Annotated in this window: 49 protein-coding genes and 3 tRNA genes (2 of these 52 only partly in view); 19 read left to right on the forward strand and 33 right to left on the reverse strand. The window is 38.7% G+C overall.

Annotated elements, in window-relative coordinates; all coding sequences use genetic code 11:
* Both KTJ10_RS05315 and KTJ10_RS05320 read left to right on the forward strand, forming a co-directional pair.
* Window positions 1–170, forward strand: partial view of a DUF3015 family protein gene (locus KTJ10_RS05315; RefSeq protein WP_002118800.1) — the end only. Its footprint begins 301 nt before the window's first position; 170 of the gene's 471 nt are visible here — the last part of the coding sequence; its start codon lies off the left edge, out of view; its stop codon occupies window positions 168–170.
* Window positions 171–231: 61 nt separating this feature from the next.
* Window positions 232–2,124 carry a DUF4105 domain-containing protein gene (locus tag KTJ10_RS05320; RefSeq protein WP_262441517.1) on the forward strand — a complete coding sequence of 631 codons (1,893 nt, stop codon included), beginning with the start codon at window positions 232–234 and terminating at the stop codon, window positions 2,122–2,124.
* 68 nt (window positions 2,125–2,192) lie between these two features.
* On the opposite strand, the gene blaADC is transcribed toward KTJ10_RS05320, so the two are convergent.
* Entirely contained in the window at window positions 2,193–3,344 is a 1,152-nt protein-coding gene (gene blaADC / locus KTJ10_RS05325; protein WP_262441518.1) for an ADC family extended-spectrum class C beta-lactamase, read from the reverse strand.
* Between the two features lie 150 nt (window positions 3,345–3,494).
* Entirely contained in the window at window positions 3,495–4,043 is a 549-nt protein-coding gene (gene folE / locus KTJ10_RS05330) for a GTP cyclohydrolase I FolE (RefSeq protein ID WP_002118643.1), read from the reverse strand.
* A 261-nt stretch (window positions 4,044–4,304) separates the two neighbouring features.
* On the opposite strand from folE, the gene xdhA reads away from it, so the two are divergent.
* The 3 genes from xdhA to xdhC are packed head-to-tail and all read left to right on the forward strand — an operon-like array spanning window position 4,305 to window position 9,171.
* Window positions 4,305–5,804, forward strand: coding sequence for a xanthine dehydrogenase small subunit (gene xdhA, locus KTJ10_RS05335; RefSeq protein ID WP_262441519.1), 1,500 nt, complete (start codon window positions 4,305–4,307; stop codon window positions 5,802–5,804).
* A gap of 1 nt (window position 5,805) precedes the next feature.
* Window positions 5,806–8,181: a xanthine dehydrogenase molybdopterin binding subunit gene (gene xdhB / locus KTJ10_RS05340; protein WP_262441520.1), complete on the forward strand. Its 2,376-nt coding sequence runs from the start codon at window positions 5,806–5,808 to the stop codon at window positions 8,179–8,181.
* A 6-nt stretch (window positions 8,182–8,187) separates the two neighbouring features.
* Entirely contained in the window at window positions 8,188–9,171 is a 984-nt protein-coding gene (gene xdhC, locus KTJ10_RS05345) for a xanthine dehydrogenase accessory protein XdhC (RefSeq protein WP_262441521.1), read from the forward strand.
* A gap of 10 nt (window positions 9,172–9,181) precedes the next feature.
* Here the strand turns inward: xdhC and KTJ10_RS05350 are convergent, their stop codons facing one another.
* From KTJ10_RS05350 to KTJ10_RS05375, 6 genes are all read right to left on the reverse strand, one after another.
* Window positions 9,182–9,877: a Smr/MutS family protein gene (locus KTJ10_RS05350; RefSeq protein ID WP_068929526.1), complete on the reverse strand. Its 696-nt coding sequence runs from the start codon at window positions 9,875–9,877 to the stop codon at window positions 9,182–9,184.
* 9 nt (window positions 9,878–9,886) lie between these two features.
* Window positions 9,887–10,693, reverse strand: coding sequence for an indole-3-glycerol phosphate synthase TrpC (gene trpC / locus KTJ10_RS05355; RefSeq protein ID WP_078225159.1), 807 nt, complete (start codon window positions 10,691–10,693; stop codon window positions 9,887–9,889).
* Window positions 10,694–10,702: 9 nt separating this feature from the next.
* Window positions 10,703–11,752, reverse strand: coding sequence for an anthranilate phosphoribosyltransferase (trpD, locus tag KTJ10_RS05360; protein WP_108011262.1), 1,050 nt, complete (start codon window positions 11,750–11,752; stop codon window positions 10,703–10,705).
* 9 nt (window positions 11,753–11,761) lie between these two features.
* Window positions 11,762–12,346: an anthranilate synthase component II gene (locus tag KTJ10_RS05365; RefSeq protein ID WP_063099311.1), complete on the reverse strand. Its 585-nt coding sequence runs from the start codon at window positions 12,344–12,346 to the stop codon at window positions 11,762–11,764.
* Window positions 12,347–12,642: 296 nt separating this feature from the next.
* A complete protein-coding gene (locus KTJ10_RS05370; RefSeq protein WP_262441522.1) occupies window positions 12,643–14,445 on the reverse strand; it encodes an aminopeptidase P family protein in 1,803 nt (600 codons plus the stop codon).
* Window positions 14,442–16,001: a peptide MFS transporter gene (locus KTJ10_RS05375; RefSeq protein ID WP_262441523.1), complete on the reverse strand. Its 1,560-nt coding sequence runs from the start codon at window positions 15,999–16,001 to the stop codon at window positions 14,442–14,444. The genes KTJ10_RS05370 and KTJ10_RS05375 overlap by 4 nt, the downstream gene beginning before the upstream one ends.
* 761 nt (window positions 16,002–16,762) lie before the next feature.
* Between KTJ10_RS05375 and glnA the strand changes: the two genes are divergently transcribed.
* From glnA to KTJ10_RS05400, 5 genes are all read left to right on the forward strand, one after another.
* Complete coding sequence (gene glnA, locus KTJ10_RS05380) at window positions 16,763–18,178, forward strand: type I glutamate--ammonia ligase (protein ID WP_002052696.1); 1,416 nt, start codon at window positions 16,763–16,765, stop codon at window positions 18,176–18,178.
* Window positions 18,179–18,304: 126 nt separating this feature from the next.
* Window positions 18,305–18,814: a chorismate--pyruvate lyase family protein gene (locus tag KTJ10_RS05385; RefSeq protein WP_262441524.1), complete on the forward strand. Its 510-nt coding sequence runs from the start codon at window positions 18,305–18,307 to the stop codon at window positions 18,812–18,814.
* A complete protein-coding gene (gene ubiA, locus KTJ10_RS05390; protein ID WP_262441525.1) occupies window positions 18,811–19,689 on the forward strand; it encodes a 4-hydroxybenzoate octaprenyltransferase in 879 nt (292 codons plus the stop codon). Before KTJ10_RS05385 ends, ubiA begins: the two co-directional genes overlap by 4 nt.
* A gap of 110 nt (window positions 19,690–19,799) precedes the next feature.
* Complete coding sequence (locus KTJ10_RS05395; RefSeq protein ID WP_262441526.1) at window positions 19,800–21,257, forward strand: lipase family protein; 1,458 nt, start codon at window positions 19,800–19,802, stop codon at window positions 21,255–21,257.
* 112 nt (window positions 21,258–21,369) lie between these two features.
* Window positions 21,370–21,570: a hypothetical protein gene (locus KTJ10_RS05400; RefSeq protein ID WP_000082790.1), complete on the forward strand. Its 201-nt coding sequence runs from the start codon at window positions 21,370–21,372 to the stop codon at window positions 21,568–21,570.
* Between the two features lie 9 nt (window positions 21,571–21,579).
* On the opposite strand, the gene KTJ10_RS05405 is transcribed toward KTJ10_RS05400, so the two are convergent.
* From KTJ10_RS05405 to KTJ10_RS05430, 6 genes are all read right to left on the reverse strand, one after another.
* A complete protein-coding gene (locus KTJ10_RS05405) occupies window positions 21,580–22,023 on the reverse strand; it encodes a DUF2726 domain-containing protein (RefSeq protein WP_262441527.1) in 444 nt (147 codons plus the stop codon).
* Between the two features lie 56 nt (window positions 22,024–22,079).
* A tRNA-Asn gene (locus KTJ10_RS05410) sits at window positions 22,080–22,155 on the reverse strand.
* Between the two features lie 183 nt (window positions 22,156–22,338).
* Window positions 22,339–22,414: transfer RNA gene (locus tag KTJ10_RS05415), tRNA-Asn, on the reverse strand.
* 8 nt (window positions 22,415–22,422) lie between these two features.
* Window positions 22,423–22,498, reverse strand: a tRNA-Asn gene (locus KTJ10_RS05420).
* A 147-nt stretch (window positions 22,499–22,645) separates the two neighbouring features.
* Window positions 22,646–23,272, reverse strand: a complete 627-nt coding sequence (locus KTJ10_RS05425) for a superoxide dismutase (RefSeq protein WP_000208083.1) — start codon at window positions 23,270–23,272, stop codon at window positions 22,646–22,648.
* 145 nt (window positions 23,273–23,417) lie between these two features.
* Window positions 23,418–24,176, reverse strand: a complete 759-nt coding sequence (locus KTJ10_RS05430; protein ID WP_087087702.1) for a Nif3-like dinuclear metal center hexameric protein — start codon at window positions 24,174–24,176, stop codon at window positions 23,418–23,420.
* A 194-nt stretch (window positions 24,177–24,370) separates the two neighbouring features.
* On the opposite strand from KTJ10_RS05430, the gene KTJ10_RS05435 reads away from it, so the two are divergent.
* Window positions 24,371–25,546 (forward strand): S1C family serine protease, encoded by a 1,176-nt coding sequence (locus tag KTJ10_RS05435; RefSeq protein WP_262441528.1) that lies wholly within the window; start codon window positions 24,371–24,373, stop codon window positions 25,544–25,546.
* Between the two features lie 43 nt (window positions 25,547–25,589).
* Here the strand turns inward: KTJ10_RS05435 and KTJ10_RS05440 are convergent, their stop codons facing one another.
* The 6 genes from KTJ10_RS05440 to ahcY form a co-directional block, all read right to left on the reverse strand.
* A complete protein-coding gene (locus KTJ10_RS05440) occupies window positions 25,590–26,828 on the reverse strand; it encodes a multifunctional CCA addition/repair protein (protein ID WP_262441529.1) in 1,239 nt (412 codons plus the stop codon).
* A 91-nt stretch (window positions 26,829–26,919) separates the two neighbouring features.
* Window positions 26,920–29,190 carry an NADP-dependent malic enzyme gene (locus KTJ10_RS05445; RefSeq protein WP_002118176.1) on the reverse strand — a complete coding sequence of 757 codons (2,271 nt, stop codon included), beginning with the start codon at window positions 29,188–29,190 and terminating at the stop codon, window positions 26,920–26,922.
* 235 nt (window positions 29,191–29,425) lie between these two features.
* Window positions 29,426–32,278, reverse strand: coding sequence for a putative bifunctional diguanylate cyclase/phosphodiesterase (locus KTJ10_RS05450; RefSeq protein ID WP_262441530.1), 2,853 nt, complete (start codon window positions 32,276–32,278; stop codon window positions 29,426–29,428).
* A gap of 134 nt (window positions 32,279–32,412) precedes the next feature.
* Window positions 32,413–33,135, reverse strand: a complete 723-nt coding sequence (locus KTJ10_RS05455; protein ID WP_262441531.1) for a 16S rRNA (uracil(1498)-N(3))-methyltransferase — start codon at window positions 33,133–33,135, stop codon at window positions 32,413–32,415.
* Between the two features lie 18 nt (window positions 33,136–33,153).
* A complete protein-coding gene (gene metF, locus KTJ10_RS05460) occupies window positions 33,154–33,990 on the reverse strand; it encodes a methylenetetrahydrofolate reductase [NAD(P)H] (protein WP_262441532.1) in 837 nt (278 codons plus the stop codon).
* A gap of 70 nt (window positions 33,991–34,060) precedes the next feature.
* Window positions 34,061–35,443 carry an adenosylhomocysteinase gene (gene ahcY, locus KTJ10_RS05465; RefSeq protein ID WP_033847673.1) on the reverse strand — a complete coding sequence of 461 codons (1,383 nt, stop codon included), beginning with the start codon at window positions 35,441–35,443 and terminating at the stop codon, window positions 34,061–34,063.
* Between the two features lie 221 nt (window positions 35,444–35,664).
* On the opposite strand from ahcY, the gene KTJ10_RS05470 reads away from it, so the two are divergent.
* Window positions 35,665–36,201, forward strand: coding sequence for a cysteine peptidase family C39 domain-containing protein (locus KTJ10_RS05470; RefSeq protein WP_262441533.1), 537 nt, complete (start codon window positions 35,665–35,667; stop codon window positions 36,199–36,201).
* A 38-nt stretch (window positions 36,202–36,239) separates the two neighbouring features.
* Here KTJ10_RS05470 and KTJ10_RS05475 read toward each other — a convergent pair whose 3' ends face one another.
* The 3 genes from KTJ10_RS05475 to lipA all read right to left on the reverse strand — a co-directional run bounded on the left by KTJ10_RS05475 (window position 36,240) and on the right by lipA (window position 40,484).
* Window positions 36,240–36,623 carry a carboxymuconolactone decarboxylase family protein gene (locus KTJ10_RS05475; RefSeq protein ID WP_000043120.1) on the reverse strand — a complete coding sequence of 128 codons (384 nt, stop codon included), beginning with the start codon at window positions 36,621–36,623 and terminating at the stop codon, window positions 36,240–36,242.
* A gap of 106 nt (window positions 36,624–36,729) precedes the next feature.
* Window positions 36,730–39,192, reverse strand: coding sequence for an acyl-CoA dehydrogenase (locus KTJ10_RS05480; protein ID WP_262441534.1), 2,463 nt, complete (start codon window positions 39,190–39,192; stop codon window positions 36,730–36,732).
* Between the two features lie 278 nt (window positions 39,193–39,470).
* Window positions 39,471–40,484, reverse strand: coding sequence for a lipoyl synthase (lipA, locus tag KTJ10_RS05485; RefSeq protein WP_002118167.1), 1,014 nt, complete (start codon window positions 40,482–40,484; stop codon window positions 39,471–39,473).
* A gap of 196 nt (window positions 40,485–40,680) precedes the next feature.
* Between lipA and sthA the strand changes: the two genes are divergently transcribed.
* Window positions 40,681–42,093, forward strand: a complete 1,413-nt coding sequence (sthA, locus tag KTJ10_RS05490) for a Si-specific NAD(P)(+) transhydrogenase (protein ID WP_002118117.1) — start codon at window positions 40,681–40,683, stop codon at window positions 42,091–42,093.
* A 243-nt stretch (window positions 42,094–42,336) separates the two neighbouring features.
* Here the strand turns inward: sthA and KTJ10_RS05495 are convergent, their stop codons facing one another.
* The 4 genes from KTJ10_RS05495 to map form a co-directional block, all read right to left on the reverse strand.
* Window positions 42,337–43,551, reverse strand: a complete 1,215-nt coding sequence (locus tag KTJ10_RS05495) for an MFS transporter (protein ID WP_262441535.1) — start codon at window positions 43,549–43,551, stop codon at window positions 42,337–42,339.
* A gap of 168 nt (window positions 43,552–43,719) precedes the next feature.
* Window positions 43,720–45,066: an MFS transporter gene (locus tag KTJ10_RS05500; protein ID WP_262441536.1), complete on the reverse strand. Its 1,347-nt coding sequence runs from the start codon at window positions 45,064–45,066 to the stop codon at window positions 43,720–43,722.
* Window positions 45,067–45,471: 405 nt separating this feature from the next.
* Complete coding sequence (locus KTJ10_RS05505) at window positions 45,472–46,614, reverse strand: OmpW/AlkL family protein (protein WP_262441537.1); 1,143 nt, start codon at window positions 46,612–46,614, stop codon at window positions 45,472–45,474.
* 204 nt (window positions 46,615–46,818) lie between these two features.
* A complete protein-coding gene (gene map / locus KTJ10_RS05510; RefSeq protein WP_032004590.1) occupies window positions 46,819–47,646 on the reverse strand; it encodes a type I methionyl aminopeptidase in 828 nt (275 codons plus the stop codon).
* A gap of 210 nt (window positions 47,647–47,856) precedes the next feature.
* Here map and rpsB point away from each other — a divergent pair, with 210 nt between their 5' ends.
* The 6 genes from rpsB to KTJ10_RS05540 all read left to right on the forward strand — a co-directional run bounded on the left by rpsB (window position 47,857) and on the right by KTJ10_RS05540 (window position 52,227).
* The gene (rpsB, locus tag KTJ10_RS05515; RefSeq protein ID WP_002118204.1) at window positions 47,857–48,609 is read left to right on the forward strand and encodes a 30S ribosomal protein S2; all 753 of its coding nucleotides are present in this window, start codon (window positions 47,857–47,859) and stop codon (window positions 48,607–48,609) included.
* A 137-nt stretch (window positions 48,610–48,746) separates the two neighbouring features.
* Window positions 48,747–49,622, forward strand: a complete 876-nt coding sequence (tsf, locus tag KTJ10_RS05520) for a translation elongation factor Ts (protein WP_002118238.1) — start codon at window positions 48,747–48,749, stop codon at window positions 49,620–49,622.
* 65 nt (window positions 49,623–49,687) lie between these two features.
* A complete protein-coding gene (locus tag KTJ10_RS05525) occupies window positions 49,688–50,173 on the forward strand; it encodes a DUF3465 domain-containing protein (protein ID WP_057070211.1) in 486 nt (161 codons plus the stop codon).
* Between the two features lie 105 nt (window positions 50,174–50,278).
* Window positions 50,279–51,103 carry a helix-turn-helix transcriptional regulator gene (locus tag KTJ10_RS05530; RefSeq protein ID WP_086265824.1) on the forward strand — a complete coding sequence of 275 codons (825 nt, stop codon included), beginning with the start codon at window positions 50,279–50,281 and terminating at the stop codon, window positions 51,101–51,103.
* Window positions 51,104–51,191: 88 nt separating this feature from the next.
* Entirely contained in the window at window positions 51,192–51,908 is a 717-nt protein-coding gene (locus KTJ10_RS05535; RefSeq protein WP_078225149.1) for an AzlC family ABC transporter permease, read from the forward strand.
* A 1-nt stretch (window position 51,909) separates the two neighbouring features.
* Window positions 51,910–52,227 carry an AzlD domain-containing protein gene (locus KTJ10_RS05540; protein WP_086265825.1) on the forward strand — a complete coding sequence of 106 codons (318 nt, stop codon included), beginning with the start codon at window positions 51,910–51,912 and terminating at the stop codon, window positions 52,225–52,227.
* 43 nt (window positions 52,228–52,270) lie between these two features.
* On the opposite strand, the gene KTJ10_RS05545 is transcribed toward KTJ10_RS05540, so the two are convergent.
* The 6 genes from KTJ10_RS05545 to queF all read right to left on the reverse strand — a co-directional run.
* Entirely contained in the window at window positions 52,271–52,720 is a 450-nt protein-coding gene (locus KTJ10_RS05545; RefSeq protein ID WP_002118194.1) for a DUF962 domain-containing protein, read from the reverse strand.
* A 573-nt stretch (window positions 52,721–53,293) separates the two neighbouring features.
* Window positions 53,294–53,905, reverse strand: a complete 612-nt coding sequence (locus KTJ10_RS05550) for a septal ring lytic transglycosylase RlpA family protein (RefSeq protein ID WP_002118141.1) — start codon at window positions 53,903–53,905, stop codon at window positions 53,294–53,296.
* 289 nt (window positions 53,906–54,194) lie between these two features.
* Entirely contained in the window at window positions 54,195–55,196 is a 1,002-nt protein-coding gene (gene mltB / locus KTJ10_RS05555; protein WP_262441538.1) for a lytic murein transglycosylase B, read from the reverse strand.
* A gap of 19 nt (window positions 55,197–55,215) precedes the next feature.
* Window positions 55,216–56,358: a rod shape-determining protein RodA gene (rodA, locus tag KTJ10_RS05560; protein ID WP_262441539.1), complete on the reverse strand. Its 1,143-nt coding sequence runs from the start codon at window positions 56,356–56,358 to the stop codon at window positions 55,216–55,218.
* A 126-nt stretch (window positions 56,359–56,484) separates the two neighbouring features.
* Window positions 56,485–57,135, reverse strand: coding sequence for a hypothetical protein (locus KTJ10_RS05565; RefSeq protein ID WP_033847654.1), 651 nt, complete (start codon window positions 57,133–57,135; stop codon window positions 56,485–56,487).
* A 23-nt stretch (window positions 57,136–57,158) separates the two neighbouring features.
* Window positions 57,159–57,671, reverse strand: partial view of an NADPH-dependent 7-cyano-7-deazaguanine reductase QueF gene (gene queF, locus KTJ10_RS05570; RefSeq protein WP_170248668.1) — the 3' portion only. 300 nt of this gene lie beyond the right edge of the window; only the last 513 of its 813 coding nucleotides appear in the window; the start codon falls outside the window, past its right edge; it ends in the stop codon at window positions 57,159–57,161.

Genomic DNA, 57,671 nt, shown 5'->3' on the forward strand with positions numbered 1-57,671 from the left:
TACTTGCTGAGTTAATGCAAATTAAACCTCAAGACAAAGATCGTTTCTTTAAAGTTTCAAAAGCAAACTTTGGTGAAATCTATTCTGCAAATAACCAAAATACGCTTCAAGTTTTAGCATCATTACAAACTGTAATGGCTAAAGACGACGTTTTAAAAGCCTACGTATAAGTTTGAAACTGAAAACCCTGTCCTATGGCAGGGTTTTTCTTATATTTAATGATAAAAATTGATGAGCTTAATGAAGTCAGTTGTTTTAGTTTTTGCCTCTTTGGCAGTGAATATTGCGTATTCAGCAGATATAAATCCATCTATTCAAAAATATTGGTCAATTGCAGAACAACAAAATCTAGATCAAGACATTACATGGCAAAGGCTCATGTATGCCAATAAAAATCAGAAAAGTGAGGTCACTTATTCTGGCTATTTCCTATCAGAAAATGGAAAAAATAACTTAAAAGAAGAACTGAAAGCGGATATCTCAGCATTATTTATGCCTGCTCAAGATAACCAGTCGATTCGCTGTAAGTTCCCGGCACGTAGTCAATGGCTCATGCAAAAAGTCGGCATTCAAGAAAGTGAATTGCCTCAAGTAAAGTGTACCGAATTTGAAAATTGGATTGGGCAGATTAAGCCTCATAAAGCGACCTTAATTTATGCGACCGATTTTATGGGCAATCCTAGCTCAATGTTTGGTCATACGTTATTGCGTTTGGACCCAAAAGATCAACAGCAGTTAAACCTTGTCTCTTACGCCGTAAACTATGCAGCAACTGTGGCAGGCAACGACAACTGGTCATATGCATGGAAAGGTTTAACGGGGCAGTATCCAGGCGAATATTCATTGATGCCTTATTATCGTAAGGTAAAAGAGTATGGTGATTTTGAAAGCCGCGATTTGTGGGAATATGAGTTAAATCTATCATCTGAAGAAACTGGGTTTTTAGTAAGCCATATTTGGGAAATGCAACATGTGAGTTTCCCTTATTACTTTGTGAGTGATAACTGTGCCTATCGATTGTTGGGGTTAGTGGATTTAGTAAAACCTGAGTCTAACTTGCAAGAGAAATTCACCTATGCATCTATTCCAATGGAAACCATTAAATCGATGCAGCAGCAGGGACTCACCAAAGCTCCTGTATATCGACCTGCTTTAGAAACCCAATTATTGTCCCAAGCTCATCAGCATGGTGCCTCACTGGCGAAGGTGGCTCATCAAATTGCGATGCTGCCTATACAGCAGTCTTCTCAGATTTTAAAATCATTTACTGAGCAGGATCAGGCTAAAATCCTCGAGATGGCTTACGATGATTTATATCTACAGTTTATTGGTCGTAAAGTTGACGAAAGCATTGCTCAGCCGCAGTTACGTCAGCTTTTAGCACTCAGAAGTCAGATTGATTTAGATAAGCAACGTCAAGAACCAAAAAGACCAACAAAAGAGCCGACTCAAGGCCATAACGCACGTAATCTTTCAGTGAAAGCTGGTGAGGTTCAAGGCGATAAGTTTATCGAACTTGGTCATCGCCAAGCCTATCATGATTTAATAGATCCTCAAGGAGGCTATCGTGCAGGGACCCAATTACTATTTTTAAATGGTAATGCACAGTGGCGAGATGACCATTTAAAACTAGAACGTCTTGATTTGTTAGAAGTAAACTCTTATAACCCGATTCAACCATTTAAAACACCACTGAGTTGGGGTTTTAATTTAGGTTGGCGTCAAGAAGCCATTCATGATGGAAGCTTTAGTGAAGACAAACAACACAGCGTAGCAAGCTTTAATGCTCAGGTCGGTTACAGTCTTGCAGACTATGGGCGAAAGCATATTTGCTATGGACAAGTACAAACCTATGTACAAACAGGTTCAAATCTAGATAAAGGGTGGCGCGTAGGAATGGGGCCAACTTTAGGTTGTATGAATCAATGGTTTGAGCGTTTCAACTCTGTGGTGCAAATTGAATTGCCCTATTGGGAAGATCAAAACCAATGGAATTTGAGAGTAAATACTCAGTGGCAATATGTGATTAATCGCAATAATGCCGTTCGATTGAATTGGGACTATGAGCAACAAAACCATCAAGACTGGATGAAATCAAGTCTAGGATATGTTTGGTTCTTTTAAAGAATAAATGTATAAAAAAAGAGAAATGAGTTTATTCATTTCTCTTTTTTTGTTTTTAGACAAGACGATTATTTCTTTATTGCATTTAATACTGCATACGCTGCCTTAATGCGTTCTTCATTTGGAATACGTTTATTGGTTAACATGACTAAACCAATATTTTCTTTTGGAATAAACACCACATAAGATCCAAAGCCATTTGTTGAGCCAGTTTTGTGGAACATCTTAACTGAAGGTTCTTTGGAAATGGCAGTCACTTTATTAGGCTTCATCACGATTTGCTCTGAATTACTGTCTAATAAAGTTTGTAAAGGTGCTGGATAAGAAAATTCTTCCCAACCCAATGCTTGATACATCGTACCGACTTGATAGAAACCTTGATGTGTTTCACTAATTGCACGTTGAATATCTTTCGGATATTTCTGTGGGTTGAGGTTGGCATTAATAAAAGTCAGCATATCTGGTAGTGTCGATTTAACGCCGTACGCAGGGGCATCTAGCGGACCAGGGTTAACTCGGATCGGCTGATTTTCTTGGTTATAGCCATATGCATAATTTTGCATTTGAGTTTTAGGCACATTTACATAGCTATTTTTTAAATGGAGAGGTGGAAAAATTGTTTTTTCTAAGACTTGGTCAAAAGGTTTATTCATAGACAAAGCCACAATTTTTCCAAATAAGCCAATACTTGGATTTGAATATTGTCTGTATTCACCGATTGCGTTTTTAGTTTTCCAATCTTTGAAAAAAGTTAAAACTTGTTGGTCTGTTTGAACTTCATCTGGAAATTGCAAAGCAAGGTTGCCACTTGTATACGTCGCAAGTTGAAGAAGATTAACTTGGTCAATCGGTGTATTTTTTAGTTCTTTCCAATATTTTCCGGGTGTGTCATCAAAAGAGATTTTTCCTTTTGCTTTTGCATATCCACCAGCTGTAGCGGTAAATAATTTACTGACCGAACCTAGTTCAAAAATGGTACTGCTATTTACGGCTTTTTTATCCTGAACGGATTGTAGGCCATAATATATTTCATATTTTTTATTATTTTGAATGACCCCCACGGCCATACCAGGCACATCATATTTATCTAATAAAGGCTTAAAATTTTGATCTACCAGTTTTTTAACTTCTTGTTCTTTTGGTGTATTGCCCGCATAAATTGAGGTACTAAAAATAAAAAGAGGCGGTAAAAGTAAGCAAGAAATTTTTTTAAATCGCATGATGAACTCATAAATTATTTAAAAAGAAAGATGCGTACTTTTATAACAAAAATCACTTAATTTAATTGTTATGTTTTATAGATTAAGTGCTTTAACTAGATATAAAAAAGCCCAACGTCGTCGGGCTCTTATTTTTGCATTAAAACCAGATTAATAACTTTCTGGTACTGCGCTTAAAAATTCACGGCGTGCTTCTTTATCGGTTTTAAAATCGCCGACAAATGAAACTGTACGAGTTGTAGATTCTTGTTTACCTACACCACGCATCATCATACACATATGTGCTGAATCGATAACTACAGCAACACCACGAGCGCCAGTCACTTCAGCAACGGCTTCTGCGATTTGTTGAGTCAGATTTTCCTGAATTTGCAAACGGCGAGCAAACATCTCAGTAATACGTGCAAATTTAGATAAACCGAGAACTTTGCCTTCCGGTAAATAGGCTACATGAACACGGCCGTAGAATGGGAGGAGATGATGTTCGCAAAGCGAATAGAATTCAATATTCTTCACCAATACCATTTCATGGTTATCTGATGGGAAAACAGCATTATTGGTGACTTCTTCTAAAGTTTTACTATAGCCAGAAGTTAAATATGAAAAAGCTTTAGCCGCACGCACAGGCGTATCTTTAAGGCCGGGACGATCAAGATCTTCACCGACGGCAGTCAGGATATTTGCGTACGATTGCTGCATTGACATAAGACGTATAAGTTTACTCTATTAGACAAGCTCGGCATTGTATCAGAAACATGACCTGATGTTCATAACTCCTCGCACTATATTTATTCTGGTTTTATGTGTGTTTAATAAAAGATGAATAAATTTCATGTTTTTTATCGTTAATAGTCAAGAGTTTGAACGTCAAATGTGTATTTAATGTTGATAGGTTCTAAATGATCGCCTAATGGCATCATATTTGCACAGATGCAGTGTTATAGAGCATAAGGATAAAACATGTCAGAACGTCCAATCACCTTCTTTTTCCGTGGTAGCCAGCAGCAAGTTGAAAATGTAACACCCACAATGACAGTTTTACAATTTCTGCGAGAGTATATCCAAACTGGTAAGACCAGGCAGACCGCCACAAAAGAGGGCTGTGCTGAGGGCGATTGTGGTGCATGTACGGTAGTGATTGGTGAGTTGGTCAATGAAAGCTTGCAATTACGCAGTGTGAATGCTTGCATTCAGTTTTTACCTACTTTAGATGGTAAGGCTTTATTTACAGTAGAAGATCTTTGTACATTATTGCCTAAAAAGGATGGGGCACTTCATCCGGTTCAACAGGCGATGGTCGATATGCATGGTTCACAATGCGGGTTTTGTACTCCCGGTTTTATCATGTCTTTATGGGCAATGTATGAAAATGAGCAACACTGTCCAAGCAAAGATCAAGTCAGTAATTATCTTTCTGGAAATTTGTGTCGTTGTACAGGCTATCGCCCTATTTTCGATGCAGCACAAAAAGCATATGACTATCCACGTATTTTATTAAAACGTCAAAAAGTAATTGAAGTATTAAAAGAGATCAAAGCATTGCCTGCGTTGCATTTGAATGATCATGCTCAACAATTTTTTGCACCAAAGACTTTGCAGGATTTTGCCGCTTTACGGTTACAGTTGCCGCAGGCACGTATTGTTGCTGGCAGCACAGATGTTGGTTTGTGGGTCACAAAGCAAGGCCGTAATTTAGGAGATATGCTTTATATCGGTCAGGTTGAAGAACTCAAAAAAATTGTAGTCACAGATCATGCTTTAACGATTGGGGCAAATGTAAGTTTGAGTGATGCACTCATTAAAATTTCAGATGTTTATCCTGACTTTCAAGAATTACAGCGCCGTTTTGCTTCCATGCCGATTAAAAATGCAGGAACTCTAGGTGGAAACATTGCCAATGGTTCGCCTATTGGCGACTCAATGCCGGCATTAATTACGCTAGGTACACGATTGATTTTGCGTGCAGGTGTGCAGACCCGTGAAATTGCTTTGGAAGACTTTTATATAGATTATCAAAAAACAGCATTACAACTTGGTGAGTTTGTTGAGGCAATTATTGTTTCGCTTCGTGAAGGGCAGACGCGTTTTAAATTTGCCAGCTATAAAATTGCTAAACGTTTTGAGCAAGATATTTCTGCGGTATGTGCGGCCATTTCATGCGAGTTAGATCATTATGATGTCGCTCACAATGTAAAAATTGCTTTTGGTGGCATGGCAGCTATTCCCAAACGTGCAAAATATGCAGAAGCCATATTGGAAGGCCAGCAAATTACAGCAGCATTGATCGTTCAGGCACAAGAGGCCTTATCGCAAGATTACCAGCCTTTAGATGACGGACGCGCTAGCTCGGCATATCGTTTACAAGTCGCAAAAAACTGTTTACAGCGCTTTTATGTAGAAAAAATTCTGTCTCAAACGATCACTCGTGTGAATGACTTGATTGCTGTGGTGGAGATCTAACATGAATCAAACGATTGACTTCAGTGTTTCTAAAAAATCGGCTAAAGCTGGCGACTCCATTCCACATGAAAGTGCGCATTTACATGTGACTGGACAGGCAACTTATATTGATGATTTACCCGAGCTTGAAAATACGATGCATCTAGCGGTCGGATTTTCAAATTGTGCCAAAGGCAAAATCAGTAAGTTTGATTTGGATGCCGTACGTCAGGCTGATGGTGTTTATGCAGTTTTTTCGGCAAAAGATATCGAGGTTGAAAATAATTGGGGACCAATTGTTAAAGATGACCCGATTTTTGCTGAGGGGCAGGTTGAGTTTTATGGACAAGCTTTGTTTGTGGTTGTTGCTGAGAGTTATCAGCAAGCTCGTCAGGCAGTTCGCTTAGCAAAAATTGAGTATGTGCCTGAAACTCCGATTTTAACCATTCAAGATGCGATTGAAAAAGAATCGTGGGTTTTACCACCTGTAGAATTTAGCCATGGTGAAGTTGAGCAGGCATTTCAAAACGCAGCACATCTACTATCAGGTTCTATTGAACTGGGCGGGCAAGAGCATTTCTATCTTGAAGGGCAAATTTCCTATGCGATTCCACAGGAAAATCAGAGCTTAAAAGTCTATTGCTCTACACAACATCCAACCGAAATGCAGTTACTGATTTGTCATGCATTAGGCATGAATATGCATCAGGTCAGTGTGGAAAGCCGTCGTATGGGCGGTGGTTTTGGTGGTAAAGAGTCGCAGTCGGCACAGTGGGCATGCATTGCATCTTTGGCAGCGCAAAAAACAGGTCGTCCGTGTAAATTGCGTTTAGATCGAGATGACGACATGAATGCTACAGGCAAACGTCATGGTTTTGCTTATGAGTGGTCTGTGGCTTTTGATGACAGTGGTGTTTTGCAAGGCTTGAAGGTTCAATTGGCTTCAAATTGCGGTTTTTCGGCTGATCTTTCTGGGCCAGTGAATGAACGTGCGATTTGTCATATTGGCAACGCTTATTATTTAAATGCGGTTGAGCTACGTAACTTACGTTGTAAAACCAATACTGTTTCCAATACGGCATACCGTGGTTTTGGTGGACCGCAAGGCATGTTTGTCATTGAAAATATTATTGATGACATTGCTCGTTATTTAGGTTGTGACCCTGTTGAAATTCGACAGCGTAATTTCTTTGCTGAGCAGCCTGGCGCCGGACGTGATCGCATGCATTATGGGGCAGAAGTTCGTGATAATGTTGCTCCTCGACTGGTGGCCGAATTATTGCAAAGTAGCGATTACGCGAAACGTAAACAGAGCATTCATGCCTTTAATCAGAGCAATGACATCATTAAGCGTGGTATTGCGCTAACACCATTAATGTTCGGTATTTCATTTAATGCCGTGCATTACAATCAGGCAGGTGCACTAGTCTATGTGTACATGGATGGCACTGTTGCGATTACGCACGGTGGTACAGAAATGGGACAGGGGTTATATACCAAAGTACGGCAGGTTGCTGCACATGAGTTGGGTTTACCCATCGATAGTGTTCGTTTAATTGCAACCGATACTTCCCGGGTGCCAAATACTTCGGCAACTGCAGCATCGAGTGGAGCAGATCTAAACGGTAAAGCTGTTCAAAATGCTTGTATTAAGATTCGAGAGCGTCTGGCAAAACTTGCAGCAGACATAAGTGATAGTGACGCAGAGCAAGTCCAGTTTGAAGATAGTATGGTTTCAACAGCGAATGGTCATTCATGGACATTTCCTGACTTGGTTCAACGGGCATATATGGCACGTGTACAACTATGGGACAGTGGTTTTTATAAAACGCCAGAAATTCACTATGATCAGGTCAACCATTTAGGGCGTCCATTTTTCTATTATGCTTATGGCGCAGCGGTCAGCGAGGTCGCAATAGATACGCTAACTGGCGAAATGAAAGTGTTACGTGCTGACATTTTGCATGATGTTGGACGGTCAATTAACCCTGCAATTGATATTGGACAAATTGAAGGTGGTTTTGTCCAAGGGATGGGGTGGCTCACGACAGAAGAGTTGTATTGGCAGCCTCAAGGACCGCACGCAGGACGCTTATTTACCCATGCGCCTTCAACGTACAAAATTCCGACCAGTTTTGATATTCCGCATATTTTTAATGTCAAACTGTTTGATAACCAAAATCAGGCAGATACCATCTATCGCTCCAAAGCGGTAGGTGAACCCCCATTTATGTTGGCATTATCTGTTTTCTCTGCAATTCGTCAGGCTGTACAGGCGGCTATTCCAGAAAATGCACCGCTCGTACTCAATGCTCCGGCAACTGCCGAAGAAATTTTACGTGCAATTGCGATTGGGCGGGGACAAGCTTTGGCTAAACGTCCACAAGCTAAAATGTAGAAGATTATGCAACATTTACAATGGTGGACTGATTTTGTAGCGTGGCACGTCGATGCTCTACCTATGGTATTGGTCACAGTGGTCCGCGCTGATGGTTCAACACCACGAGAAGTTGGTACAACCATGTTATTGCGGTTTAATTTGCAACAGCAATGGCAGCAATCCGATACGATCGGTGGCGGGCATTTAGAATTTCAGGCTATTGATATTGCTAAAGCAATGTTAAAAGAAACGGGAATTTCTGTGAGGCGTATTGAACGCTTTAACCTCAGTGCTCGGTTGGGGCAATGTTGTGGTGGGGTGATGTGGTTATTGTTTGAAAAAATATCACCCGCTGTAACCCCGTCAGATTTATCCATGAGTTTGCAAGCATGGCGAGCTGGAAGGCATATATGGCGTACCGTCTCACATCAATATGCGTCCACTTGGCAGATTATGGGCATGGAACAACAACCAAGTTTCGAGTTTGATTCTGACAGTAGTGAGCAATGGCAATTTGGCCAGCAGATTCAACCAAATACCATGCACGTGCTGATTTGTGGAGCAGGGCATGTGGGTGAAGCAATTGTCCGTTGTTTATTGCCTATTGGGGTGAGGATGAAATGGATTGATCCACGTGATGATATTTTCCCATCCGATTTACTGGAAAAGGTTCAATGTTTAACGACTGATACGCTTGAAGCCGAGATTGAGCATTTTGACCGTTCAGGTGCAATTTTAATATTAACTCACGATCATCAATTAGATTTGCAACTGTGTTTTGCAGCTTTAAAACCTACGACAAAACCATTTGCTTATGTTGGGATGATTGGCTCAAAAAGTAAAAGGGCTATTTTTGAGAAACGTATGCAAGTACGCGGTTATACTCCGGAAACATTACAACGCTTAGTTTGCCCTATTGGTATAGAAGGGATTTCATCGAAACACCCTGCAACGATTGCCATTGCAGTAGTTGCTCAATTATTGCAGGTGTTTGATGTAAAAAAATGATCCCAAAGGATCATTTTTTTTGTTCGAACTTCGGATTTTTTTCTGCTCGTTTAAGCAGTACGAGAACAGCACCTGTGCCGCCTTGATTTTCTGGAGCACTTACAAAAGCCAAAACATCGCGGTGTTGACGTAACCATCCGTTGACATAGGTTTTTAAGACCGCTTCTGGGCCTTTACCATGTACAATTTTGATAACATTTTGATTTTCATCTTTTGCCATCTGGATAATTTGTAAAACTGCGTCACGTGCTTGTTCAATGGTACAGCCGTGTAAATCTACAGCTTCAAACCAACGCATCTTGCCTGCTTTTAAGTCTTCAAAAACCTTATGTTGCAGAGTCGCAATGCGATAGCTTAACGTTGCTTGGCTTGCGACTGGATTTAAAGCAGCTTGAGTATCTGATAACTCGGCATGCTCGGTATCACGGCCACCTTCTGCGGCTGCACGTTTCGCTAGAGTTTGTGCGTCGACTTTTCTGGCACGAGGTGTTTTTACATCGGCAACATTACTATTGTTGATGCGTTTCACACCTGCAACAGCCTGTTGAAATAGATGTGTATCTTCCAATTCTTCAGACTCAGCCTGAGCTTTTTTAGTATCAGGCTGATTTGCGATTTTGCTTGAATGAGGATTGGAGATTTGCTTTTTAAATTGCTTCAATAACTTTTGTTGCTCTTTAGAAAGCGATGAATCTTTATTACTCATATATCTTCATTAAACCGTTTGAGGTTGTCCAAAAAGTGCAGTAAAAGCTTGATCTGGACGTGGTTGTTTCATAAAACTTTCGCCCACCAAGAAACTGTGAATATCATGCTCTTGCATCATACGCACATCATCTGGTGTCGCAATACCGCTTTCAGTGATTAATAAACGTGAGGTCGGAAGTAATTTTTTCAATCGAATGGATGTATTTAAATCTACATCAAACGTTTTTAAATTACGGTTATTCACGCCTAATAAACATTGCTCAGAAAGCTTTAACGCTCGTTCCATTTCTTCTTCATCATGAACTTCAACCAATACATCAAGTTGATGTTCAAACGCAGTTTTTGACATTTCTTCGAGTTGCTGGTCAGACAAACAAGCAACAATTAATAAAATACAGTCCGCATGCAAAGCACGTGCTTCAACTACATTATATGGATCGATCAGAAAGTCTTTACGTAAAGCAGGTAGGGCACAATGATTACGAGCAATCGCAATATTTTCATCTGCACCCTGAAAGAAATCAACATCTGTCAGTACCGATAGACATGCTGCTCCAGCTTGTTCATATTGCTGGGCAATTTCGGCAGGATTAAAGTCTGCGCGAATGATTCCTTTTGATGGAGAGGCTTTTTTTATTTCAGCAATCACACCAGGGCGTTTATGTTTTAAAGCGTTGGCAAAGCCACGCACTGGAGTTGCGGCTTTTGCTAATTCTTCAACATCTTGCAAATTACGTTGTTTTAAACGCGCAGCAAGTTCCTCATGTTTACGGTCAACAATTTTACCTAAAATGGTATTTTGAATATTAATCATGAGAAATCCTTAATCTGCCTGAGATTGCTTTAATGTTTTGGTAAATTCAGCCAAAACACTCATTTTTTCTAAAGCTTGTCCGCCATAGATAATATCTTGGGCGAATGTAACAGCTTGAGCATAGGTTTGAGTAATGCCTGAGACATAAATACCTGCCCCCGCATTAAGCGCAATCATATTTGCTGCTTTTTCACCAATGTCAGATTTATTTTTACCCAATGCATCTTTGATCAGCTTTAAGCTTGCTGCAGCATCTGCTACCACTAAACCATTTAAAGTTTGTGATTCAATCCCGACATCTTCTGGATTAAGCGTCCATTCGGTAATTTCACCATCTTTGAGTTCAGCAATAGCGGTAGGAGCAGCAAGGCTAATTTCATCAAGTCCATCTCTTGAATGAACCACCATGACATGTTCAGCACCAAGCTGCTTCATAACCTCGGCAATTGGACGGCAAAGTTCATCTGAAAATACACCAATCACAAAGCGTTTTACGCCGGCCGGATTCGTAAGCGGGCCGAGTAAATTGAAAATGCTACGAACACCAAGCTCACGACGTGGGCCGACAGCATATTTCATTGCTTTATGATGGTTTGGAGCAAATAAAAAACCTACACCCATCTCACGGATGCAGCGCTCAGTTTGTTGCATGTCTAAATCAAGGTTAATACCTGCCTGCTCAAGTAGATCAGATGAACCTGATTTACTTGAAACCCCTCGGTTACCATGCTTTGCAATGGTTGCGCCTGCTGCTGCAATGACAAAGCTTGAAGCTGTAGAGACGTTAAATAAATTTTGCCCATCGCCACCTGTGCCGACAATATCAACTAAATATTTGATATCGCTAACATCGATCTTGATCGCAAATTCACGCATGACACGTGCAGCAGCAGTAATTTCGTCAATACTTTCACCTTTCATGCGAAGGCCCATCATCAAAGCACCAATTTGTGCTTCGGTTGCCTCACCTTGCATGATGCTACGCATAATGTCTTCCATTTGCGGCTGAGTCAGGTGAATATTTTTTGTTATATGGTTAAGTGCTTGTTGAATATTCATAGGGATCACTTATGCATAAATATCTAAAAAGTTTTTAAAGATTTGATGGCCATGTTGACTCAAGATAGATTCAGGATGGAACTGCACGCCTTCAACAGGCAATGTCTTATGTTTAACACCCATGATTTCTTCCATGGAGCCATCTGTTTCATTGGTCCAACACGTTACTTCAAGGCAATCAGGCAGTGTTTGCTGATCAATCACCAATGAATGATAACGAGTCGCCGAGAAAGGGCTAGGAAGATTACTGAAAATACCTTTATTGCTATGGTACATATCAGATAAACGTCCATGCATCACCGTTTTGGCTCTTACAATTTTTCCGCCAAAAGCTTGCCCAATACTTTGATGCCCTAAACACACGCCAAGCAAAGGAATTTTTCCAGCAAAATGATTAATTGCAGGAATTGAAATACCAGCTTCACTTGGAGAGCAAGGGCCAGGACCAATCACAAGATATTTTGGTTGCCATCGTTCAATATCCTCTAACGTGACTTGATCATTGCGAACTACTTTTACTTCCTGATTCAACTCGCCAAAATACTGGACGATGTTGTAGGTAAAAGAGTCGTAATTGTCGATCATTAGAAGCATGATGAACTTAACCTCATGATAATTAATATATATTTAATAAGTGACTAAAATAGTTACCCATATTGATACCCGTTTTCAGAAAGGGCTTTCTAGATATATAAAATAAGAAGCCGCTTTCTAATGGGCTAATATAGCAAAAAAAGAAGTAACCAGTTTAACTATTTCATTCGTTAGAAATTTGCAGAAAAAAAGCTTTGGGAAGGTGGAGCTTTTTAAAATTATAGATAAGTATTAATAAGACAAAATATGCTTTTCATTAGAAATAAAAATTATTCTGCCTTATTCAAACAAGAAGATTAAATTTTACGTGTGTTATAGATAAGCCAATCTAAAACATCGCCAGATAAATGTTCGGCCAGTCTTTCTTGAACAGTTTGATGATAACCATTTAACCAGTCTTTCTCTTCATTCGTTAGCATGTCAACGACGATACAATCTAAATGAATCGGGCAAAGGGTCAGCGTTTCAAACTCTAAGAAATCACCGTAGGTTTTCTCAAACCCTGAGTGAAGTTTGTTTGCAACCAGATTTTCAATACGAATGCCGTATTGTCCTTCATGGTATAAGCCCGGCTCGTTAGAAATAATCATTCCTTCACGCAATTTGCTATAGGCATGAATAGGCGCGTAATAAGAAAGAACTTGCGGCCCTTCATGAACATTAAGCGCAAAGCCTACACCGTGACCTGTTCCGTGTCGATAATCTAAACCATGTTGCCATAAAGTATGGCGACAAATTGAATCGAGTAGAGGAGCGGCTAAACCTTCTGGATAAATCGCTTTTGCCAAGGCAATGTGACATTTTAAAACCAGAGTATAGTCACGTTTTTGTTGCTCTGTTGGCGTGCCGACGGGTACAACACGGGTAATATCCGTTGTTCCATCTACATATTGCCCACCTGAGTCAATTAACAATAGACCATCACCTTCGATAAATGAATAGTGCTCTTCAGTTGCACGGTAGTGGGGTAGAGCACCATTAGCATTAAAGCCAGCAATCGTTGAAAAACTCGGCCCTATAAATCCATCTTGTTGAGCACGGAAAGCTGTAATTTTCTCATCAATAGTTAGTTCTGAAATGCTTTCACCATGATGAAGGGCTTTCTCTAACCAGTGGAAAAAGTGGCAAAGAGCGACTCCATCTTTAACCATTGCGTGACGGATATGAGCAATTTCGCTTTCATGCTTACGCGATTTAAAAAGTGTACTCGGATTGATGTCATATACAACCTGAATATCTTTTGCGATAGCCTGTTCATGAAAAATCGATACTTTGGCGGGATCTAAAAGTACTGAGGTATCAGAGATATTCGATAAAAACTTAGCGGTATCTTCGTAGTTACAAATTTCAATACCATCGGCTGCTAAAGCTTGTTGAATGCTTACATCAACTTTTTCAGCATCAATAAAAACAATAGCTTGCTCTGCATTAATATATAAATGAGAAAGAAAAACAGGGTTATATTCTACATCTTGCCCACGTGCATTTAAAACCCAAGCAATATCATCTAAAGATGAAATAAAATGACCCGCAATATTCTTGTTAGCTAAGTTCTCGCGAATTGCCTGAATTTTTTCTTTACGAGAGAGGGCATTTAATCCTTCAGGCATCAAATGGATTTTTTCTGAGGGAAGTTCTGGACGGTCTAACCAAATCTCTCCAACTAAATCTTGCTGGGTTTCAAGTTTATAGTGATTAAGTCGTGAAGTATGTTCGAGCGCCTTAAATTGTTGAGTGGATAATGTTTGGCCATTTACTGAAATGACTGAACCAGTTGGTAGATTTTTCTCAATCCACGCGAGATGTGTAGAAGTTTCATCACTGGTCAGTTTTTGTAATTGAAAGCCAGTTCCAGCGAGTTGTTGTTCGGCTTGTACCCAATAGCGACCATCTGCCCAGAGCCCAGCAAAGTTTTGAGTTACGACTAGCGTACCAACAGAACCACTAAAACCGCTTAACCACTGCCTTACTTTCCAATAGTCGGGTAAATATTCTGACATATGGGGATCAGCACTCATCACAACAAACGCATCAATCTGCTGAGTACGCATGAGTTTGCGAAGTTTCTCTAGTTTTTCTGGAACAGTTAAAACGCTCATATAGTTTCCAAGTCAGGTTGAACTTTGCTGGTACTTTTGTTCATTAATCTATTGATAGGTTTCTTTAATAAAAATAACACGATTGCACCAACGATTAATGCCAAAACGCATCGCATAAAGAGAGTCGGTAAATGATCAATACCATCTGACGATACGTGCCCGCCAATGAGACCAGCGATGAGATTACCTAAAGCTGAGCCAGTAAACCATAGTCCCATAATTTGGCCTCGAATCACATCAGGTGCAAGTTTAGTCATAGTTGATAGCCCAATCGGGCTTAAACAAAGTTCTCCCATGGTAAGCAAAAACAAAGTTCCTACTAACCAAAATGGTGAAACTAAGCCGCCAGCAATTGCGAAACGACTGGCAAAAGACATGACGAGAAAGCCGCCAGCTGCAAGTAACAATGCAATGATAAATTTACTGATATAGCTTGGATCTTTATTTGATTTACCTAGTCTTGCCCAAAGCCATGCTGCAATTGGAGCGAATATAATAATAAAAAGGGCATTGATTGATTGGAACCATACAGTTGGGATTTCAAATCCGAAAACCATACGATCTGTATAGTCTTGCGCAAATAAATTAAAAGAAGTTGGTTTCTGTTCAAAAGCAGACCAGAACAATGCTGATGTTGCTAATAAAACAAAACAAATAATAATTTTAAATTTGTCATGTTGCTCTAAATTCAAGAAAAGTAATAAATAAGCAAAGTAAGCAATAATGCCGATACCAATTCCAACTGTTAAATAAGTTGCTACCGCGACTGGATTAATATGAATGACACCAAATAAGGTAAGAGTAATAATGACTGCAACTGCGAATAAAAAGCTAAATACAATTTTAGGAGCATTTTTATTTTCTACGACAGGCTTATTGCAGTTGTCAGTTTGTTGGCGCAACTGATTGAAAGACTGTAGCTGTGGAATCGCTAATGTACGAAAAATAAGTAAAGCAATCAACATTCCAAGGCCGCCAATCCCAAAACCTAGATGCCAGCCATGATCGCGAGCCAATATACCTGTAATAAGCGGGGCAATAAACGACCCCATATTAATCCCCATGTAAAAAATGGAGAAACCAGCATCGCGCCTACTATCCTGAGCTTTATATAATGTTCCCACAATTACCGAAATACAGGTTTTAAATAATCCTGAGCCAATAACAATAAGGACTAAACCGAAATAAAAAAAGAATTGATCAAAGAGTGCGGTTAGAGCAATAGATAAATGGCCCAATGCAATAATAATAGAACCATACCAGACCGATCGTGCCTGACCTAACCAGTTATCGGCAATCCAGCCACCAAAAACGGTCATTAAATACATAGATCCAGCAAATAACCCAACAATCGCGGCTGCAGTTGGACGGTCAAGGCCTAAACCATCGTCATTAACCATTGCGATCATATAAAGAACGAGTAAAGGCCGAATTCCATAATAAGAAAATCTTTCCCAAAGCTCTGTAAAAAATAAAGTTTTTAATGGTTTTGGATGGCCGAAAAAAGCTCTGTCATATTGTTCGAGTTCATGCTTCATTTCAAATCCTTTGAACATATTTGTAGTTTAGATAAAACAAAACTTTTAGTTTGTTTAATTATAAAAAAAAGTTATGTTTTATTTTTTAGATTTTTTAAAATGAAAAAGCAAGTTGGTCATGTATAAAAAAGGTATATAACAAATGGTAAAAAATTAGAAGTTGAAACTATCAGTTGAAAAGATTCCTCTTAGCGCACCAAAGCTGATCAGGCCAGCACTAGCGTAAAACTACGATGGGAAAAATTAAATTTGCACTTTAAAACCTCAACCTTTCTATGGATGAGCAGTTAAGAGTGGTAGACGATATTATTTAAAAAAATTGTGTAGAGTCACTTAGACACCGTATTTATGTTTAAAGCTTTTTGGCAACGGCATATTATAGATTCCATCGTCTAATTTAGAAATTAACAGTTTCATCGGGAATAGATTATTATTTTTAAGCATTACAGTAAGAAAGTCAGATTTCTATATAAGAAAGTATTATGATCACAAATTACTGTTAGATATTGATGCGGTGATTCATATTAGCGCAACAATTTTGCACTAAATTAGGGCGATTGCGAGCTATTCTTGTATGCCATAATTTGAAAATGTCTGAATATGGTGCATTTAACTATGCAAACAGTATAATGGGTTCAAGACAAGGGGCCTAAATCATGGATAGTTATAAGCAATTCAATGTTTTAGGTAAGTCTTATAAAGTTGGTATGAGAATTGCTATATAAATACCAGCAACTAACACGCACTTAACAAGTGCAACAAAATTTCATTGGAGCAAAATGAGCATGGCGAACAAGGTCCTTCAACTCATACAAGAAAGTGGCGCAAAATGGGTCGATTTTCGCTTTACTGATACTAAGGGTAAAGAGCAGCACGTAACTTACCCAGCTGATTCTATTGATGAAGATACTTTTGAAGACGGTAAAATGTTTGATGGTTCTTCAATTGCTGGTTGGAAAGGCATTGAAGCATCTGACATGATTTTACGTCCAGATGCGGAAACTGGTTTTATCGACCCGTTCTTTGCTGAACCAACTGTAGTTGTGACTTGTGACGTTATTGAACCTTCAACTGGTCAAGGTTATGAGCGTGACCCACGTTCGATTGCTCGCCGTGCAGAAGAATACTTAAAATCTACAGGTATCGGTGATACTGCATTCTTTGGTCCAGAACCAGAATTCTTTGTATTTGACGAAGTGAAGTGGGACATCGATATGTCTGGCGCTCGTCATACATTAATCGCTGAAGAAGCTGCTTGGTCTACTGGTAAAGATTACGAGTCTGGTAACTCTGGTCACCGTCCACGTGTTAAAGGCGGTTACTTCCCAGTTCCTCCAGTTGATTCTTCACAAGATATGCGTGCAGAAATGTGTGCAAAAATCGAAGACATCATGGGCCCAGGTCGTGTAGAAGTACATCACCATGAAGTTGCTTCTTGCCAGTTAGAAATTGGTGTAAGCTTCAATACACTTGTACGTAAAGCTGACGAAGTTCAACAGTTCAAATATGCTGTTTGGAACGTTGCACATCAATATGCAAAAACAGCTACGTTTATGCCTAAACCAATGGTAGGCGATAACGGTTCTGGTATGCACGTTCATATGTCTATCTCTAAAGATGGCAAGAACTTGTTTGCTGGTGATGAATATGCAGGCCTTTCAGAAATGGCATTGTATTTCATCGGTGGTATCATCAAGCACGCTCGTGCATTGAATGCAATCACAAACCCATCTACAAACTCATACAAGCGTTTGGTTCCTCACTTCGAAGCACCAATTATGCTTGCTTACTCAGCACGTAACCGTTCTGCTTCTATTCGTATTCCATACGTTTCTAGCCCTAAAGGTAAGCGTATCGAAGCTCGTTTCCCAGACCCAATGATGAACCCGTACTTAGGTTTCGCTGCATTGTTAATGGCTGGTATCGACGGTATCCAAAACAAGATCCATCCGGGCGAAGCTGCTGATAAGAACTTGTATGATCTTCCTCCAGAAGAAGAAGCAAAAATCCCAACAGTTGCTCATAGCTTAGATATGGCTCTTGAAGCACTTCAAGCAGATCACGAATTCTTGTTAAAAGGTGGCGTGTTCACTAAAGAAATGCTTGATGCATACATCGAACTTAAAACTGAAGATGTACGTCGTCTTAACACGACTACTCACCCAGTTGAATTCGATATGTACTACAGCTTGTAATACATATTTCATAAAAAAGCCTGCTTATGCAGGCTTTTTTTATTGCTTGGAATGTTGATTGAATTCTCTACGTTTTTTATCAAAAATTTGGAGTAAACTAGGTGCGAGTTTTCATGTGAGCAGATTATGCGTAAACGACAACCAGTACTTAAACAGGGAAAGGCTTTAAATCCTGAGTTGAAAATATGGTTGTATGCTTCTGGTTCTCTGACTCAACAATTAACTGAGCTTGGTGGTGGCCAGTTCAGTGTGAAGCCCTTTAAAGAACACTTTCAGCGTTTAACTTTTGCAGATAGTCAATGGATGAACATGTCTCATGCTCATACTTCATGGGTGAGGGAAACCTATTTATATGGCTGTGAAGCAGAGCCGTGGGTGAAAGCAAAAAGTATTTTTCCAATTCAAAGCTTACAAAAAAAAGCGCGTATATTTCAGCACATTGGTTCTAAACCGATTGGCTTTTTTCTATTCCAAAGAACAACACCGCTTTGTGACCGTCGTGTCATTCGTTTGCCAGAAGGCTGGACGCGACAAAGTTGCTATACTTGGCATGGATGTAAATTTATCGTCCAAGAAACATTCTTACCGGCTTTTGAAGCTTTTTTAAATCAGCAGCACGACAAGGAATTACTATGACGACTGCAACAGGCACAACATGGCGTCAGCGTTTAGAGGCTTATTATTATCTATGTCGATTTGATAAGCCAATTGGTACTGAACTGGTGTTTTGGCCAACCATGTGGGCACTTTGGGTTGCATCAAAAGGAATACCTGATTTAGGTATTTTATTTGTCATGATTTTAGGCGTGATTTTTATGCGCGCTGCTGGATGTGCGATTAATGACTTTGCTGATCGTAAAGTAGATGGTTATGTAGAGCGTACTAAAACCCGTCCGCTCGCAACTGGAATTATTCGTGCAAGAGAAGCTGTATATGTATTCTTGGGCCTTGTTTTAGCAAGTGCGTGTCTGTTGTTCTTTTTACCGATCGAAACCTTCTACTGGTCATTTGGGGCATTATTTCTAGCGTTTATTTATCCATTTATGAAACGCTATACCAACTTACCTCAAGTATTTTTAGGCGCAGCATTTTCATGGTCTATTCCTATGGCCTTTACCGCTGTAGGTAAAACTCCAGATTTAACTTGCTGGTTGCTCTATTTTGGTAATTTGGCTTGGACTGTGGCTTATGACACTCAATATGCAATTACAGACCGTGAATATGATTTGAAGATTGGCGTGAAATCTACAGCTATTCTTTTTGGTCGATATGACATCCAGATTATTGCGTTTTTACAAGCATCCAGCCTTGTTTTGATTAGTACTGCAGTATATTTAGAAAATATCTTATTCCCATGGGCGATTATTGCTTTAGCTGTAGTCGCATTTGATTTTGTATATCAAACAATTAAAACCAAAGACCGCAACCCTCAAGTCTGTTTTTGGGCATTCCGTCACAATCGTTGGGTAGGATTAATCATTTTTCTAGGAATATTTTTAAATTTCATATAGTAAAAATGACCGTGAGGTTGAAAAGTGTTCTATGCAGAGCACTTTTTTTATGTCTTAATATTTGTGCATAAAAAATATGCGGAATAAAGAACACATAAAAAGGATATTCTATGAAACGGTCAAAAATTGCTTTAGCTATAACATTATCAATTTCAGCACTATTTCTTACAGCGTGTAATGACGATGATGATGACTACACAGGGATAGACACAAATAAAGCTTATGTCTCAGAAAGTAATTACGCAATTGATAAAGTTGATAATGCTTCATCAATTAAAGTCATGACTTATAACATGACAAATGTTCAAGGAAAAACTGCAACTGCTACAGCAATGGTATTGTTTCCAAAAGCAATACAACCGAAAGATGGTTATCGGGTAGTGGTATGGGAACATGGAACAGTTGGGGTGGGTGATGGTTGCGCACCAAGTAAAAATGCAATTAATCCGAGATTTAAAATCCTTGCTGAGACTTTGTTGGCAGCCGGTTATGTCATTATTGCGCCAGATTATGAGGGGCTAGGCACGCCAGGCGTACATCCGTACTTAAACTTATCTAGTGAAGCAAAATCTGCATTAGCCGCAGTCAAAGCAGCCAAAGAGCATTATGGGACTCAGTTAAAAGGCGATTGGATGTCAATTGGTCAGTCTCAAGGTGGACATGCCTCATTGGGTACTGCTGAGTTTGCTAATACGGATGTAAGTTATAAGGGTGCTGTAGCTGGAGCACCTGCTTCAAGCTTAGGAACAATCATTCAAATTTATATTGACCCTGCAATGAATCAAGATAGTAATTTTGCAGTTAGTAAGCTAGATCAGGCAATTAGAGCGCGTAGACAGATTGATGCAGCGATTGCTGCAGGACAAATGTCTCCAAATGATCCGCTAGCGCTTGCTGTACCTACAATTGATAAAACTGCAGAAGGATATGCCGAATTATTAGCATATGCAGCATTCGCAAGTGCAGGGATTAAAGCTCAGCAACCAGACTATGACTTGAAGGCAATTTTTACATCGGGAGCGGCTGATATTGCAGAATTGGCTTATGGCCGTACTGGTGATGATGGTGCTTGTTTAAGTTACCCTACACCTGATACTGCGAATGGGTTGCAAGAGAAATTTAAAGCGGGAATCTTAGCCTTCTTGGCTGACCCTACACATCAAATTACCCAGTACGGTATTGATCTAAATAAATTTAAAGCAGATCAAGTTGTTCAACGCTTCTTGACGGCGACTCAACCTGCTACCAATGCTACTGCTGAGAAAGTTATTAAAACACCGGTATTTATTATTCAAGGCGAAAAAGATCAAGCGGTATTGCCTGTGGTAACGCAAGGCTTATTTGATAATATGAAAGCGAAAGCTGCGGATTTGTTCCCACAAGCAGGCTATGATAAAGGCTATAAGCTAACTATTGTACCGAACGCAACTCATACACAAGCAATCGTATGTCAAAATGCCAATGCTGTAGATTTCATTCAAACTAATATGTCAGCGGGTACGGGTATTGTGCTGACTGATGCACAGAAAGATGCCAGCCAAAGTCCACACTGCACAGGTAAATTCTAAGATTTATTTGTTGAATTAGAAAATAGCTTTAAAAAAGAGCCACTTTATAGTGGCTCTTTTTGTTATATTGTTACGCATTCTGAAATCGATATTATTTGAGTTTGAAGAACTTATGAGCCAGCAATCTGTTGAAAAAAAATCTGTTCCTTGGTTATTAATGGGATTAGGTTTACTTATTCCTTTTCTGATTATTGGAATACTTTTCTTGGCTGCAAAAAGTGATGCTCAGAATAAAAAGCAATATGAACAGCAGCGTTTAGAAATGGAAAAAAGAATAGCTGAGAAAGAAGCTGCTAATTCTGACAAGAAATAACAGTAGTTTTTAATAAATATCTTTTTGTAGCTGGCGTACACTCGGGATGTTTGTATAGCGTCTTACGATATAACCTGCCTCTATGAGCATTTGATCACGAAGACGATCTTCTTCTACTTTCTCAAGGTGAGTAGGGTCATCTAGCTCAATAATGGCTATTACTTCCATGTTTTCATCAAGCAAAACAAAATCAGTGACTTTACGGTTGAACTGACTACGGACCTTATAATCATTACTGGTTATTAATGCACTAAAAGCCACTTGTGCTAACACATGATAATTTGGAAAACTTTGTTTTAAACGTATAAACATTTGAGTTTCAAAATTTGTAATGACAGGACGAGCAAAGAATTTTTGTCTTGGAAATAAATATGGACGTAAACAGACAAGAAGAAAAATACAGGTGCTTATGCAACCCAAAACAATAAAAAATAAATGACTCGATTCGAACATGTTAAAGCATCATACAAATAAAAACCCACTCATGATGAGTGGGTTTTTAAGAATCTTGGCTCTCCCACCTGGGCTCGAACCAGGGACCTGCGGATTAACAGTCCGTCGCTCTACCGACTGAGCTATGGGAGAATCTGGAAAAGGATTTTAGGCAGGAAAGGGGGCTGGGTCAAGCCTTAATAGCAGAATTAAAGAGAATATCTCATCGTTTGGTTTAAAAATACTCGAAACGTTGATTTTATTAAGAATAATAAAAAGTACTAAAAAAAAATCAGAAAAGAAAAAGCCCGCAATAAATGCGGGCTTTTAGAATCTTGGCTCTCCCACCTGGGCTCGAACCAGGGACCTGCGGATTAACAGTCCGTCGCTCTACCGACTGAGCTATGGGAGATTAGTAGATGGCTCTCCAACCTGGGCTCGAACCAGGGACCTGCGGATTAACAGTCCGTCGCTCTACCGACTGAGCTATTGGAGAATCTGATGCGCATTTTATGGATGAAATCTAAAAGCGTCAATAAGAATATTAAAGAAAATGAATCGTTTGCTTGATTAATATGCTTTTGCTGTATTAAAAATAAAAAAAACCACCCAAAACAGGGTGGTTTTTCATACAGAAATAAAATTATTTCTCTACACCAGCTGGTTGACCTGCAAGTTTTGCATTTGCATAATCCCAGTTCACAAGGCTTTCTAAGAAAGTTGCGATGTATTTAGGACGTAAGTTACGGAAATCGATGTAGTAAGCATGTTCCCATACGTCAATTGTTAATACAGCAATTTGACCATGTGCAAGTGGAGTGTCTGCATTAGAAGTTTTAGTAATAGATAATTTACCATTTACTTCATCAGCAACTAACCAAGCCCAACCTGAACCGAATTGAGTTGTTGCAGCAGCAGTAAATTCTTCTGCAAACTTTTCGTAGCTACCAAAAGCTTCGTCAATTTTAGCAGCGATTGCGCCAGTAGGCTTACCACCACCATTTGGCTTCATGCTGTTCCAGTAGAAAGTGTGGTTCCAAACTTGAGCAGCATTGTTGAAAATACCAGCTTTAGATGCATCACCAGCAGTTGCTTTAATGATTTCTTCTAAAGTTTTACCTTCAAGGTCAGTCCCTTTGATTAAGTTGTTTAAGTTAACAACATAGGTATTGTGGTGTTTATCGTGATGATATTCTAAAGTTTCTTTACTAATATGTGGCGCTAAATCATCATAGCCATATGGAAGTGCAGGTAAAGTAATGGTTGTCATGTTCCTATTCCTTGCATTTGCTGGGTTATACAATTAAGTGGCTCTATTGTAAATGATTCTGGTCACAATAGGGCATCGTTTTAAAGAACTATACACAATAAAGATCTAATTAATACGCATAACACAGATTGAAAAAAAGACTTAATTAAATCGGATTATTCAATTCAAAATATTCAGCTTCAATTGAAAACTGTTTTGAGATCGCTTGTGCCAAACGCTGAACTCCATAACGCTCAGTAGCATGGTGACCACAGGCGAAATAGTGAACTCCTAATTCTTTTGCTTCATAAAAAGTTCGTTCACTGACTTCACCTGAAATGTAAGCATCACAATTTTGCAAAGCAGCTTTAGCAATAAAATCTTGAGCTCCACCTGTACAGAAGCCTACTTTTTGAATACTTTGTTTTTCTGCGGGCAAATGAATTACCTTAAAATCAAAACTGTTTTGTAGTTTTGTTTTAAATTCATCCACAGAAACTGCTTGCTCTAAATAACCAATATTACCAATTGGATGTTTCTCTGTTAAATCGAGTGGTTCTAAATTCTGCAAGTTTAGTTTTTCTGCAATGGCTACATTGTTACCCAAAGTTGGGTGGGCATCTAAAGGTAGGTGGTAAGCGACTAATGAAATATTATTTTGAATGAGTTTTTTAATGCGATTGCCTCGCATTCCCGTAATTGGATACGGTTCGCCTTTCCAAAAATAACCATGATGTACGAGTAATAAATCTGCATTTTGAGCAATTGCTGCATCAATTGCATCTTCGGAAGCAGTAACCGCACAAACGATACGTCTTACTTCAGTTGAACCTTCAATTTGCAGGCCATTAGGTGCGTAATCTTTAAATTCTGCCGCTTTTAAGGTTTGGTCGCACCACTGAATAATTTCATGCAAATTCGCCATGATATTTCCTGAATTGAGTAGTAAATAATTGCTAAAGCTATAGAAACATATTTTGTTGTGTAACTAAAGCTAGACAAATCTTTTTTGACTTTTTTATGTATATCGACATATTTAATTTAAAATGCTTAACTGAAAACTCTTTTTGTTCAATATATTAATTTAATTAAAAACTTCTTTGCGTAGAGGATATGAACGTGCGCCGCACCTTTACATGGTTACCTTGGGTGTTACTTATTATTGTAATTGCCAGTTTTATTGCATGGCAAAAATACCATCAGCCGAAACCAACTGTTGCAGTTGATGGGGTGCAAATGCCTGCTGAGAAAGTTGAACCACTCGTTGATACTTCGCGAGCGGGCGGGGTGGTATCTTATAGCGCTGCGGTAAAAGTTGCAGCGCCGGCAGTTGTTAATATTTTTACGACCCAGAAAGTTAAACAAAATCATCCTTTATTAAGTGATCCGGTATTCCGCGAATTTTTTGGAAATCAGCTTCCTGAACAACAACAGCAAAATGAAAATAGCTTAGGCTCTGGGGTTATTGTACGAGCTGATGGTTATATTCTGACGAATAATCATGTGATTGCTCAAGCAGATCAAATTGTAGTGGCATTACATGATGGCCGTCGTGCAGAAGCAACCATTGTTGGAACAGACCCTGATACTGATTTAGCTGTAATTAAAATCGATTTAGATAAATTACCTGTCCTACCATTTAAGCTAAGTGGTAATGAAGTAGGTGATGTGGTCTTAGCAATTGGTAATCCATTTGGTGTAGGACAAACGGTAACTCAAGGTATTATTTCTGCCACTGAGCGCTCTGATTTAGGTATCAATACTTATGAAGACTTTATTCAAACAGATGCTGCAATTAACCCCGGTAACTCAGGTGGAGCATTAATTGATGTTGCTGGGAATTTAATTGGGGTAAATACGGCTATTTTTTCTCAGTCAGGTGGTTCTTTAGGAATTGGTTTTGCAATCCCAGCTAAAGTTTGCCAACAGGTATTAAACTCCATTTTGAAAGATGGCCGTGTAGTACGTGGATGGTTAGGAATTAGTTTGGTACCGCCTACACAAGCAGATGTATTAGCACCTAAACAGCAAATTGGTGTTGTGGTTGCAGATGTCTTGAAAAATGGTCCAGCTGCATCAGCAGGTATTAAGATTGGCGATAAAATTATTCAGGTGAATAATGAGCAAATCACTTCAGCGTCTCATTTGATTAATTATGTTGCATTACAAGCACCTAACAGCGAAATTAATGTAATTGTTGAGCGAGATGGGAAGCAACAAAACTTTGTGGTGACAGTAGGGGAAAGAAAAAACCAAAATAGTCAATCACAATTTATACCGCTGCCTAAACAGTAAAGATAAAAAAAGCCTCGTAATGAGGCTTTTTTCTTGGTGTCAATTAAGTATGAGATAGTGCTTGATGCTGATGTTTGAACTCAGTTAAAGCATCAATACGGTACTGAATGAGCATTTCACCAATCTCAGCACCTTTAATGTTTTCAGGTAAATCCTGAGCTTTAATAGAACGAACGATTTGCATCGCATCTAACATGTACTGAGCTTGAGGATACGGACGGTCTTCTAAACCTAGTCTTCCTTTAGCATCACATTCACATGCTTGTACAAATGCTTCCACTCTCTCAGGACGACGTAGTACATCTAGACGCTGTAATAGACGCCATACAGTTCCTGGTTTTAACGACATAATCTGATGGCATTTCAGATGTTCTTTACACACTGATAATGCCAACTGTCGAGTTTGAGTTGGAACTTTTAAACGTTCACATAACTCTGTAACAGGTTTTACTCCACGTTCTTCATGCATGATGTGGCGAGGGAGTTCATTGGCTGGAGTTAATGCTTTACCCAAATCATGTACTAACACAGCAAATCGAACATCAAGTGAATAGTTTGATTTACAAGCTTGCTGTAACGACATTAAGGTATGTATGCCGCAGTCCACTTCAGGGTGATATTCAGGGCGCTGTGGTACACCAAATAATGCGTCAATTTCAGGGAAAAGATGTTTCAATGCCCCACAGGCACGCAATGTCTGAAAATAAACATCTGCATGATCTTCTAAAAGTGCACGAGAAGTTTCTTTCCATACACGTTCTGGTGTTAATGCATCAAGCTCACCTGATTCTGCCATGGTTTGCATAAGCTGCATGGTCTCTGGTGCAATTTGAAAACCATATGAAGAATAGCGAGCCGCAAAGCGTGCAACACGTAAAACACGTAAAGGATCTTCAGCAAAAGCTTCTGAAACATGACGCAAAGTTTTATTTTCTAAATCTGTTTGACCGCCATATGGATCGTATAGTTTGCCATCTTGATCCATTGCTATGGCATTGATAGTCAAATCACGACGAATTAAATCTTCTTCTAAGCTTACTGTGGTATCGGTAAAAAATTGAAAGCCGTGGTAGCCTTTACCAGATTTTCTTTCAGTACGTGCAAGTGCATATTCTTCTTTCGTTTCAGGATGAAGAAACACAGGAAAATCTTTGCCTACAGGTTGAAAACCTTGGGCGAGCATGTGTTCCGGCGTTGCACCGACAACAACATAATCTTTTTCTTGATAGGGATGCCCAAGTAAAAAATCACGGACGGCACCGCCTACTAAATACACTTGCATGAAAAAACCTCTATTCTTCAAGCAATCATGCTACAGAATAGAGGTTTTCTCAAGTCATTAGAGATGCTTTTCGTAAAAAGCAGTTTCTAAATTACTTTTCTTGTTGTTGGATTTCAGCAACAGTTAAAGCAGTCATATTGATAAGACGACGAGTCGTTGCTGTCGGTGTCAAAATATGAACAGGTTTTGCTGCACCAAGTAAAATTGGGCCAATAGTAACGTTGTTACCAGAAGTCGCTTTCAATAAGTTAAATGAAATGTTTGCTGCATCTAGGTTTGGCATAATGAGCAAGTTTGCAGAACCTTTGAAACGTGAGCCAGGGAATGCAAATTGACGAATGTTTTCGTCTAATGCTGCATCACCGTGCATTTCACCTTCAACTTCAAGCTCAGGAGCTTGCTCAGATAAAATACGATAAACTTCACGCATTTTTTGAGCACTTGAGTCAGTCTGGTCACTACCAAAACTTGAATGAGAAAGTAGGGCTACACGTGGAGTAATACCAAAACGACGTACTTCTTCAGCCGCTAAAATAGTCATTTCAGCAAGTTGTTCAGCAGTCGGGTTTGTATTTACGTATGTATCAGCAATAAACAAGTTACGATCTTCAAGCATTAATGCATTTAAGGTGAAGAAGTTATTCATACCTTCTTTTAGACCGATGACATTGCGTACAAAGTCAAGGTGAATGTTATAGCTACTGTAAGTACCACATAACATACCGTCTGCTTTACCGAATTTAACCAGTAAAGATGCAATTAAAGTTGAACGGCGACGAGCTTCACGTTGAGCATATTCAACAGTAATGCCTTTGCGTTGCATTGTTTGATAGTAGTCTTTCCAAAACTCTTCATACATCGGGTTTTGTTCTTGATCTACAATCTCAATGTTTACGCCATGTTGTAAACGCAAGCCTAATTTTTTGATATTAGCTTCAATAACAGCAGTACGACCTACTAAAATTGGTTTAGCTAAATCTTCATCAACTGCGATTTGCACTGCACGTAATACGCGCTCATCTTCACCTTCAGCATATGCGATGCGTTTAGGATCAGTTTTTGCTTGAGCAAAAATCGGTTTCATCAAGAATGCAGAGTTATAAACAAACTCAGATAATTTTTGACGGTATGCAGAGAAATCTTCGATCGGACGAGTTGCAACACCTGAATCCATTGCAGCTTTAGCAACAGCAGGGGCAATTTCTAAAATTAAACGTTGATCAAGTGGACGTGGAATTAAATAGTCACGGCCAAATGAAGCAGATTTTTCACCATAAGTTGCTGCATCAGCTTCTACGTGTGCCATACGTGCAATTGCATGTACACATGCAATTTTCATGTCTTCATTAATCGTTGTTGCACCAACGTCAAGTGCACCACGGAAAATGTAAGGGAAACATAATGCGTTGTTTACTTGGTTTGGATAGTCAGAACGACCAGTTGCCATGATTACATCAGGACGTACTTCATGTGCATGTTCAGGTAAAATTTCTGGATCTGGGTTTGCCAAAGCAAAAATAATAGGGTTCTCAGCCATCTGTTTCACCATTTCTTTGGTGAGAATACCAGCAGCAGAAAGACCCAAGAACATATCAGCACCAGCCATTACTTCATGTAACTGAGTTGCTTTGATGTCTTGAACATAACGTTTTTTTGATTCATCCAAGCCTTCACGTGAAGTAGTGAGTAGACCGCGAGAATCGGCAACAATGATATTTTCTTTATTTACGCCTAAAGCACAAAGTAAATCTAAACAAGAAAGGGCAGCAGCGCCAGCACCTGAAGCTACAATTTTGATTTCATCAATTTTCTTATTTACAAGTTGCAATGCATTAAGCAAAGCTGAACCTACAATGATACTTGTACCGTGTTGATCGTCATGGAATACAGGAATTTTCATGCGTTCGCGAAGTTTCTTTTCGATATAGAAACATTCTGGCGCTTTAATATCTTCGAGGTTGATACCACCGAAAGTTGGTTCAAGAGAGGCAACAATATCTACAATTTTATCTGGATCGTTTTCTGCAATTTCGATGTCAAATACGTCAACACCAGCAAACTTTTTGAAGAGAACGCCTTTACCTTCCATTACAGGTTTAGACGCTAATGGGCCAATATTACCTAAACCAAGAACAGCTGTACCGTTACTAACTACGGCAACCAAGTTTCCGCGAGCTGTATATTTTGCAGCAGCAGATGGATCACGTTCAATCTCTAAACATGGCGCAGCAACTCCTGGTGAGTAGGCTAAAGCCAAATCTCGTTGGTTGACAAGTTGCTTACTTGGGGTGACGCTGATTTTCCCTGGGTTTGGATATTCATGGTAATTTAAAGCGGCCTGTTTTAAAGATTGATCGTCCATCTGAGTCTCTATTTGATACAAAAAAGCAAACTAGTCAAATTGCTCATTTAGGGAGAGGCAATTCAATTTTTTACTATGCTTTAATTTTTATCAATTAAGAGAATAGTAGACGAATTGCCAATAGCCCCGTGGTGAGCTAAATGCTAAAGAATATAACACTACTTCTTTATTTCTCACAGTCAAAAACGCTCATTTTTGGAAAAAGCAGCATAGGTAAAATAGATGATTAGAACAATTAAGAAATATGTGGTTTTGTTTGCAGATAAGGAATAATTTGCTCAGCAGGGATCGGGCGACTAAAGAAATAACCTTGTAAAAAATCACATTGCTGTTTTTGTAGATAGGTGACTTGTTCTTCTGTTTCTACACCTTCGGCAACCAGTTTAAGCCCCATACTTTTACCCATCGCGATCATTGCATTTACAATTGCTTCTTGTTTATGGTCACCAATTTTAGAAATAAAAGCACGATCAATTTTTAACACGTCAATTGGGTATTCTGTTAGATAGGCCAAAGAAGAATAACCCGTACCAAAGTCATCTAAGGCAATTGAGATATCTCGTTGTTTTATCGCATGTAATAGCGTTTTTACATTGGCAGTATTGTCTAAAAGGGCTGACTCTGTAATTTCAAGTTCTAGGTCTGAACCTTGTATATTATATTTTTGCAAAACTTCATCTAGATCATTGAGTAATAAGCCTCGATGTATTTGTTGAGCGACAATATTTACAGAGACTTGAATATTGAGATAACCCGCATCTTTCCATTCTTGTAATTGCTTTCCAACTTTATCCAAAACAACTTTACCAATGTCTGAAATCAGGCTACTACGCTCAGCAAAAGGTATAAACATATTTGGCATGACTAATCCTTTTTCAGGATGTTGCCAACGAATTAATGCTTCAAAACCGATAATAGATTGATCATGTAGATTAATTTTGGGTTGATAATAAATGACAAATTCATCATTTTGTATGGCTTTACGTAATTCTTGCTCTAAATCGGCAGTTTTATATGAGTTATTTGTTTTATTGCAATAATAGCAAATTGTATTACCACCTAAGCGTTTTGCTTCGGACAATGCTTGTTCCGCATGGTGGTTGAGGTGATCAATTTGTCTACCATGCTCAGGAAAACATGCGACACCAATAGATGCAGTAATAAAATATTCGTGATTATCAATATAAAAAGGTGCATTGAGCGCTTGTAAAATATTTTGGCAATATTGCTCAATGTTTGGATGAATTGGGGAAATTTCATAAATAATTGCGAAATCATCACTATTTAAATAGGCAACTAAAATTGCATTAATATTGATTAAGCGCAATCTTTGAGCGAACTGCTTAAGTAATTCATCACCACTATCATTATTTAAAAATTCATTGAAAGCTCGGAAGCGGTCAATGTTCACTCGTATTAATGCTAAATTTTTAATGTTATATGACGGATTTACAAGATATTGATGTAATTGATTGTAATAGTAAAGGCGGTTAGGCAGGTGGGTGAGGCTGTCGTAATTTTTTAAATAAGATAGATGTTGTTCTTGACGTTTTTGCTCAGTCAGGTCGCGTGCAAACCCGATATAATTGGTAATTTGATTGAACTCATCTTTGACTACATTGATATGCAACCATAAATATACGCTTTTACCAGAACTAAATTTTTCGTCAAACTGACCCATATATTCTCCTGTCTCTAGGAGTTGCTGTGTTATTGAGGTATGAAACTGCTGTTGTAATTCTTTTTGATTGATTGTTATGCTAAATAATTCTTTATTAACAAGTTCTGATTTAGAAAATCCTGTTAATTTTTCATAGTAGGGATTTACATCAATATAGTTTAGGCGCTCATCTAAAATAAATATTCCTTCCGCAGCTTGCTCAAGTACAATTGCGGATAGTCTTAGATGTTCTTGATCTTTCTTCTCTTGATGTATATCGCGAGTCATTCCAACCATACGAAGCGCTTTTTGTGTTTTAGGATCTCTAGTGATGACACGACCTACGTCATGAATCCATCGCCAAGAACCATCTCTACGTAAAATTCGAAAGGTGATATTAAAATGATCTGTAATGCCTTCCAAATGTTGTTTTAAACGTTCGTCAAAAAGTTTTTTATCACTTGGATGTATACGATCTAATATCGTATTGAGATGAATAACGGCAGTCTGAGTTTGTTTTTGTTGATCGAAAAATGTAATTTCTAATTTTTGACTTTCAATATCCCAATCCCAAGGTCGAATACCTGCAGTTTCATGCGCAAAAGCTAAATTGTAGTGATGGCTTTCGAGTTGTTCGTTCATTTTTGTGAGATCGTAAGTGCGTTCACGTACTTTTTGCTCAAGCAGATGATTATTAAATTGAAGCTGGGCTTCGATATCTTTAGATTTATTTACTTCTTGTTGGAGCTGTATACATAATTCTTCAGCCCATTGCGTATGTTGATCGGAAATTTGAACAAGCTGTTTGTTTTTTAATAATAATTGAGAAATCTTTTGATAATTACGTTGCGTAGCATATGCACAAAGTACAGTGGCCACAAAGGTAAGATTATAGGCAAAGTAAAAAGGTAGCTGAGTAATTGGGTTATGTGTGAATTGAGCTAGTAATAAGGGCAAGGTACTTGGAATAAATAAGAGATAAAAATATCGTGGTTGCTGTGTTAAAAAAGTAAGGCCAATGATATGAGCCGAAGTAATAAATAAAGCAATTAAAATATGAGCATCTGGTAGAGCGACTAATTCAGGGGGAAGATAAAAATGAATAATTGTGACGTTTATTCCAATTAAGATGCCTGAGATCAAACAAATACTTTGTAAAATGTGATTAGCTTTTTTTGTAAAATCAATTGCACGGTAGTGAGTTAAAATATTTGGAATAAATAATAAGCCGATAAGAGATGCTACAGTGAGGCCAATAGACCAGCTAAAAATTGTTATTACAGATGAAAAATAATAAGAAAAAATACCATATGAAATGAGACATAGCAGTATTAAGCTAATCAAATACCAGCGTATATATTGAGTTGAAAGTTTCAGCTGTTCAATTTTTGTTTGATGCTGTAGATATTCTTCCTGAAGCCCAGACATAAGATTTTTCTATCCTATTTTTTTACATATATACAGAAAGAATCTGATTTATCAGTGAAAAAGAATTTGAAATTTTATTCATACAATAAAAGTAAGTTAACTTTAAATAACGATTTAATCAATGTTCACTGAACTCAGGTGGATAAAAATCGATAATTTAAAATAGACAAGGCAACAACAGGTGCGGTTTCTGTACGTAAAACACGGTCACCAATGCACCAGTTCATAAAACCAGCTTGATTGGCTTGGGTAATTTCATTTTCACTTAGCCCACCTTCTGGTCCAATCAATAAGGCAAGATCAGGTTGTATTCCTGCCAATACATCTTTTTGTTCTTTTTCTGGTGCTAAAACAAATTTAGATTGAGGAAGCTCAGAAGAACTTAACCATTCATGAAGAGAAATTGGTGCTAATACTTCGGGAACTAAGTTCAGGCCACATTGTTCACATGCTGCAATTGCTACAGCTTGCCAGTGATCTAATTTTTTTTGATCTCGATCATATTTTAAGCGCATTTCACAACGCTCACTTGTTAGCAATTGAATCTGACTTACACCTAATTCAGTGGCTTTCTGAATGGCATAATCCATTCGATCGCCTTTACTCATGACTTGACCTAAAACAGCTTTAAAAGGGGCAGCACGGTTTGTAGGGTTAAAATTCTCAATTGTGACAAACGCATTTTTCTTATTAATTTCGGTCAATGTTGCGAGATATTCTCCACCTTGTCCATTAAATAGAGTCGCTTGTTCTTGTAGTTGTGCACGTAAAACACGCACCCAATGATGGAATACTGATTCTGTCAGTTGAATTGTTGAGCCAACTGTAAGTTCAGTTTCGATAAAAAAACGGTTCATTGGGTACGCCTTACAAAATTAATTTAAACCAAGATCAACAACAAGTTGACGAGTTGGTTCGACTTGATTCATTGAATAGAAGTGTAAGCTTGGTGCACCACCTGCAATCAGGCGTTCGCATAGCTTAACAACAACTTCATGACCGAAAGCTTTGATACTTTCACTGTCATCACCATAGGCTTGTAATTGCTTACGGATCCAGCGAGGAATTTCAGCACCCGTACCGTCTGCAAAGCGAATTAGGTTGCTTGCGTTGGTAATTGGCATGATTCCTGGAGCCACCGGAATGTTAATTCCAGCTTTTTCTAAACGCTCTATAAAATAAAAGTATGAGTCTGGATTAAAGAAGAATTGAGTAATTCCCGCATTGGCACCAGCTTGTACCTTTTCAATAAAACGTTGGATATCTGTATCAAGGCTTTCAGCTTGAGGATGCATTTCTGGATAAGCTGCAACTTCGATATGAAAATGATCACCTGAGTGCTCACGAATAAAACGTACTAAATCTTGAGCATAAGGAAGCTCACCAAGCCCAACCTGACCAGATGGTAAGTCACCACGTAAAGCAACAATACGGTCAATGCCTTGAGCTTTATATAAATCCAGTAACTCAGCAATACGAGCTTTATCATCACCAATACAAGAAAGATGAGGCGCAACTGGTGTACCTTTACCATTAAAATCATCAATGGCAGCAAGCGTGCGTTCGCGAGTAGAACCACCAGCCCCGTAAGTAATTGAGAAAAACTCAGGATTCAGAAGTTGTAATTCTTGGTGAACAATACGAAGTTTTTCAGCACCAGCATCAGTTTTTGGCGGGAAAAACTCAAAAGAAATAGGTGTACGTTTAGTCATGTCAAATCCTTGTAAACAGCGAAACATTTTAGAAAAAAGGGCAGTCGGTTCACCGTCTGCCCTTAAGTTCTTAGTATTTGTAAGCGTCAGACTTGAATGGTCCCTCAACAGCAACACCTAAATAATCGGCTTGCTCTTGAGTTAACTGAGTAAGTACACCACCGAAACCTGCAACCATTGCAGCAGCAACTTCTTCGTCAAGTTTTTTAGGAAGAACTTCTACACGAATTTTTGCAGCTTTCTCATTTGCAGGAAGGTCAGCAAATTTCTCTTGGAATAAGTGAATTTGACCTAAAACTTGGTTGGCAAAAGAACCATCCATCACACGTGATGGGTGACCAGTTGCATTACCAAGGTTTACAAGGCGGCCTTCAGAAAGAAGAATGAGGTAGTTATTTTCATCTTCTGAACGATAAACTTGGTGAACTTGTGGCTTAACTTCAACCCACTTGTAACCACGTAAATACGCAGTGTCGATTTCTGTGTCGAAGTGACCGATGTTACATACAACTGCACCAGCTTTTAAGCTGTCTAACATTGCTGCATCGCACACGTGGTAGTTACCAGTTGTTGTTACAACAAGGTCAGTATTTCCAAGTAGATCTTGGTTAATATCTTCTTTTTTACCTGTTTGTACGCCGTTTTTGTATGGAGATACAACTTCATAGCCATCCATACATGCTTGCATTGCACAAATCGGGTCAACTTCAGTTACACGAACGATCATGCCTTCTTGACGTAAAGATTGAGCAGAACCTTTACCTACGTCACCATAACCAACTACAAGTGCACGGCGACCAGACAAAAGCATGTCAGTTGCACGTTTGATCGCGTCATTTAATGAGTGACGGCAACCGTATTTGTTGTCGTTTTTAGATTTAGTAACTGAGTCATTTACGTTAATTGCAGGAACTTTCAAAGAACCGTCTTTCCACATTTCGATAAGACGTTGAACACCTGTTGTAGTTTCTTCAGTAATACCGTGAATACGTTCTAAAAGAGCAGGGTATTTTTCATGAACAAGAGCAGTTAAATCACCGCCATCGTCCAAAATCATGTTGGCATCCCAAGGTTGACCATTTACATTGATCTGTTGTTCAAGGCACCATACATATTCTTCTTCAGTTTCACCTTTCCAAGCAAAAACTGGAATACCGCGAGCAGCAATTGCAGCAGCAGCGTGGTCTTGAGTCGAGAAAATATTACATGATGTCCAGCGTACTTCAGCACCTAATTCAACAAGCGTTTCAATAAGAACAGCTGTTTGAATGGTCATGTGAATACAACCAAGAATTTTTGCGCCAGCAAGTGGTTTAGAAGCTGCATAGCGTTTACGTAAGCCAATCAAAGCTGGCATTTCTGCTTCAGCAAGTTTGATTTCTTTACGGCCGTAGTCAGCAAGAGAGATGTCAGCAACTTTGTAATCTGTAAATGAAGCATTAACCGCGTTCATCAGGATCTCCTAGGAAAAAATAGTATTGATCATTCTGTTCGCGGATGCCGTTGTTGGTTAAAACGAGTGTTTAACCGATCGTCGAGCCTGGCAAATTGATCTTTAGTGCCGATCAATTGTCGCAGCATCCCTCGACTAGCGAAACATTGTACTTGGAAAAGCTTTTAGTGCCAATCCAGTTTTGTTTATTATCTGCGTAATTATCACTTTAGATTCTAATTATGGCATTAAATATTCCCGAGTCGTTGGCACGCCTAGAGTCAAACTGTGGCGTTTTTGCAGTTTGGATGTTGCTTCAGCATCATGGAGTACAAATTGATGTTGCTGAGTTGATTAATGTTTGCCGACACGATGAAGGAGGCACCTATACTATTGCCTTAGCTGTTGCTTTAAAGAAACTAGGATTTGAAGTGTCATTTCATTCAGATGAGGATCCTAGCATTAGCCAAAGCGAACGCATGAGCTATAAAGAAGCAAAGGTATTAAAAATTCCAACTGGACCAGCGCTGAGCTATCAAGATATTCAAGCTGCAATTCAAAATGGAAAAATGGTGATTGTGTACTACGATACTTTAGAAGGTGTTGGAAATCAGTCACTCATTTATTCTATAGATCAAAATGAAATCTGCTTTTTTGATAGTTTTGAACCGATGTCAGCGGCAGTTTTTGAAAAGCAGCGTCAAATAGAGGGGATTTGCCGTCAGGCTATTGTGATTGATGATCGTAATTTAAATATTTATTCGACTAAATTAAATTAGGTCAAAGTGAGCCAGTACAGTACTGGCTCATATTGAAGTTATTTTTGTTGATATTCTTGAATTACTTCTAAAGCAGCACGAAAAGCTTCTTGAGTAGCAGGGGCGCCGCAATATGGTAGGCTGTGCAATAAAGTTTCTTGAATCTCTTCAACTGTACAACCATTGTTTAGTGCACCACGAACATGGCCTTTGAGTTCAGTTGGTGATTTAAGTGCCGTGAGCATTGCCAAAGTAATTAATGAGCGATATTTACGAGGTAGCACACCTTCACGCTGCCAAGTCGATCCCCATGCATGTTCATTAATCCAGTCTTGTAAAGGCTGGGTAAAGGGTACGGTATTTTCTTGGGCACGTTTTACAAAAGCTTCTCCCATCACTTCTGTGCGAACTTTTAATCCATTTTCGTAATCTTGCTTAGACATTAATTTCTCCTAAAAATAAAAGCGTCGATTGACGCTTTTATGGCTGTTTATTAATTAATGCGAATCAAGTGTGATTGCAATAGTGAATTAGTGGAGGCATCAGTCATTAAACTTGATGAGGGTTCGACAAAGGAAGATCTTTATTTAAATCTTCATCAAATACATCTGTAAGCATGCTGTCGAATCGAATTGCGTTGTATTGCAATAGTTGTTGAGCTTCGCTTTCAGAAATAAAGCCTTCTTTTATCGCTTGTGTAATATTCTCTTCAAAAGTAAGACCTGTAAATTTACCTTTAGATTCAGCCTTTTTAAACTTATCCCAAAGCGGTTCAAGTGTTCGTAGAATTTGGAAGGTATGTTCTAAACGTCCAGTTACATCATCGGCTTTGATTGAATAGAATACGTGATGTTTAAGCTGTTCTCTGAAAGGGTGCTCTTGCATCATAAGTTCAGCGACTTGTTGTTTTAACTCATCATCTGGTTTTGAAATGACACGACCAAAAGGGAAACAGATCCATTTTACAAATGCTGCCGGAAGTTTAGCTGGGAAGTTTTCAAATAATCCCCAAAATGCTTCCTGAATATTCAAGAAAGCTTTTTGTAGCGCTAATTTAGCGTGAAGTTGTTCAGCTTCAGTTTTTTGCCCAGCTTCATAAAATTTTAAAATCGCAGTAGAAATAAACAGGTGCGCGTGAATATCTGCCAAGCGTCCGGATAACATTTCTTTGCGTTTTAAGTCGCCTGCAAGTAAGCCAAGAGACATATCTGAAACAAGTGCGAAATTGGCACTAAAACGGTTAATCGTTTTATAGTAACTTGCAGTGAATTGATCTGCTGACTGAGGCGCATCGCTTGAGCCACCTGTCCAACCGTAGGCAAATGATCTAGCACCGCGGTTAAAGGTATAGGCTAAATGTTTAAATAACAAATCATCAAATTTTTTGACCGAGTTATTTTTATCTTCAGATTGAAGGAGTTGTAACTCTTCAAATAGATAAGGATGACAACGCATTGAACCTTGACCAAAAATCATCAATGAACGGGTCAAAATATTTGCACCTTCTACCGTAATTGCAATTGGAATCGCTTGATAGGTAAGCGCAAGGAAGTTACGTGGTCCAAGTTGAATTGCACGTCCTCCAGCAATATCCATTCCGTGATTAACGACTTTACGCATCGTTTCAGTTGCATAATATTTTGCCATGGCAGTCATTACCGCAGGTGTTCCACCTTGGTTTAGGCCACATGTCACTAAATAACGGAATGCTTCAAGCATATAGGCATCGCTGGCAATTTCGCTGGTTGCTTCTTGTACGCCTTCAAATTTACCGACAGAAATATTAAATTGCTGGCGAATTTTCGCAAAAGCACCAACGGTTAAATAGCTCATTTCACCTGCGGCTGTTGCTAGAGCTGGAAGGGAAATACCACGGCCCACACCTAAACATTCCATGAGCATTCGCCAACCTTTACCAGCATTTTCTTGACCACCAATAATCCAGTCAATAGGAATAAAAACATCTTCTCCTTCTACTGTTCCATTCATAAATGGAGAACCAGGATAATGTCGTGCTCCAATTTTCACACCCGCATGACTGGCAGGAATTAAGGCACAAGTAATACCGTATTCTGTTTTGTTTTTATCTCCCAATAGGCCTTCAGGGTCATAAAGTTTAAATGCTAAGCCAACAACGGTGGCAATTGGTGCAAGCGTAATCCAGCGTTTAGAGAAATTCATTCTTAGCCCAAGAACTTGAGCACCTTCATATTCACCGTAACAAACAACGCCCGAATCTGGAATGGCGCCTGCATCTGAACCTGCTTCTGGGCTGGTTAAACCAAAGCATGGGATCTCTTCACCTTTAGCAAGGCCCGGCAAATATTGCTGTTTTTGTGCATCGGTACCGTAGTGCATGAGTAGCTCACCCGGTCCTAATGAGTTTGGAACCATACAACTCACAGCTGTGGTGAGTGAGCGGGAAGCAATTTTGCTCATAATACGGCTTTGAGCAAATGAGCTAAATTCTTTACCCCCAAATGACTTTGGAATAATGAGGCCTAAAAAACCTTTATCTTTAATAAATTGCCAAACTTCTGGTGGTAGATCTTTTAAGTGATGATGGATCTCCCATTCATCTAGCATGCTACAAAGGAGCTCAACTTCATTGTCGATAAAACTTTGTTCTTCTGCTGACAAAGTTGGGTAGGGGTAATTTTCAAATTGTGACCAATCGGGTGCCCCCATAAATAATTCTTTTTCCCACCAACTGGTACCTGCCTCTAAAGCTTCTTGTTCAGTCGTACTGATGCTCGGCATTGAGTTTGCTAAAGTTTTATATGCAGGTTGAGTAATCAGATTAAAGCGTAATGGTGCAAATAAAATAATGATACTAAGGGCAATAAGGGGAATACCTAAAAGGAGAGCCCATGGCGTTAATATGAGTGCAGTAAGTATGGCTACAGCAATCGTAATAACACTACCAATGGTTCTGTTTAGATTAAAAAAGAAAATTGCCCATATTGCAAAAAGCTGAATGACAACGCTTAAAACAAAGAGTAGGAAAATCATACTTGCTCCTTGCTAGATAAGCCCTCAAGTTAGAAGTTACAAAAAGCGAGGAGAGATTTAAGGCTTAACTAGCTAATTTTTAATGCTGTTTAAATTTAATTTTTTATGTCGCAATTGATGTATATGCTAGAGCAGGGATATATCGTACTTTTAGGTATAAGATATTTTTAAGTGAAAGTGTAATGGGTTGTTTTATCGATTTGTCAAGAAATGTTATTGATTTTCTTATACAAATAAAAAGCCCTCTGGAGTAGAGGGCTTTTATAGATATTTAATTTTTAAGCTTCGACAACTTGAACCGCAATTTTTTTAGCTGGATCTACTTTGCGACGAACTTCCGGTACTGGTTCACCGTGGTATTGACGATCAGCAAAGTAACTTGAACGAACCATTGGTGCAGACCAAATATTTCTAAAGCCAAGTTTACGGCCATGTTCTGCATAACGTTCGAACTCTTCTGGTGTTACAAAGCGGTCAATTGGCGCGTGTTGTTTAGAAGGTTGTAAGTATTGACCAATAGTCACATAGTCAACATCGTGAGCACGCAAGTCATCAAGCAATGCAATAACTTCTTCTTCAGTTTCACCGATACCCACCATCAAACCACATTTTGTTGGGATATCAGGGCAATATTCTTTAAACATTTTTAATAAGTTTAAAGAATGTTGATAGTCTGAACCTGGGCGCATTGCTTTATATAGACGTGGCACAGTCTCGATGTTGTGGTTAAATACGTCTGGCGGACATTCAGTCATAATGCGTAAAGCAATATCCATACGTCCGCGGAAATCTGGTACTAAAATCTCAAGCAATGTATTTGGGCTTAGTGCACGAGCTTCTTTGATACAGTCCACAAAGTGTTGTGCACCGCCGTCAAGTAAGTCATCACGGTCAACCGAAGTAATTACTGCATACTTGAGTTTAAGATTAGCAATTGTCTCTGCCATGTGACGAGGTTCATCTGCATCGAGTGCATTTGGACGACCATGTGCTACATCACAGAAAGGGCAACGACGTGTACAAATGTCACCCATGATCATGAATGTTGCTGTACCACCACCAAAACATTCTGGTAGGTTTGGACAAGCAGCTTCTTCACAAACGGTATGGAGTTTTTGAGCACGTAAAGTGGTTTTAATACGCTGAACTTCTTCTGGTGCCGTCATCTTGACACGAATCCAGTCAGGTTTACGCGGCACTTCAACCGTAGGTACAACTTTTACAGGAATTCTTGCGACTTTTTCTGCGCCACGAAGTTTTACACCCTGTTCAGGTTTACGGTGTTCTGACATATTTAACTTTTCCACTCGTTTATAGAGACATTGACATTGTATTATAGCGAACTTCTGCAGTTAATAGCGGAAAATAACTATTCATATAATAAATGTGGTTATTCAGAAATATAGGGTTGAGAAATACATAAATTCACCGCATATTAGCCATAATTTATTATAAAATATGGTCATTCAAGTGAGGAAGGAGCTTTCAATGCCACGTAAAAAAGAGGTCGTTAGTGGGAATTTCGTTAAATACGATGCGGTAGTTCTCGGTTCTGGACCTGCAGGTGAAGGCGCGGCAATGAAGCTTGCAAAAGCGGGTAAGCGTGTTGCAATTGTAGATGTGCGTGATCAACTGGGTGGTAACTGTGCACACGTAGGTACCATTCCAAGTAAAGCATTACGTCAAACAGTTTCTAGTATTATCCGCTATCAGCGCGATCCAATGTTTCAAAAAGTAGGTGAATGGAAACAGTTCACCATGAAACAGGTTTTGCGTAATGCACACAAAGTAATTCAACAACAGGTTGATACGCATACACGTTTTTACGATCGCAATAAAATCGGTGTATTCCACGGCCGTGCATATATTCAAGATAAAAATACAGTTTTAGTTTTTAGCCATGAAGGCATTAAAGAAACAATTATCTGTAAGCAAATCGTGATTGCTACAGGTAGTCGTCCTTATCATCCGCAAGGTTTAGACTTTGATCATCCTCGCGTATTCGATTCGGACAAAATCCTTGATCTTGATTATTCAATTCAAAAAATCATTATTTACGGCGCAGGTGTTATTGGCTGTGAATATGCCTCAATCTTTATTGGTCTAGATCATAAAGTTGACTTGATTAATACTCAGCAAAAATTATTAAGTTATCTAGATGATGAAATTGCTGATGCTTTGTCTTATCACTTACGTGAACAAGGTGTATTGATTCGTCACAATGAGCAAATGGATCATCTGGAAACGTTTGATGACCATGTTGTACTACATTTACAAAGTGGTAAAAAGATTAAAGCCGATGCAATTCTTTGGTGTAACGGCCGTTCAGGTAACACAGAAGGCTTAGGTCTTGAGAATGTTGGGTTAGTACCAAATAACCGTGGTCAACTTTCAGTAAATGACCAATATCAAACTGAAGTTGAAAATATATATGCTGCTGGTGACGTGATTGGTTGGCCATCACTTGCTTCTGCTGCTTATGACCAAGGGCGCTGTGCTGGCGCAAACATGAGTGGTGAAGATGCGAAGCCAGTACGTGATATCCCAACAGGTATTTATACTATTCCGGAAATCTCATCAATTGGTAAAAATGAACAGGAACTAACGGAAGAGAAAATTCCGTATGAAGTAGGTCAAGCTTCTTTCCGTCATTTGGCTCGTGCGCAAATTACCGGTGATACAGTGGGTGAGTTAAAAATTCTTTTCCACCGCGACACTATGGAAATTTTAGGTATTCATTGTTTTGGTAATAACGCTGCCGAAATTATCCACATTGGGCAAGCAGTTATGCACAGCCCAAACAATACTCTGAAATATTTTGTTGAAACAACGTTTAACTATCCAACAATGGCAGAAGCATATCGTGTAGCTGCGCTTAATGGTATGAATCGTTTGTTTTGATTTTAAATAAGTTCTTCATAAAAAAGCCCGCAAACTTGCGGGCTTTTTTATTTTCATTAGACCATAGGTTTTTTATATTTTTATGACAATTTGCAGTATGCGTCTGGCTGTCTATATCTCTAGTGGGCACAAAATGCTTGATTGAAATATACAAATAAATCAGGAGTTTGTTTCCATAAAATGATTGAAGAGGCCAACAGAGTAATCACGAGCAAAGTCATAATTGTTTTCAAAAGTAAGGCATTATGCGTCATGGATAACAGCCTCCTCATTTACAAAGAAATGTACGATTACCCCTAATATACTCAAAGCTATTGAACATAGCCAAATCGCATTGTAATTACCTGTTAAGTCATGGTTAACACCGCCAAGCCAACCGCCAAAGAAAGAACCGACTTGATGGGTGAAAAATACAATGCCACTTAACATTGAAAGGTATTTAACACCAAACATATTTGCCACAATACCGTTGGTGAGCGGAACAGTGGAGAGCCATAAAAGGCCCATAATAATTCCAAAAGCATATACTGTATATGTGCTTAAAGGTAATAGTAAAAAAGCAATAATTGCGATGCCGCGGCTACCGTAAAGTGCCATTAATAATTTAGGTTTTGAGAATCGATCTCCCAGCCAACCCGCCCCATAAGTTCCCACAATATTAAATAATCCTACTAGTGCCAGAAACACAGTACCTGTAGCTGCATCAAAGCCGTGATCGATTAAATAGCCCGGTAGATGAACACCTAAGAAGACCACCTGAAATCCACACACTAAAAAGCCTAAAGCTAACCACCAGAATGGCTTATGTTTTCTAGCAATATTCAGTACTTGTTTAAATGTGAGCTGAGGTTGAGTAATTGCTTTTGGTGTTTGATTGCTTGGCCCTTTTAGCATCCACGCTAGGGGAATGATAAGCGCAATTAACAACGCACTCACCATTAAAGCTGACGACCATCCTACCGTTTTAAGCAAGAGAAGGGTGGACGGTAGCATAATAAACTGACCAAAAGAGCCTGCTGCACTGGCAATACCCATTGCCATACTTCTTTTTTCTGGAGGGGCGGCTCGGCCTACTGCACTCAGTAAAACCGTAAAAGAGGTTGCTGATAAAGCTAAACCAATAATAAGACCTAAGCTTAAATTCAAAATGAGTACACTTGAACTAAAAGCCATTAAAAGTAGGCCTAGGGTATAAAGTAAGCCACCAACAGCAACTACAACTTTACTGCCATATTTATCTGCAATTGCCCCAGTAAAAGGCTGAACAGCTCCCCAGATCAGATTCTGCATGGCTATCGCAAGACTAAAAACATGCTGTCCCCAGCCAAATTCATGGCTCATCGGTACAAGGTAGAGACCGAAACCATGCCGTACACCGAGAGAAAGTGCCAGAATAATTGCACTGCCAATCAGCATATAGATGAGGGACTGAGAAAATTGGTTGCCAGTTTTAGTCATGATTAATGGAAAATTATAATAATGATGATTTATTGTAGAAGATATATCGAAAAATATCGATATAGACAGCAAGAATACTTAAGAAGAATTAAAAAGTAAGTATGAGTTGTATGCTTTTATAAAAAATAAGGGAGTAGAAAAAATCCTGATTTCTACTCCTTGTAAAAATTAAGCAGCAGAGTTACGTTCCCGTAAGGCTTGTTCAAAAAGAATTTGTTCTTTTGCTTTATGTTCTGTTGTAAAGCGAATCAAAATTACACTACAGCCTGCAACTATAACCAGACCACCTAAAATAAACAGGCAAGTTTGAATATCAAGTAAACCTTTAAGCAAGAAACCAGCTGCGACAGCACCCACATTTCCGCCTGCACCAATAATTCCTGCGACACCACCTAATGCATTACGATCAATAAATGGTACGAGAGCATATGTCGCGCCACAAGCCATATGAGTAAACAGGGCAAAAATTGTCATAGAGATGATTGCAAGTGCAACGACATTCATTTGAGAAAAGAGAATTAAGAATAAACCTTCGCCCAAAATCATCAGTACCAGTACTTTCGTGCGGCCATCTAAACCTTTTTTAAGTGCGACTTTATCGGAAATAATACCACCAAGCGCACGAGCAAAGAGTGCAAGAAGGCCAAATATCCCCGCGGTTAAACCAGCAGTTTTTAAATCCATCTTGAACTGATCAACATAGTACATTGCTGCAACGTTATGGATAAAAATTTCAATACCGAAACATGCACCGTAAGCCACAAATAAAATCCAGACACGGTAGTTGCGAGCAGCTTGCATTAAAATAGCCATACCACCTTTTTTACCACTGCCAACTTCAATACCTTGTGCACGGACTTCTTTAAAGTTTCCTTGAGGGCAGTCTTGGGTTAATTTCCAGTAAAGAATGCCGACAATGACCATCATCAAGCCTGGTACGATTAATGCAATACGCCAACCCATAGTTTGCTCAACACCAAACATGACAATTGCGCCAAGTAATAAAGGCATTAAGGCTTGAGTTGCACCGCCACCAGCATTACCCCAACCAGCAGCAGCAGCATTTGCCGTGCCTACAACATTAGGTGCAAACATAACACTTGTATGGTATTGCGTAATAACGAAGCTTGCGCCAATTGCACCAATTAGTAAGCGGAAAAATAAAAAGGATTCATAACTATTGGCAGCAGCAACACCAAATACAGGAATACTGCCAAGCAAGAGAAGGGCTGTATAGGTAATCCTCGGTCCATATTTATCACAAAGCGGACCTACGACAAGTCGTACTAAAATCGTAATTGCAACGGCGGCAATATTAATATTGGCAATCTGGTCTTTGGTTAAGCCGAATTCACCTTTAATCACTGGCATGAGTGGAGCACAGGCAAACCATGCGAAGAAGCACACAAAGAATGCGAGCCATGTCATATGGAAAGCACGCATTGCAGGAGTAGAAAAGCTAAATAATTTTATTTCAGTTGCTTTTTTTGCATCTCGATTGACATTTGAAGACATACGGCGTCCCTCTGAACTGAACGAAATTTTAATTTGCAAGGCGATTTATTGCCTATCTGCAAACCGATCAGAGCGGACATCGTTGGCCGTCTTGGTTTATTCATTGAATCATCGTTGACTCATCTTGCTATGAATAAAGCAAAGCTTGTGCCAAAAAATTAATTTTACTAAAAAGGAAAAATTACTTTCTAATTCTATTGAGTTAGTTTATTAAAAATAAAATTAATTAAAAAAATAGAAATAAATCAGTAAATACTCATAAGAGAGGAGAGTAGTAAATTTTTTCTATTGGCTTCATAAAAGTGCTCATTTTTTTAGCGTTTTGATTTAAAAAGAAGCAAAATCTACAAAAAAGAAAGCTATAAAAACGTGCATAAGTTTTTATAGCTTTGTGTGACACAAAAGTTAGAAGCGGTAACCGATACCGGCATAACCTAAAATCGGATTAATTTCGATATCTGCTTTTGCATTAATTAATTCACCATATTTGGCATCATTGACTGTAATGGTCGTATCCGTTTTTAAGTGAGCATAAGAGACAGAACCAACCGCATACCATTTGTCATTGAAGTCATAGGTGAAACCCAAAGTTGCTACGGGCGCAATTGCATCAGATGCCTCAAGGTCTACTTTAGGATCACCAGAACTTTTTTTACGATCAAGAGCAGCCCCAGCTTTACCATCTTTAATATTCACAATCATATGACCTGCATTGATTAAATCATTTTCAATTTCAGGATTCATTTCCAGTTCACTGAAATAGGCATACATCACACCTAGTCCAACATACGGCCTAAACTTATTTACGCCAGTCTTGCCAAAATGGTACTGAAGTTCAAAAGCTGGTGTCCAGGCACGAGCTGATGCAGCACTTCCATGGGCTTCAAGATCGGTAATAAAAATATTATTTTTAAGCGGTAGGTCTCCGACAATTACACCTAAATCTTCTGGAGTGGCTGTACCCGTAAGAGGGGCATAGATTTTACCTTTACCTTGTAGATCGACTTTAGGTGGAATCCCTGCTTTCACTTCTAATGAAACATTATCTGTAAAGAAATAACTTGTCATTAAACCTAGTGTTGTTACATCATCAGCTTCAAGACCAGTACCAGGATTATCCCAAGAGGAGAGGCCATTAATTACTGCAGAGCCTGCGGTATCTGCTCTTAGATACTGAGCTCCGTCATCACCTTTATAAGATACGATACCAGGCAACCCTAGGTTAAGAAGTGTATTTCTCTCGAAATCTAATACACCTTTGAGTAATGCCTTTTTAGCTGTTGCATTTGGTTGTGATTCATCAATGGAATTTAATACTGAATCACCTTTTACATCTCCTACTCTTGTTTTTGTTCCTTCTGCGATTGCAGTATTTACATGTAAAGGCTGAGCCTTTCCTGTTGGTTTGACATATAAAGGACCAGCAGAGACAGAAAAACGTTTGAAGCCATCGCCATCTTTTAAACTAAAATATGGAGATGCAGCGTAAGTGGCTGTTGGCAGAGCAAAAAAGGCTGCTGTCATACAAAATAATGACTTTTTCATCATAAAAGGACTCCATGTCCGGCATTTGTTTACTGATTTTTATTGAGCCCACCATACCGTGTTTTAATAAAATGATTGTGTATTAAAAATTAATAATTGTAATTTTTTTGAAATATTTGTTTATATTTAGAAAGATTTGTTAATAAAAAATACATAATAAGTAATAAAAGGCTACATAAAGTAGCCTTTTATTTAAGATTTTTTAAATTATTGGTTGAAGCGAGATAAGTCTTCTTCAGGACGAGCAGTTAAGACTTCAATCCCTGTTTGGGTGACTAAAATAGTATGTTCATATTGAGCTGAAAGTTTATGGTCTTTCGTTACGACAGTCCATTTGTCACCTAACAATTTAGTTTGCCATACACCTGCATTTACCATAGGTTCAATCGTAAAAGTCATACCCGCTTCAAGACGCATACCTGTACCAGCTTGACCATAGTGTAATACTTGAGGTTCATCATGGAAAACGGTTCCAATACCGTGACCACAATATTCTCGTACTACGCTAAAACGTTCTGATTCGACATACTTCTGGATTGCGTGGCCGATATCGCCTAAATATGAACCATCTCTAACGGTTGCCATCCCGCGATACATCGCTTCTTGAGCAACTTTACATAGACGGTTTGCTAAAATAGAAGTTTCACCACCCACGATATACATCATGTTGGTGTCGCCGTGATAACCATCTTTAATGACAGTGACGTCAATATTAAGGATGTCACCATTTTTTAAAATTTTATTTTCAGAGGGAATACCATGACAGACAACATGGTTAACCGAAGTACAAATAGAGTGTTGAAAAGCAGGGCGCCCAGGAGCTCCACCATAGCCTACACATGCAGGAATAGCATGCTGCACATTTTCAATGTGATTACGACAAATGGTATCAAGTTCAAGTGTACTTACACCTGCCTTAATATGGGGCTTGATCATCTCTAGAACTTCAGCCGCCAGTCGTCCTGCAATGCGCATTTTTTCAATTTCATCTGGAGTTTTGATTAATCGACGTGGAGCTGTATAAGTACTGTTCATGATCTCTAAAAACTTTTGGTAATTTACAAGCGTCTATGGTATAAATAGCCGCCCATTTTATCAAATGCTTTTCGTGAATATCTTTTACGAACAATTTTGATAGATGGAGTAAAAAATCCGCACATATATCGTCACATTACTCTGGGTGCCCGTAAAAAGGTGGAGAATGCGGATATATGGAGGCCTAACCCAACTTTTAAGGTAAAGAAAATGGCAGATTACAACGTAAGCATGCGCGACCTTCTTCAAGCAGGTGCGCACTTTGGTCACCAAACTCGTTTCTGGAACCCAAAAATGCGTCAATACATTTTTGGCGCGCGCAACAAAATTCACATCATCAACCTTGAGCACACTGTTCCTGCGTTAAATGATGCTTTGAACTTCGCTAACCAATTAGCAAGCAAAAAGAACAAAGTTTTGTTCGTTGGTACAAAACGTGCTGCTTCTAACATCATCCGTGAACAAGCTCAACGCGCTGGTCAACCATATGTAGATCACCGTTGGTTAGGTGGTATGTTGACGAACTGGAAAACACTTCGCCAATCTATCAACCGTTTAAAAGATCTTCAAACTCAATCTCAAGATGGTACTTTTGCTAAGCTTACTAAACGTGAAGCTTTAGAACGTGCTCGTGAGATGGAAAAACTTGAGCGCTCTTTAGGCGGCGTTAAAAACATGGGTGGTTTACCTGACGCATTATTTGTAATCGACGTTGATCACGAAGCGATTGCAATCAAAGAAGCGAAGAACTTAGGTATTCCTGTTATCGGTATCGTTGATACAAACTCTAACCCAGATAACGTTGATTACGTTATTCCTGGTAACGACGATGCGATCCGTGCAGTAACTCTATATGCTTCAGCTATGGCTGACGCAATTCTTGCTGGTAAAGAATACGCTCAATCTCAAGCGAACGCTCAAGCAAAAGGCGATGACGCTGCGAAAGACGCTTCTGAGGCTTAATGCGTTTTGACGCAGGCTTGTCATTTTTGCGACATGTAATGGTGGCAAATTAAGCGTCGAGAGTGCAAACGGCCCAGAGTTTCTTTGGGCCGTTTTTGTTGAAAAGATTTATTTTCTACCGATTTTAGGAGATCAACATGACTGCAATTACTGCAAGCATGGTAAAAGAATTACGTGACCGTACTGGTCTTGCAATGATGGAATGCAAAAAAGCATTAACAGAAGCGAACGGTGACATCGAGCTTGCTATTGATAACCTTCGTAAATCTGGTCAAGCTAAAGCTGCTAAAAAAGCTGGTAACATTGCTGCTGACGGTGCTATCACAATCGTTCAAGAAGGCAACAAAGCAATTTTAGTTGAAGTTAACTGTCAAACTGACTTCGTTGCTAAAGACGAAAACTTCTCTAACTTCTCAAAAGCTGTTGCTACTGCTGCTTTAGCGGCTGGTGAAACTGATGCTGCTAAAATCGCTGAATTAAAATTAGCAGACGGTCAATCAGTTGAAGAAGCTCGTATTGCACTTGTTCAAAAAATCGGTGAAAACATCCAAGTTCGTCGCGCGAAAATCGTTGAAGGCGAAAACTTGGCTATCTACAAACACGGTTTAAAAATCGGTGTTGTAGTTTCTTATACTGGTGATGCTGATACTGGTAAAGGTATTGCAATGCACGTTGCTGCATTCAACCCAGTAGCTGTAAATGCTGAAGCTGTTCCTGCTGACCTTATCGCTAAAGAAAAAGAAATTGCTGAAGCGAAAGCGTTAGAATCTGGTAAACCAGCTAACATCGTTGAGAAAATGGTAACTGGTTCAGTTGATAAATACTTGAACGAAGTTGCTCTTGATCGTCAAATGTATGTAATCGACAACGACAAGAAAGTTGCGGATGTATTAAAAGCAACTGGTACTACTGTTGCTGAATTCGTACGTTTCGAAGTTGGTGAAGGTATTGAGAAGAAAGCAGAACTTAGCTTCGCTGAAGAAGTTGCTGCTGCTCAAGCTGCTGCGAAGTAATTCGTATCACAATAAAAAAAGCCCCATTGGGGCTTTTTTTATCTCAGTTAAAATAAGGGTATACAATGACAAATAAAAAAAATCTCAGTATTGGTGGTGTGATTATTTTATTGATTGCTGCGTATTTTGGTCTAGATTTATCTGGGCATAAGCAAAGTCAATCACCATCATCAACTATACCCGCAGCTCAGCGTAATGAAACTACACTTTCAAATAATGGGGTGGACACTGTAAAAGCTGCTTATGAGCAGAGACAAAGTAATGTTCAAGTGCAGGGAAGTGGTCGAGTCAAAGCAATTTTAAGAGACGATAATGATGGGTCAAGACACCAGAAATTCATTCTAGTGTTAAAAAATGGTCTTTCAATTTTGGTTGCACATAATATCGATTTGGCACCTAAAATTTCTAATCTAAATAAAGGTGACATCGTTGAGTTTTATGGCGAATATGAATATAACCCAAAAGGTGGTGTACTACATTGGACTCATCACGATCCACAAGGTCGTCATGAAGGTGGATGGCTTAAACATGACGGACAGATCTATCAATAAAGCCCAAGTGAACGTTTAATCAGATTATTTTCATAGAGCAATTTTGTTCTATTCAGTTTGTTAAAACATGCTATGGTTTTTTTATTGAATAGATGAGACGTATTTATGCAGCGGGAGCAAGCCGATTATCTGCATGTGCGAGAGTTGGGCGGTTTAGAGTTATTAAAAGCACATTATCACCAAACACAATTTTCAAAGCATACTCATGAAGGGTACTGTATTGGTGTGATTGAAGAAGGAGCACAGTCTTTTTTTAGGACGGGACAGCTACATGTAGCTCCTAAAGGCGATATTATTTTAGTTAATGCTGACGAGATTCATACGGGTTCATCGGCTGTTGAATCAGGGTGGCGTTATCGAGCGATCTATCCAACACCTGAAATGTTAGCAGAAGTTAGCCAAGATTTTTTTGAAAATCCACATGGCGCACCATGGTTTCCTCAAGCCGTGATTCGCGACCTAGGTTTGGCTCAACAGCTTTGCTTACTTTTTGATTTATTAGAACAAAAAGATAATTTCCTGCTCAAAGAAACGATGTATTTAACAACTTTAGCTTGTCTGATGAAGAGGCATAGTAAATCAAATCATACTTTTTGTGATTTGCCAGAAGCATATTCAAAAATATTAAGAATTAAAGAATTGCTCGTAGAAATGCCTGAAACCAACTTTTCTTTACAAGACTTGGCTGACATGGTCGGCTTGAGCGCTTGGCATTTCTTAAGGCAATTTAAAAAATATGTGGGCTTGCCACCTCATGCTTGGCTTGTACAAGCACGTTTACAAAAAGCAAGACAGTTATTAAAACAGGGGGACCAAATTGCCATGGTGGCACAACAATGTGGTTTTTCTGACCAAAGCCATTTTAACCGTCACTTTAAAAAAGCAATGGGCGTCACACCCACTCAATATGTAGCAAGTTTGAACATATAAATAAATTAGTTTTAAAGCAATTTTATCCAATATAAGTCGGCACTCATCAAGCATGGTATAGAGATGTTACTTATATTGGATTTTATATATGAATATTCAGCTTAATCAGCCAGTTGGGTTTTCAAAAAATAAGCCATCCTATTTATTTTTACGTGGTGCAATGGATATTTTGCCCTTGTCAATTTCTGTTATTCCGTGGGCAATCTTAGCGGGATCTATGGCAATTCATGCAGGATTATCTTTCTATAAAGCACTAGCAATGTCTGGACTCGTCTTTGCTGGAGCTGCTCAGTTGGTTAGCTTAAGCATGGCTATGGAAGGAGCATCTGTTTTTACAATTTATTTGACTATTTTCTTTTTAACGGCTCAGCATTTTATTTATGCATTAACTTTAAGAAATGACATTTCTATTTTGTCCCTACCTAAACGATTGAGTTTAGGCTTTTTATTAACAGATGAATTGTTTGCGGTGAGTGCTCCATTTGAAAAAAGAAGTTCGGAATATCTGCTCGGAGCTGGACTGTGTTTTTATTTATTTTGGGTTGCTTTTAGCTTGGTGGGAATACTGCTGGCGACAGTGATACCTGATCTTTTAAATTACCATTTGGATTTTTCGATCGTTGCTATTTTTATTGCCATGATTGTGCCTTTATGTAAAGGATTTCCGGTCATAGCTGGTGTGCTAACAACTTGTTTAAGTGGTTTTTTATTTAAATTTTATCAAATTGAGGGGGCGATTTTACTTTCAGGATTAATGGGAATGTTAATTGCTGTTTTAACTGAAAAAATAGGTAAGGAGCAATAATATGTCTTGGTTTATGATTTTAGGCTTGGCAGCAATCGTCTTTTTTAATCGCTATTATTTTTTAGAACCTCAAGTAAAAATTAAACTGCCGCTTATTCTGAATAAGATGCTTAACTATTCTGCACCTTGTTTGTTAACTGCAATCTGTATTCCAGTTATTTTTTTCGATGGTGACCATTTAAGAGGTGTGATAAATAATTCTTATATTTATGCAGCAATATTTTGTATTGTAATCGCTATTTACCTAAAAAAAGTTCTTTTAAGTGTGATAGCAAGTTTAGGATTTTTTTATTTTATAAATTTTCTAATCAATTACTAACATGCAAAAGCTGAATCGAAAGGATTCAGCTTTAAATTCATCTTTAAGCAAGAGCTTGTTTTTGTCTGCTTTTCCATTTAGGTAAGATTTTTGAGAGATAAGCATCCATACACCAAACTGGTCCAATCAATAGGAATTGTAAATCTTTAAAGAAAGACGGTTTTTTGCCTTCGACTTTATGTCCGTAAAATTGTCCAACCCAAGCAATCACAAAAATAGCGATATAAAATCCGACTCCTACAGGTAGGGTGTAAATGAGCCATGCCATAACAACAAGTAAGGCAGCCATTGCAACAGCAAGTACAAGATCTAAACGTGCATAAAATACTAAGGTCAACACAAGTAATAAAGCAGTAAGCAATGTGCTGAAATGCGCAATGATTCCAATAATAGAAAATAAAATGGCGGGAACGCAAAGCCAGTGAATTTGTTTATTGGTTGGATTTTGATGACTTTCGCTATATTCATCAAACCATTCAGTAATGGATTTCATTGGTAGCACACTCCTTGTTTTAACTTCGATTTATTTTTGTGAGTATATTTTAGCCTGTTCTTGAGGATCTCGACAAGAAACTAACACTATTCAACTATAGGGAACATTGCATTAAAAAAACCGAAGAAAGGGCAAACGAAAAAATAATGTGACTGTGATTGAAAAGGTGGTCAATTCGACCTCAAGAATGATGCAATTTTTTATAATATTTTTTCTGTGTTGCTAAATGATGAAATCATCTAAAAAAGGGTAATTTTGAGATTGATGGGAAAATTATATGAAAAAGCTCTACTCATCTACTCTAAAAACGCCATAAATAGCCTTTATTTTGGAAAAATGGTACTAGGGTAGCGCAAATTTAATAAAGTCGCTCTAAGCGCAAATTAGAGATGAAATTGACTTATACTAAATAAGCATAGCTTTTTGTTTAAAAAATATTCAAATTCGGAGTTAGATAAGGGTTAAAAAAAGAGGATTTTTTAACTTTAAGTTAGGCATCATTTTAATAACTTAAAATATAAAAAAGCCGCAAAAAAAATTGCGGCTTTTTACATGAACTCGAGAGGCTATAACTTATGAAGTTGGGCCATCAACACGCTCAATATTTACTTTAGCTGTTCCAGCATTGGTAATACCAAGACGTTTAGCTGCTCCGTATGATAGGTCAAGTACACGGTTGCCATGGAAAGGACCACGGTCATTTACTTTTACAACCACACTTTTACCATTGTCTTTATTCGTTACTCGAATGTAACAGTTCAACGGTAGGCTACGGTGAGCAGCAGTTAAAGCATTCATGTCGAATGTTTCACCACTTGCAGTTTTACGACCATGGAATTGGCGGCCATACCAAGATGCCATACCAGTTTGGCTAAACTTACGAACAGTGTTTGAAGCTACTGTGTTAAGTTTTTCAATCACTGAAGGCTCATCTTCAGGGATTTCAATTTTTGCTGCGATAGCTTGACGACGGATTTGATCGCCAGAACGTTCAGTGATTGAAAGACTGTTAATGTTAGAAAAACGAGAATTAAAGTTTTGAGTATCTTTACTCAATACACGTGCTGCTAGATTAGGACCATCTACATCACTGTTTAATGATGATGACTGCACCATTTCAGCGTGCAGTGGGGCCATACTTAAACTAGCCGTCAGTGCAAGAACGTATTTCAGCGATAACTGCATTTGTATAAACTCCTGAGAACATGTACTTTTTTCTTTCAGCCATTGACTGAAATTTAAAGTGAACATGCCTTATTATTCACTTTTGCAATTGCTATATTGGGGTGGATAATATTCATCGCTTACGGAGAGTGTCTAGTCTTTAACGAGAAATCTTTACAAAAAGGGTAAAAACTTACAGTTTTAGGTTAAAAAATAATCAATAATGTAACAAGTTATTAAAAATGTATGTATTGTGATCTATTTAACAAAAATATTTATTGACTTTTACATAAAGTGCAAAAAAGCTAGCCTATCGGCTAGCTACTTCGGTGCCTAATAACCATACAGCAGTAGCGTACATGCGGCTCTTGTTATAAGTCGTAATCACTTGAAAATTCGGGTAAGTTAAATAGTAAATTGGACCGTTATAGTCTTGTAATTGAATAACATTCACCATATCGAGATCATCAATTTTAACTAAAGGATTCAATGGAGAAATACCGAGTGTCTTTAATGCACCATATGGGAAAGGTTGAGTTAAATCTTTGGCAATAATGCTTTCCGGATTTGACCCAGTGTAACGTGCCATAAACCCAATCGGTTGATCTCGTTGCCAACCTTGTTTTGCTAAATAGTTTGCAATTGATCCGATTGCATCTTCTGCTGAATTTCTTAAGTCGATATGTCCATTACCGTCATAATCCACCCCATATTTACTAATATTGCTTGGCATAAATTGTGGATAGCCAATCGCCCCAGCATAGGAACCTACAATACTATTTGTTGGGTAGCCTTCTTTATAAGTCCATGCAATAAGAGCAGCTAGCTCATCACCAAAATATTCAGCACGGCGAGGGTAGCCAAAAGCAAGTGTGGCCAAGGCATCACGTGTAATAAAAGAACCTTTATTTGCGCCATAACCTGTCTCAACACCCAAAATACCTAAAATGACAGATTGAGGTACACCATATTGTTGCTCTGCACGATTTAAAGCATCTGCATATTGATTTTTAAAACGGACACCGCGTTGAATTGTTCCTTCAACCAAAAACATAGAACGATAGTCATACCAAGGCTTACTTTCACCTGGGCGAGTCATAATATTTAGAATGTTTGGTAAATTTTTTGCACCACTCATGGCTGCATCGACTTGGGCGCTACTTAAACCATAAGCGTTCATGGTCTTTTGTTTAAAATTCAAATAATCAGGATGTGTGGCAAAATCGTTGGCCTGAGCGAAATGACTTGTACTGATTAGACCAGTACACAAAGCGAGCATTTTTAAAGTTTTATTTAAGTGTTGAGACAACATATCGTTTTAAAATTCCAGATTATCGATGTGTATGAATGGACATGACTAAACCAAAAGTGGCCATTAAAGTAATAATAGCTGTTCCACCATAACTCATAAAAGGTAAAGGAACACCTACTACAGGTAAAATACCACTGACCATTCCCGCATTTACAAATACATAAACAAAAAAAGACAAACCAAAGGCGCCAGCAACTAAACGTCCATAGTTATGGAAGCTTTGTAAACCGATCTGGAATGTTCTAAAAATAATAGCAAAATAAAGAATTACTAAAATTAGTACACCAATAAGCCCAAATTCTTCGGAATACGCAGCAATAATAAAGTCAGTATGTCCTTCGGGTAAAAAGTGTAAGTGAGATTGTGTACCTTCGAGGAAACCTTTACCTGAAAAACCACCAGAACCAATTGCAGTTTTAGATTGAATAATATTCCAGCCCGTACCGAGTGCATCTGCCTCGGGGTCAAGTAAAGTTAAAACCCTTTGACGTTGATAGTCGTGTAAAAGAAATTCCCACGCAATCGGAATTATTATTGCTGCACATGCCACTGCAGCTCCAATCATCCGCCATGATAGTCCACTTAAAAATAAGACAAATATACCGCTTGCCAAGACTAAAAGTGATGTCCCTAAATCTGGTTGTTCTGCAATCAGTAAAAAAGGAATACCAATTAACATTAATGATAAAACAACTTGTGAAAAACTAGGGGGAAGAGGTTTTCGTGCTAAAAACCATGCAATCATCATTGGCATGCCGATTTTCATGAACTCACTGGGTTGGACACTTCCGAAACCGGGAATATCAATCCAGCGCTGAGCACCCATTCGGACTTCACCGAATATCATAACTGCCACAAGCGAAAATAGGCCAAACAAATAAAAGTAGGGGGAAAATGCTTGATAGACCTTAGGCGGAATTTGGGCTAGACCAAACATCACTAAAAAGCCAATACCAAAACTCATGGCTTGTTTACTGACTAACCCTACATCTTGTGCCGAAGCACTATATAGTACGGTTAAACCTAAGAGCGCATTTAACAGCAAAAATAGACATAACCAAGGGTCAATGTGGAGTTGTTGCCACTTAGATGGTTGCATAGCGGTGCTAAGACCATCTCGAGGAGCTTGGCGTAAAAACTTATATTGTGGGCTAGGAGACATGCGGTGTTAATTAGGTCAATCAGTGCTTGGCGCATGCTAACATAAACCTGATTAATGGCAATGTATATCAATATTTTGCAATAAAAAAACCTAGCTCTCGCTAGGTTTCCGATAGGCTATTTTTTATTAGTTAAAGAATAGACTGTCATGATATTCAGCCATCGCTTTTAGCTCAGTGCGATTTAAGCTAGGGATTAATTTATCGATCGCAATATGAACTGCTTTTGTTACAGCTGCTGCACCAATATCAGCTGCTTTACGCTTGATCATGCCAAGATCTAATGTCTTGTTAAAATCAGACATAAAGTGTCTAACCATAGCATCGCCAAACTGTTTATATAGTTCAGCTAACGCTGCTTTATTAATATCATTGCCTGCCTGAAGTTCTGCAAAATTATGCTTAAGGTTGGTCACTAGGCCAGCATCTAAAGTTACGCCTACTTTATATTGACCTTGTGGATCTTTAAATAAGCTTTTTTCAGAGAACTCTACTGACTGTTTAACAACATCGTTCGGTGCTTTGCTTAACAATTGTTTTAAAAGAACAGCAACTGTTGATTTGACATAGCCTGCAAGTTTTTCGGCAGTATCGCGCTTTTCACTTGCTGGGAAGTGCTGAACTAACTGAATTAAGACATTATCAATAATCTCTTCATTAAGTTGTAAAGCAATCTTATCGCGAAGTGGATATAAAGGTTCACTAGAATTTTTATTCGCAATTCCAGTTTGTATATCGTTCAATAAGCCTTCAGAAGGGGTAAAACCAAAAAACGGCATGGTATATCCTCAAATTATTCGTTTTATTGTCGTGCCAATCGAATCGGTTTTGGCATCCATGAAAGATCCGATACTCGGCAAGGGTTAATATCAAGTCCGCCGCGACGAGTATAAGTTGCATAAACCATCAGCTTTTCAGGCTGCAAATTTTGCCAAATATCAGCAAAAATCTGCTCGACACACTGTTCGTGAAAGCCGTTATGCTGACGGTACGAGATAATATAAGCTAAAATACTACGATAACAAGGTTTTTTGCCCTTAAAACGGATAAAAACTGTACCCCAATCCGGTTGTCCCGTGACTGGGCAGTTACTTCTTAAAAGATGAGAATACAGTTCAATTTCGACTTCTTCATCAGACGCATCTCGTTTTAAAAGAGTCGCATCTGGATGTTGCTCTAAACGCTCTGGATCTAAGTCATCAATACAAATGCCTTGAGGCTTAGAAATCTCTAAATCATCTACTTGAAATAACGTTAACTCAACTTTTGCACCTGCCGCAGCAGATAGATCCTTTTCAACCGTTTCAATAAACGA

The organism is Acinetobacter sp. WU_MDCI_Abxc222 (assembly GCF_025514755.1).
Lineage (GTDB): Bacteria > Pseudomonadota > Gammaproteobacteria > Pseudomonadales > Moraxellaceae > Acinetobacter > Acinetobacter geminorum.

Bases quoted from the DNA above. Each gene is read 5' to 3' on its own strand.
- KTJ10_RS05320 (WP_262441517.1), top strand. From the start codon at position 232: ATGAGCTTAATGAAGTCAGTTGTTTTAGTTTTTGCCTCTTTGGCAGTG.
- blaADC (WP_262441518.1), bottom strand. From the start codon at position 3,344: ATGCGATTTAAAAAAATTTCTTGCTTACTTTTACCGCCTCTTTTTATT.
- folE (WP_002118643.1), bottom strand. From the start codon at position 4,043: ATGCAGCAATCGTACGCAAATATCCTGACTGCCGTCGGTGAAGATCTT.
- xdhA (WP_262441519.1), top strand. From the start codon at position 4,305: ATGTCAGAACGTCCAATCACCTTCTTTTTCCGTGGTAGCCAGCAGCAA.
- xdhB (WP_262441520.1), top strand. From the start codon at position 5,806: ATGAATCAAACGATTGACTTCAGTGTTTCTAAAAAATCGGCTAAAGCT.
- xdhC (WP_262441521.1), top strand. From the start codon at position 8,188: ATGCAACATTTACAATGGTGGACTGATTTTGTAGCGTGGCACGTCGAT.
- KTJ10_RS05350 (WP_068929526.1), bottom strand. From the start codon at position 9,877: ATGAGTAATAAAGATTCATCGCTTTCTAAAGAGCAACAAAAGTTATTG.
- trpC (WP_078225159.1), bottom strand. From the start codon at position 10,693: ATGATTAATATTCAAAATACCATTTTAGGTAAAATTGTTGACCGTAAA.
- trpD (WP_108011262.1), bottom strand. From the start codon at position 11,752: ATGAATATTCAACAAGCACTTAACCATATAACAAAAAATATTCACCTG.
- KTJ10_RS05365 (WP_063099311.1), bottom strand. From the start codon at position 12,346: ATGCTTCTAATGATCGACAATTACGACTCTTTTACCTACAACATCGTC.
- KTJ10_RS05370 (WP_262441522.1), bottom strand. From the start codon at position 14,445: ATGAGCGTTTTAACTGTTCCAGAAAAACTAGAGAAACTTCGCAAACTC.
- KTJ10_RS05375 (WP_262441523.1), bottom strand. From the start codon at position 16,001: ATGTTCAAAGGATTTGAAATGAAGCATGAACTCGAACAATATGACAGA.
- glnA (WP_002052696.1), top strand. From the start codon at position 16,763: ATGAGCATGGCGAACAAGGTCCTTCAACTCATACAAGAAAGTGGCGCA.
- KTJ10_RS05385 (WP_262441524.1), top strand. From the start codon at position 18,305: ATGCGTAAACGACAACCAGTACTTAAACAGGGAAAGGCTTTAAATCCT.
- ubiA (WP_262441525.1), top strand. From the start codon at position 18,811: ATGACGACTGCAACAGGCACAACATGGCGTCAGCGTTTAGAGGCTTAT.
- KTJ10_RS05395 (WP_262441526.1), top strand. From the start codon at position 19,800: ATGAAACGGTCAAAAATTGCTTTAGCTATAACATTATCAATTTCAGCA.
- KTJ10_RS05400 (WP_000082790.1), top strand. From the start codon at position 21,370: ATGAGCCAGCAATCTGTTGAAAAAAAATCTGTTCCTTGGTTATTAATG.
- KTJ10_RS05405 (WP_262441527.1), bottom strand. From the start codon at position 22,023: ATGTTCGAATCGAGTCATTTATTTTTTATTGTTTTGGGTTGCATAAGC.
- KTJ10_RS05425 (WP_000208083.1), bottom strand. From the start codon at position 23,272: ATGACAACCATTACTTTACCTGCACTTCCATATGGCTATGATGATTTA.
- KTJ10_RS05430 (WP_087087702.1), bottom strand. From the start codon at position 24,176: ATGGCGAATTTGCATGAAATTATTCAGTGGTGCGACCAAACCTTAAAA.
- KTJ10_RS05440 (WP_262441529.1), bottom strand. From the start codon at position 26,828: ATGCAAGTGTATTTAGTAGGCGGTGCCGTCCGTGATTTTTTACTTGGG.
- KTJ10_RS05445 (WP_002118176.1), bottom strand. From the start codon at position 29,190: ATGGACGATCAATCTTTAAAACAGGCCGCTTTAAATTACCATGAATAT.
- KTJ10_RS05450 (WP_262441530.1), bottom strand. From the start codon at position 32,278: ATGTCTGGGCTTCAGGAAGAATATCTACAGCATCAAACAAAAATTGAA.
- KTJ10_RS05455 (WP_262441531.1), bottom strand. From the start codon at position 33,135: ATGAACCGTTTTTTTATCGAAACTGAACTTACAGTTGGCTCAACAATT.
- metF (WP_262441532.1), bottom strand. From the start codon at position 33,990: ATGACTAAACGTACACCTATTTCTTTTGAGTTTTTCCCGCCAAAAACT.
- ahcY (WP_033847673.1), bottom strand. From the start codon at position 35,443: ATGAACGCGGTTAATGCTTCATTTACAGATTACAAAGTTGCTGACATC.
- KTJ10_RS05470 (WP_262441533.1), top strand. From the start codon at position 35,665: ATGGCATTAAATATTCCCGAGTCGTTGGCACGCCTAGAGTCAAACTGT.
- KTJ10_RS05475 (WP_000043120.1), bottom strand. From the start codon at position 36,623: ATGTCTAAGCAAGATTACGAAAATGGATTAAAAGTTCGCACAGAAGTG.
- KTJ10_RS05480 (WP_262441534.1), bottom strand. From the start codon at position 39,192: ATGATTTTCCTACTCTTTGTTTTAAGCGTTGTCATTCAGCTTTTTGCA.
- lipA (WP_002118167.1), bottom strand. From the start codon at position 40,484: ATGTCAGAACACCGTAAACCTGAACAGGGTGTAAAACTTCGTGGCGCA.
- sthA (WP_002118117.1), top strand. From the start codon at position 40,681: ATGCCACGTAAAAAAGAGGTCGTTAGTGGGAATTTCGTTAAATACGAT.
- KTJ10_RS05495 (WP_262441535.1), bottom strand. From the start codon at position 43,551: ATGACTAAAACTGGCAACCAATTTTCTCAGTCCCTCATCTATATGCTG.
- KTJ10_RS05500 (WP_262441536.1), bottom strand. From the start codon at position 45,066: ATGTCTTCAAATGTCAATCGAGATGCAAAAAAAGCAACTGAAATAAAA.
- KTJ10_RS05505 (WP_262441537.1), bottom strand. From the start codon at position 46,614: ATGATGAAAAAGTCATTATTTTGTATGACAGCAGCCTTTTTTGCTCTG.
- map (WP_032004590.1), bottom strand. From the start codon at position 47,646: ATGAACAGTACTTATACAGCTCCACGTCGATTAATCAAAACTCCAGAT.
- rpsB (WP_002118204.1), top strand. From the start codon at position 47,857: ATGGCAGATTACAACGTAAGCATGCGCGACCTTCTTCAAGCAGGTGCG.
- tsf (WP_002118238.1), top strand. From the start codon at position 48,747: ATGACTGCAATTACTGCAAGCATGGTAAAAGAATTACGTGACCGTACT.
- KTJ10_RS05525 (WP_057070211.1), top strand. From the start codon at position 49,688: ATGACAAATAAAAAAAATCTCAGTATTGGTGGTGTGATTATTTTATTG.
- KTJ10_RS05530 (WP_086265824.1), top strand. From the start codon at position 50,279: ATGCAGCGGGAGCAAGCCGATTATCTGCATGTGCGAGAGTTGGGCGGT.
- KTJ10_RS05535 (WP_078225149.1), top strand. From the start codon at position 51,192: ATGAATATTCAGCTTAATCAGCCAGTTGGGTTTTCAAAAAATAAGCCA.
- KTJ10_RS05540 (WP_086265825.1), top strand. From the start codon at position 51,910: ATGTCTTGGTTTATGATTTTAGGCTTGGCAGCAATCGTCTTTTTTAAT.
- KTJ10_RS05545 (WP_002118194.1), bottom strand. From the start codon at position 52,720: ATGAAATCCATTACTGAATGGTTTGATGAATATAGCGAAAGTCATCAA.
- KTJ10_RS05550 (WP_002118141.1), bottom strand. From the start codon at position 53,905: ATGCAGTTATCGCTGAAATACGTTCTTGCACTGACGGCTAGTTTAAGT.
- mltB (WP_262441538.1), bottom strand. From the start codon at position 55,196: ATGTTGTCTCAACACTTAAATAAAACTTTAAAAATGCTCGCTTTGTGT.
- rodA (WP_262441539.1), bottom strand. From the start codon at position 56,358: ATGTCTCCTAGCCCACAATATAAGTTTTTACGCCAAGCTCCTCGAGAT.
- KTJ10_RS05565 (WP_033847654.1), bottom strand. From the start codon at position 57,135: ATGCCGTTTTTTGGTTTTACCCCTTCTGAAGGCTTATTGAACGATATA.